General features: G+C 67.4%; 58 protein-coding genes (1 of these 58 running past the window's edge). 29 read left to right on the forward strand and 29 right to left on the reverse strand.

The genetic code is table 11. The features are described 5' to 3' along the window. Window positions 1–13: 13 nt before the first annotated feature. Both Q0Q23_RS19975 and Q0Q23_RS03840 read right to left on the reverse strand, forming a co-directional pair. Entirely contained in the window at window positions 14–238 is a 225-nt protein-coding gene (locus tag Q0Q23_RS19975) for a nitrilase-related carbon-nitrogen hydrolase (protein WP_363316234.1), read from the reverse strand. Then, complete coding sequence (locus Q0Q23_RS03840; RefSeq protein WP_295119567.1) at window positions 235–576, reverse strand: YciI family protein; 342 nt, start codon at window positions 574–576, stop codon at window positions 235–237. Before Q0Q23_RS03840 ends, Q0Q23_RS19975 begins: the two co-directional genes overlap by 4 nt. Before the next feature lie 204 nt (window positions 577–780). Between Q0Q23_RS03840 and Q0Q23_RS03845 the strand changes: the two genes are divergently transcribed. Next, window positions 781–1233: an ester cyclase gene (locus Q0Q23_RS03845; RefSeq protein WP_295119570.1), complete on the forward strand. Its 453-nt coding sequence runs from the start codon at window positions 781–783 to the stop codon at window positions 1231–1233. A gap of 117 nt (window positions 1234–1350) precedes the next feature. On the opposite strand, the gene Q0Q23_RS03850 is transcribed toward Q0Q23_RS03845, so the two are convergent. Beyond that, complete coding sequence (locus Q0Q23_RS03850; protein ID WP_295119573.1) at window positions 1351–2031, reverse strand: hypothetical protein; 681 nt, start codon at window positions 2029–2031, stop codon at window positions 1351–1353. Window positions 2032–2207: 176 nt separating this feature from the next. Here Q0Q23_RS03850 and Q0Q23_RS03855 point away from each other — a divergent pair, with 176 nt between their 5' ends. Genes Q0Q23_RS03855 through Q0Q23_RS03875 form a run of 5 tightly spaced genes read left to right on the forward strand, consistent with a single transcriptional unit; the run spans window position 2208 to window position 5522 of the window. Continuing rightward, on the forward strand, window positions 2208–2483 hold the full coding sequence (locus Q0Q23_RS03855; RefSeq protein WP_295119576.1) for a hypothetical protein: 276 nt from the start codon (window positions 2208–2210) through the stop codon (window positions 2481–2483). 20 nt (window positions 2484–2503) lie between these two features. Continuing rightward, window positions 2504–2749 carry a hypothetical protein gene (locus Q0Q23_RS03860; RefSeq protein ID WP_295119579.1) on the forward strand — a complete coding sequence of 82 codons (246 nt, stop codon included), beginning with the start codon at window positions 2504–2506 and terminating at the stop codon, window positions 2747–2749. A 7-nt stretch (window positions 2750–2756) separates the two neighbouring features. Beyond that, complete coding sequence (locus tag Q0Q23_RS03865) at window positions 2757–4286, forward strand: histidine kinase (RefSeq protein ID WP_295119582.1); 1530 nt, start codon at window positions 2757–2759, stop codon at window positions 4284–4286. Beyond that, window positions 4279–4920 (forward strand): response regulator transcription factor, encoded by a 642-nt coding sequence (locus tag Q0Q23_RS03870; RefSeq protein WP_295119585.1) that lies wholly within the window; start codon window positions 4279–4281, stop codon window positions 4918–4920. Before Q0Q23_RS03865 ends, Q0Q23_RS03870 begins: the two co-directional genes overlap by 8 nt. Continuing rightward, window positions 4917–5522 (forward strand): putative glycolipid-binding domain-containing protein, encoded by a 606-nt coding sequence (locus Q0Q23_RS03875; protein WP_295119588.1) that lies wholly within the window; start codon window positions 4917–4919, stop codon window positions 5520–5522. Before Q0Q23_RS03870 ends, Q0Q23_RS03875 begins: the two co-directional genes overlap by 4 nt. Before the next feature lie 135 nt (window positions 5523–5657). Here the strand turns inward: Q0Q23_RS03875 and Q0Q23_RS03880 are convergent, their stop codons facing one another. Continuing rightward, window positions 5658–6437 carry an MBL fold metallo-hydrolase gene (locus Q0Q23_RS03880; RefSeq protein ID WP_295119591.1) on the reverse strand — a complete coding sequence of 260 codons (780 nt, stop codon included), beginning with the start codon at window positions 6435–6437 and terminating at the stop codon, window positions 5658–5660. 71 nt (window positions 6438–6508) lie between these two features. Between Q0Q23_RS03880 and Q0Q23_RS03885 the strand changes: the two genes are divergently transcribed. Together Q0Q23_RS03885 and Q0Q23_RS03890 are read left to right on the forward strand one after the other, a co-directional pair. Beyond that, window positions 6509–7489, forward strand: coding sequence for a GlxA family transcriptional regulator (locus tag Q0Q23_RS03885; protein WP_295119594.1), 981 nt, complete (start codon window positions 6509–6511; stop codon window positions 7487–7489). Between the two features lie 589 nt (window positions 7490–8078). Next, window positions 8079–9113, forward strand: a complete 1035-nt coding sequence (locus tag Q0Q23_RS03890; protein ID WP_295119597.1) for a Fic family protein — start codon at window positions 8079–8081, stop codon at window positions 9111–9113. A 55-nt stretch (window positions 9114–9168) separates the two neighbouring features. Here the strand turns inward: Q0Q23_RS03890 and Q0Q23_RS03895 are convergent, their stop codons facing one another. Then, window positions 9169–9810, reverse strand: a complete 642-nt coding sequence (locus tag Q0Q23_RS03895; RefSeq protein ID WP_295119600.1) for a TetR/AcrR family transcriptional regulator — start codon at window positions 9808–9810, stop codon at window positions 9169–9171. 65 nt (window positions 9811–9875) lie between these two features. Between Q0Q23_RS03895 and Q0Q23_RS03900 the strand changes: the two genes are divergently transcribed. Then, complete coding sequence (locus tag Q0Q23_RS03900; protein WP_295119602.1) at window positions 9876–10958, forward strand: NAD(P)/FAD-dependent oxidoreductase; 1083 nt, start codon at window positions 9876–9878, stop codon at window positions 10956–10958. Window positions 10959–11208: 250 nt separating this feature from the next. Here the strand turns inward: Q0Q23_RS03900 and Q0Q23_RS03905 are convergent, their stop codons facing one another. Continuing rightward, window positions 11209–12216: a carbon-nitrogen hydrolase family protein gene (locus Q0Q23_RS03905; protein ID WP_295119605.1), complete on the reverse strand. Its 1008-nt coding sequence runs from the start codon at window positions 12214–12216 to the stop codon at window positions 11209–11211. A 113-nt stretch (window positions 12217–12329) separates the two neighbouring features. Between Q0Q23_RS03905 and Q0Q23_RS03910 the strand changes: the two genes are divergently transcribed. Continuing rightward, window positions 12330–13253: a helix-turn-helix domain-containing protein gene (locus Q0Q23_RS03910; RefSeq protein WP_295119608.1), complete on the forward strand. Its 924-nt coding sequence runs from the start codon at window positions 12330–12332 to the stop codon at window positions 13251–13253. Window positions 13254–13321: 68 nt separating this feature from the next. Here Q0Q23_RS03910 and Q0Q23_RS03915 read toward each other — a convergent pair whose 3' ends face one another. After that, a complete protein-coding gene (locus tag Q0Q23_RS03915) occupies window positions 13322–14143 on the reverse strand; it encodes an alpha/beta fold hydrolase (RefSeq protein WP_295119611.1) in 822 nt (273 codons plus the stop codon). After that, window positions 14140–14430 (reverse strand): alpha/beta fold hydrolase, encoded by a 291-nt coding sequence (locus Q0Q23_RS03920; protein ID WP_295119614.1) that lies wholly within the window; start codon window positions 14428–14430, stop codon window positions 14140–14142. The genes Q0Q23_RS03915 and Q0Q23_RS03920 overlap by 4 nt, the downstream gene beginning before the upstream one ends. A gap of 161 nt (window positions 14431–14591) precedes the next feature. On the opposite strand from Q0Q23_RS03920, the gene Q0Q23_RS03925 reads away from it, so the two are divergent. Then, on the forward strand, window positions 14592–14795 hold the full coding sequence (locus Q0Q23_RS03925; RefSeq protein ID WP_295119617.1) for a hypothetical protein: 204 nt from the start codon (window positions 14592–14594) through the stop codon (window positions 14793–14795). Between the two features lie 25 nt (window positions 14796–14820). On the opposite strand, the gene Q0Q23_RS03930 is transcribed toward Q0Q23_RS03925, so the two are convergent. Then, complete coding sequence (locus tag Q0Q23_RS03930; protein WP_295119620.1) at window positions 14821–15273, reverse strand: carbonic anhydrase; 453 nt, start codon at window positions 15271–15273, stop codon at window positions 14821–14823. 93 nt (window positions 15274–15366) lie between these two features. Between Q0Q23_RS03930 and Q0Q23_RS03935 the strand changes: the two genes are divergently transcribed. After that, complete coding sequence (locus tag Q0Q23_RS03935; protein WP_295119623.1) at window positions 15367–15885, forward strand: MarR family winged helix-turn-helix transcriptional regulator; 519 nt, start codon at window positions 15367–15369, stop codon at window positions 15883–15885. An 89-nt stretch (window positions 15886–15974) separates the two neighbouring features. Here Q0Q23_RS03935 and Q0Q23_RS03940 read toward each other — a convergent pair whose 3' ends face one another. Continuing rightward, window positions 15975–17552 (reverse strand): glycosyltransferase family 39 protein, encoded by a 1578-nt coding sequence (locus Q0Q23_RS03940; protein ID WP_295119626.1) that lies wholly within the window; start codon window positions 17550–17552, stop codon window positions 15975–15977. A gap of 365 nt (window positions 17553–17917) precedes the next feature. Between Q0Q23_RS03940 and Q0Q23_RS03945 the strand changes: the two genes are divergently transcribed. Then, window positions 17918–19273, forward strand: coding sequence for a hypothetical protein (locus tag Q0Q23_RS03945; RefSeq protein ID WP_295119629.1), 1356 nt, complete (start codon window positions 17918–17920; stop codon window positions 19271–19273). Window positions 19274–19319: 46 nt separating this feature from the next. On the opposite strand, the gene lgt is transcribed toward Q0Q23_RS03945, so the two are convergent. Together lgt and Q0Q23_RS03955 are read right to left on the reverse strand one after the other, a co-directional pair. Continuing rightward, the gene (lgt, locus tag Q0Q23_RS03950) at window positions 19320–20234 is read right to left on the reverse strand and encodes a prolipoprotein diacylglyceryl transferase (protein ID WP_295119632.1); all 915 of its coding nucleotides are present in this window, start codon (window positions 20232–20234) and stop codon (window positions 19320–19322) included. A 16-nt stretch (window positions 20235–20250) separates the two neighbouring features. Continuing rightward, on the reverse strand, window positions 20251–22437 hold the full coding sequence (locus Q0Q23_RS03955) for a transglycosylase domain-containing protein (RefSeq protein WP_295119634.1): 2187 nt from the start codon (window positions 22435–22437) through the stop codon (window positions 20251–20253). A 242-nt stretch (window positions 22438–22679) separates the two neighbouring features. Between Q0Q23_RS03955 and Q0Q23_RS03960 the strand changes: the two genes are divergently transcribed. From Q0Q23_RS03960 to Q0Q23_RS03990, 7 genes are all read left to right on the forward strand, one after another. Further along, complete coding sequence (locus Q0Q23_RS03960; RefSeq protein WP_295119637.1) at window positions 22680–23960, forward strand: extracellular solute-binding protein; 1281 nt, start codon at window positions 22680–22682, stop codon at window positions 23958–23960. Window positions 23961–24078: 118 nt separating this feature from the next. Beyond that, the gene (locus Q0Q23_RS03965) at window positions 24079–24933 is read left to right on the forward strand and encodes a carbohydrate ABC transporter permease (RefSeq protein WP_295119986.1); all 855 of its coding nucleotides are present in this window, start codon (window positions 24079–24081) and stop codon (window positions 24931–24933) included. Next, window positions 24930–25769, forward strand: a complete 840-nt coding sequence (locus Q0Q23_RS03970) for a carbohydrate ABC transporter permease (RefSeq protein ID WP_295119639.1) — start codon at window positions 24930–24932, stop codon at window positions 25767–25769. The genes Q0Q23_RS03965 and Q0Q23_RS03970 overlap by 4 nt, the downstream gene beginning before the upstream one ends. Before the next feature lie 42 nt (window positions 25770–25811). Continuing rightward, the gene (locus Q0Q23_RS03975) at window positions 25812–26858 is read left to right on the forward strand and encodes a LacI family DNA-binding transcriptional regulator (RefSeq protein WP_295119642.1); all 1047 of its coding nucleotides are present in this window, start codon (window positions 25812–25814) and stop codon (window positions 26856–26858) included. A 12-nt stretch (window positions 26859–26870) separates the two neighbouring features. Further along, a complete protein-coding gene (locus tag Q0Q23_RS03980; protein ID WP_295119645.1) occupies window positions 26871–27851 on the forward strand; it encodes a glycosyl hydrolase family 32 in 981 nt (326 codons plus the stop codon). Then, a complete protein-coding gene (locus Q0Q23_RS03985) occupies window positions 27848–28774 on the forward strand; it encodes a carbohydrate kinase (protein WP_295119648.1) in 927 nt (308 codons plus the stop codon). Before Q0Q23_RS03980 ends, Q0Q23_RS03985 begins: the two co-directional genes overlap by 4 nt. Then, window positions 28761–30095 (forward strand): right-handed parallel beta-helix repeat-containing protein, encoded by a 1335-nt coding sequence (locus Q0Q23_RS03990; RefSeq protein ID WP_295119651.1) that lies wholly within the window; start codon window positions 28761–28763, stop codon window positions 30093–30095. Before Q0Q23_RS03985 ends, Q0Q23_RS03990 begins: the two co-directional genes overlap by 14 nt. 48 nt (window positions 30096–30143) lie before the next feature. On the opposite strand, the gene Q0Q23_RS03995 is transcribed toward Q0Q23_RS03990, so the two are convergent. The 3 genes from Q0Q23_RS03995 to Q0Q23_RS04005 are packed head-to-tail and all read right to left on the reverse strand — an operon-like array spanning window position 30144 to window position 33946. Then, window positions 30144–32516, reverse strand: a complete 2373-nt coding sequence (locus tag Q0Q23_RS03995) for a ricin-type beta-trefoil lectin domain protein (RefSeq protein WP_295119654.1) — start codon at window positions 32514–32516, stop codon at window positions 30144–30146. Continuing rightward, on the reverse strand, window positions 32513–33715 hold the full coding sequence (locus tag Q0Q23_RS04000) for a NosD domain-containing protein (RefSeq protein ID WP_295119657.1): 1203 nt from the start codon (window positions 33713–33715) through the stop codon (window positions 32513–32515). The genes Q0Q23_RS03995 and Q0Q23_RS04000 overlap by 4 nt, the downstream gene beginning before the upstream one ends. Before the next feature lie 42 nt (window positions 33716–33757). After that, window positions 33758–33946 (reverse strand): hypothetical protein, encoded by a 189-nt coding sequence (locus Q0Q23_RS04005; RefSeq protein ID WP_295119659.1) that lies wholly within the window; start codon window positions 33944–33946, stop codon window positions 33758–33760. 269 nt (window positions 33947–34215) lie between these two features. Here Q0Q23_RS04005 and Q0Q23_RS04010 point away from each other — a divergent pair, with 269 nt between their 5' ends. Then, window positions 34216–34404: a twin-arginine translocase TatA/TatE family subunit gene (locus Q0Q23_RS04010; protein WP_295119662.1), complete on the forward strand. Its 189-nt coding sequence runs from the start codon at window positions 34216–34218 to the stop codon at window positions 34402–34404. Between the two features lie 75 nt (window positions 34405–34479). Here the strand turns inward: Q0Q23_RS04010 and Q0Q23_RS04015 are convergent, their stop codons facing one another. Further along, on the reverse strand, window positions 34480–35418 hold the full coding sequence (locus tag Q0Q23_RS04015; protein ID WP_295119665.1) for a PfkB family carbohydrate kinase: 939 nt from the start codon (window positions 35416–35418) through the stop codon (window positions 34480–34482). Window positions 35419–35578: 160 nt separating this feature from the next. Between Q0Q23_RS04015 and Q0Q23_RS04020 the strand changes: the two genes are divergently transcribed. Next, window positions 35579–38119 carry a GH32 C-terminal domain-containing protein gene (locus Q0Q23_RS04020; RefSeq protein ID WP_295119668.1) on the forward strand — a complete coding sequence of 847 codons (2541 nt, stop codon included), beginning with the start codon at window positions 35579–35581 and terminating at the stop codon, window positions 38117–38119. A 63-nt stretch (window positions 38120–38182) separates the two neighbouring features. Here the strand turns inward: Q0Q23_RS04020 and tatC are convergent, their stop codons facing one another. The 5 genes from tatC to Q0Q23_RS04045 all read right to left on the reverse strand — a co-directional run bounded on the left by tatC (window position 38183) and on the right by Q0Q23_RS04045 (window position 42111). Next, window positions 38183–38938, reverse strand: coding sequence for a twin-arginine translocase subunit TatC (gene tatC, locus Q0Q23_RS04025; RefSeq protein ID WP_295119670.1), 756 nt, complete (start codon window positions 38936–38938; stop codon window positions 38183–38185). Then, window positions 38935–39231 (reverse strand): twin-arginine translocase TatA/TatE family subunit, encoded by a 297-nt coding sequence (locus Q0Q23_RS04030; protein WP_295119673.1) that lies wholly within the window; start codon window positions 39229–39231, stop codon window positions 38935–38937. Before Q0Q23_RS04030 ends, tatC begins: the two co-directional genes overlap by 4 nt. A 10-nt stretch (window positions 39232–39241) precedes the next feature. Further along, complete coding sequence (gene tatA, locus Q0Q23_RS04035; protein ID WP_295119676.1) at window positions 39242–39460, reverse strand: twin-arginine translocase TatA/TatE family subunit; 219 nt, start codon at window positions 39458–39460, stop codon at window positions 39242–39244. A 156-nt stretch (window positions 39461–39616) separates the two neighbouring features. Continuing rightward, window positions 39617–41071 (reverse strand): glycoside hydrolase family 32 protein, encoded by a 1455-nt coding sequence (locus Q0Q23_RS04040; RefSeq protein WP_295119679.1) that lies wholly within the window; start codon window positions 41069–41071, stop codon window positions 39617–39619. Then, a complete protein-coding gene (locus Q0Q23_RS04045; RefSeq protein ID WP_295119682.1) occupies window positions 41068–42111 on the reverse strand; it encodes a LacI family DNA-binding transcriptional regulator in 1044 nt (347 codons plus the stop codon). Before Q0Q23_RS04045 ends, Q0Q23_RS04040 begins: the two co-directional genes overlap by 4 nt. A 148-nt stretch (window positions 42112–42259) precedes the next feature. On the opposite strand from Q0Q23_RS04045, the gene Q0Q23_RS04050 reads away from it, so the two are divergent. The 4 genes from Q0Q23_RS04050 to Q0Q23_RS04065 are packed head-to-tail and all read left to right on the forward strand — an operon-like array spanning window position 42260 to window position 46911. Next, window positions 42260–43663 (forward strand): sugar ABC transporter substrate-binding protein, encoded by a 1404-nt coding sequence (locus tag Q0Q23_RS04050; protein WP_295119685.1) that lies wholly within the window; start codon window positions 42260–42262, stop codon window positions 43661–43663. Beyond that, a complete protein-coding gene (locus tag Q0Q23_RS04055) occupies window positions 43663–44622 on the forward strand; it encodes a carbohydrate ABC transporter permease (protein WP_295119688.1) in 960 nt (319 codons plus the stop codon). The genes Q0Q23_RS04050 and Q0Q23_RS04055 overlap by 1 nt, the downstream gene beginning before the upstream one ends. Then, window positions 44619–45491: a carbohydrate ABC transporter permease gene (locus Q0Q23_RS04060; protein ID WP_295119691.1), complete on the forward strand. Its 873-nt coding sequence runs from the start codon at window positions 44619–44621 to the stop codon at window positions 45489–45491. Before Q0Q23_RS04055 ends, Q0Q23_RS04060 begins: the two co-directional genes overlap by 4 nt. 55 nt (window positions 45492–45546) lie before the next feature. Beyond that, on the forward strand, window positions 45547–46911 hold the full coding sequence (locus Q0Q23_RS04065) for a glycoside hydrolase family 32 protein (RefSeq protein WP_295119694.1): 1365 nt from the start codon (window positions 45547–45549) through the stop codon (window positions 46909–46911). Here Q0Q23_RS04065 and Q0Q23_RS04070 read toward each other — a convergent pair. From Q0Q23_RS04070 to Q0Q23_RS04090, 5 genes are all read right to left on the reverse strand, one after another. After that, on the reverse strand, window positions 46908–47096 hold the full coding sequence (locus tag Q0Q23_RS04070) for a hypothetical protein (RefSeq protein ID WP_295119697.1): 189 nt from the start codon (window positions 47094–47096) through the stop codon (window positions 46908–46910). The genes Q0Q23_RS04065 and Q0Q23_RS04070 overlap by 4 nt on opposite strands. 79 nt (window positions 47097–47175) lie before the next feature. Further along, window positions 47176–47364, reverse strand: a complete 189-nt coding sequence (locus Q0Q23_RS04075; protein WP_295119700.1) for a phosphatase PAP2 family protein — start codon at window positions 47362–47364, stop codon at window positions 47176–47178. A 120-nt stretch (window positions 47365–47484) separates the two neighbouring features. After that, window positions 47485–47688 carry a DUF1737 domain-containing protein gene (locus Q0Q23_RS04080; RefSeq protein WP_363316235.1) on the reverse strand — a complete coding sequence of 68 codons (204 nt, stop codon included), beginning with the start codon at window positions 47686–47688 and terminating at the stop codon, window positions 47485–47487. Between the two features lie 4 nt (window positions 47689–47692). Then, entirely contained in the window at window positions 47693–48562 is an 870-nt protein-coding gene (locus Q0Q23_RS04085) for an SDR family oxidoreductase (protein WP_295119703.1), read from the reverse strand. Between the two features lie 304 nt (window positions 48563–48866). Continuing rightward, window positions 48867–49310 carry a beta-L-arabinofuranosidase domain-containing protein gene (locus Q0Q23_RS04090; protein WP_295119706.1) on the reverse strand — a complete coding sequence of 148 codons (444 nt, stop codon included), beginning with the start codon at window positions 49308–49310 and terminating at the stop codon, window positions 48867–48869. On the opposite strand from Q0Q23_RS04090, the gene Q0Q23_RS04095 reads away from it, so the two are divergent. Next, complete coding sequence (locus tag Q0Q23_RS04095; RefSeq protein ID WP_295119709.1) at window positions 49302–49505, forward strand: hypothetical protein; 204 nt, start codon at window positions 49302–49304, stop codon at window positions 49503–49505. The two genes, Q0Q23_RS04090 and Q0Q23_RS04095, sit on opposite strands and share 9 nt — an antisense overlap. 258 nt (window positions 49506–49763) lie before the next feature. On the opposite strand, the gene Q0Q23_RS04100 is transcribed toward Q0Q23_RS04095, so the two are convergent. Continuing rightward, window positions 49764–50603 carry a helix-turn-helix transcriptional regulator gene (locus Q0Q23_RS04100; protein WP_295119712.1) on the reverse strand — a complete coding sequence of 280 codons (840 nt, stop codon included), beginning with the start codon at window positions 50601–50603 and terminating at the stop codon, window positions 49764–49766. 115 nt (window positions 50604–50718) lie between these two features. Here Q0Q23_RS04100 and Q0Q23_RS04105 point away from each other — a divergent pair, with 115 nt between their 5' ends. Further along, window positions 50719–51660 carry an SDR family oxidoreductase gene (locus Q0Q23_RS04105; protein WP_295119715.1) on the forward strand — a complete coding sequence of 314 codons (942 nt, stop codon included), beginning with the start codon at window positions 50719–50721 and terminating at the stop codon, window positions 51658–51660. A gap of 41 nt (window positions 51661–51701) precedes the next feature. Here the strand turns inward: Q0Q23_RS04105 and Q0Q23_RS04110 are convergent, their stop codons facing one another. Both Q0Q23_RS04110 and Q0Q23_RS04115 read right to left on the reverse strand, forming a co-directional pair. Then, window positions 51702–53564 (reverse strand): amylosucrase, encoded by a 1863-nt coding sequence (locus Q0Q23_RS04110; protein WP_295119718.1) that lies wholly within the window; start codon window positions 53562–53564, stop codon window positions 51702–51704. 81 nt (window positions 53565–53645) lie between these two features. Then, a complete protein-coding gene (locus Q0Q23_RS04115; RefSeq protein WP_295119721.1) occupies window positions 53646–54131 on the reverse strand; it encodes an FBP domain-containing protein in 486 nt (161 codons plus the stop codon). A gap of 357 nt (window positions 54132–54488) precedes the next feature. Here Q0Q23_RS04115 and Q0Q23_RS04120 point away from each other — a divergent pair, with 357 nt between their 5' ends. After that, on the forward strand, window positions 54489–55106 hold the 5' portion of the coding sequence (locus Q0Q23_RS04120; protein WP_295119724.1) for a LacI family DNA-binding transcriptional regulator. The gene runs 387 nt beyond the window's last position; 618 of the gene's 1005 nt are visible here — the first part of the coding sequence; the start codon lies at window positions 54489–54491; its stop codon lies off the right edge, out of view.

Consider the following 55106-nt stretch of genomic DNA (forward strand, 5'->3'; position numbering starts at 1 on the left):
TAGGGGCGTTGCCTCAGCAACTAACAACCCCTGCCACTAAGTCTGACGCGCGACAAGCGGCGATCATGTCCAAGTCGTAGCCGGTGAGGGATAACTCGGGGAAGACGACGAGGTCGACGTTCGCGTGGCCGGCCTTCTGGAGGACCTCGAGGTGGGCCGCGAGGTTCCCCGCCACGTCGCCAGGTCGGCAATGCAGCTGGGCAGCCGCTGCCCGCAGCCGCTCGGAACGCGGGCTCACGCCCAGGCGCCGAGCTGCTGGAGGGCGGACTGGATGGTGGGGGACGCCTTGGTCGGGCTGACTTCGAGGACCGTGTATCGGGCGGCGTCATGTATCACGAACGGATCGCAGGCGATGATCGCCTCCAGTTCTTCGCGACTCGCGGCGACGGCCAGGATGAAGCCGCCGGTGCGAGGAACCTGGCGGCCGGATAGGAGAAACGAGCCTTGGGTGTAGAAGCGCTCGAGGTAGTCGAAGTGCGGTGTCAGAAGCGCGTCGATCTGATCGAGCGGAACGAGGTAGTCGATGCGGAGAGCGAACAGCTGAAGCGGTGTCTTTCCTTCTCGTGCGTCAGTCACGGGTGGTTTTCCTTCGTGATCGGGTCGGCGGATACCGTGCAATTGTGGTCGGAACCAGGGGCTGCTGGATCGGCGCTCCCGCACGGTTGCCGTTACGTCATTGCGCCGACGCCGGGGCCGGGCTCGCGGAGCAGGCTCTGGTGCGGTGCGCGTCATCGAATTCGACGATCGCTTCCGCGCACCCACCGACATGAAGGAAGGCTGATGGCGGTACGCGACGTCGAGGTGCTGGTACGGGAGTTCTACGACAGGCTCTGGAACCAATGGGACGATGAGCACGTCGAGAGTATTCTGTCGGACGACTTCCACTTTCGCGGTTCGCTCGGACAGACCACGAGTGGTCGCCGGGCGTGGCGCGAGTACCGCGATCGGGTGCGTTCGGCTGCACCGGATTTCCACAACGAGATCCTGGAGATGATCGCCTCAGGGGACCGTGCGGCGGTGAGGTTGCGATACACCGGGACTCACGCAGGCCACCTCCTCGGGCACCCTCCGACGGGGCGCAGGTTCTCGTACGAGGGCACCGCGTTCTTCACCCGCACCGATGACCGCCTCGTGAGAGGGTGGGTGCTTGGAGACCGAGCGGGGCTCGACGAACAACTTCGCCAGGAACCGCTCACAGGTACGCGCGAATCGTCGCGCACGGCGGCGAGGTGACCGGGGTACCAGGTCAGGGCGTGGAGCTGGAGTTCCGGGACTTCCATTCCCCGTCCACGCGCGGCGTCAGGACGCCGGCAGAGCCGACGTCCTGACACCGCGACGCCCGCCGCAGGTTCAGGCGACGGTCTTCGTAGCGGATGTGGCCGGACGGACCATGAGAGGTGCGGGGCGACTCCGACGAGCGGTGGCCCACACGAGCCCCCAGGCCAGCAGGATGGTCGCCATGATCACGGTGGGAAGAATGAACGGGTTGTGAAGAGGAGCAGAGAACCCCTCGCCGGCGATCATCAGGGGAAGGTTGAGGACGTTGAGCAAAAGCAAGACGACCAGTAGTTTCCGGGACCCGCGGTAGTACGCCCAGCAGGCCACGCTCAGCGCCGTCTCGACGGCGAAATCCAGCAGGGGGGAGTTTCCGAGGTTCATCCCGAGCACCGGTTGTGCGAGCCACGGGACGATCCGGATATTCGGCTCGTGCTGAATGATGTCCAGCACGATGTGCGAAACGGTCACCAAGCCGAAGACGAATGCCACGTCGGCGCGGTGCGTGACCAGTCGGACCAGGCCCCAGATCACCGCCCCGAGCCCGAGACTGACCAGGACGCTGTGCGAGTAGGGCAGGTACTCGAGGTGGAGGTGGCCGCGGTCGTCGACCGCTGAGTGTTCCAGCCCGAGGTAATTCAACGCGACCCAGACCAGCTCGCTGGCTTGCGCGGCGACCATCAGCCCGAACAGGGGCGCGGCCGGGACGGCGCGTTTGCCGGCGAGGGCGATGGCGGTGTGTGCGGCGGCATACATTTCCGTGTCCTTTCAACGAAACGGGTGGTGTTGCCGTCGAGTCTGGGGGCGTGCGCGCGCGCCGTCCTCGGCCGTTGTCCTGGTGCCGTCTCGAACAAATGACGTATGCGCGAGGCCTTCCGATCGGCGACAGTGTTCAGGTGCCGGCGGGACGGCTGCCGGCGGGAGGGATTGTCATGTTCATCGTTGTTCTTCTGTTCGCTGCGGTGGTGGCGGGGGTACTCAGTCTCCCGTCCGACTGGGTGCGGCGGCGGTTCCCGGATCCCGTGCGGGGTGTCGGCGAGCTCGCCGGGGTCATCGTGCTGGTGGGTATCGGGGCGTGCTTCGCGAACCTCGGGCTGGTCGACGGTCTCCCCAGCGTGCTGTCCTTGATCGCCGGGCTCGTCGTTGGTGCAATCGTTGCCGACCGGGTTGCTACGCGTCTGTGGGGAAAGCCGACGGTGCGCTCGTGACGGTAGACGTTCGAACCATCTTGACCGACCTGGTCGGGGAGGACGAGGACGAGACGGTAGAGGTCGACTCGGTTGTCCTGCGCGGATGGTCCGGCGGTCGACGGATTCTTCGCCGCATCACCCGCCGCAAGGACGCCATCGTCGACGACCTGACCGGTGGAGAGCAGGCACGGCTGATGCTGGTGGATTACCTGGAATTCACGGTGGGTAGCGAAGGGTGGATCAGAGTTGAGTACCGAGAGAAGGACGCCGACGCGGGAGAATAGCCGCATCATGCGCTGGGATGAGGGCTCGATTGCGGAGTTCGCGGCGGGGGTCGTTGTCCACGCCCGAGACGGGATCGTCGTCTGCGATGACGAGCTCCGGTATGTCTGGGCCAATCAGTCCGCCTGCGAACTCCTCGGATACCCGTTGGAGGACCTGGAGGGTCGGGAGTTCTTGATGAACTTCCCGGCGCGTGTCCACCCCTTGATGATCGACGCCTATCAGGCGCAACTCGCGGGAGTGCATGGGGCGTACCCCGGCACGATCGTCGGCCCGGACGGAGTGGAGAAGGACATCAGCTGGACGAACCTGTCCTTCCAGCGCGGCGGACGCGTCTACGGGGCCGCCATTTTCCACGCGGTAGCGAACACCTACTATCCTCGCGCGGTCACCAGTCCCGAACCGGCGCTGCTCGGCACCCACCCGAGCGCGCTGATCGAGCAAGCGCAACGCTTGGCCGAGGCAGCACTGTCCGAGACCCGCGCTCTGGCGGTATCGATCGGGCTGGTCGACGACGACTTCATCATGAGAAGCGGCGGCCGCGCCGGCACACCGATCGGGTTCGCCGAAGCCGAACGAGCAGCTTCGGCGGCGCGAGGGCGGGTCCCCTTCTTCGATGTGTGGGCGGCAGGCAGGCCCGCTGTCATCGGCAACGCCCACGATCGGCTCGCCGAGCTCCCGGCATTTCAACCGTTGGTGAGGTGCCTGGACGCGGCCTTCGAATGGAGGACAGCCGTCTTCACACCCGTCGCCTTCGGCGGTCACGCCGTCGGAGGTCTGTCCGCGTTCTTCCCGGCCGATCTGCCATGCCCGAGCGAGCTCGACATCCGGCGGCTCACCGACGCAGCGGATGCAGCGTCCTTCGCCGCGGAACAACTCCACCTGCGCAAGACGGCTCAGCGCACCGCCGCGCTCGAAGAACGCGCACGACTCGCCCGCGAACTCCACGACTCAGTCACCCAGGCCGTCTTCTCGCTGACTCTGCACTCACGGGCAGCGCGGCGTGCGGCACCGAGAGAGCTTCCGGCAGGAGTCCTTGAGAACCTCGACATCGTCGACCAACTGGCAGCAGGCGCCCTGGCCGAGATGCGCGCACTGATCTTCGAGCTGCGCCCCGACGCCCTCCACGATGCCGGACTGGTGGAGGCTGTGCGCCGAATGGCTGAGGCGGTCAGCTCTCGATCCGAGCTAAGCGTCGATGTGCGGGGACCCGGCGCGGCTCTCGCCCTGTCGAGCTCAGCAACCGAACAGGCGTACCGGATCATTGCCGAAGCCCTCAACAACGTAGCCAAGCACGCCGCGGCACAGCACGCGGCCATCGAGATCGCCGACCTCTCCGACACCGTGATGATCACGATCCGCGACGATGGCGCCGGCTTCGACCCGACCCGAGTAGAAGCCGGTCACCTCGGACTGACCAGTATGCGCGAGCGGGCGGAGGCCCTCTCAGCGAGCTTCGACCTTCACACCGGCCCCGGCCAGGGCACCGAAATCCGCATCACCATACCGACAGAGACGGGAAATAACACGCATGAGTGAGATACGACTCTTCATCGTCGACGATCACTCGGTCGTCCGGCGCGGCCTGCGCGCATTCCTGACCGGCGAAGACGACGTCACGATCGTCGGAGAAGCCGACAATGGTCGACGAGCTCTGGATGAGATCGCGGTGCTGCACGCTGGAGGGCGCGGCCCGGATGTCGTACTGATGGACATCATAATGCCGGTCATGGACGGGATAACCGCCATCGGCGAACTCCGTCACCGGTACCCCGAGATCCAGGTCATCGCACTGACCAGCGTGCTCGAGGAAGACAAGATCAACGCGGCGCTGGAGGCCGGGGCACGCGGCTACCTCCTCAAAGACGCGGATGTCGAAGCTCTGACCTCTGCCATCAAACGGGCGGCCGCAGGCAAGACGACACTGCAACCGGACGTCGCCAACACGCTCCTGGAAGCGGCGAGAAAACCTCGACCCGCGGACATGGTCACACCGCGGGAAGCAGAAGTCATCCGCCTCGTCGCAGCCGGTAACACCAACCAGCAAATCGCCACCATCCTCGGGGTCACCGAACGAACCGCTCGCACCCACGTCTCCAATGTCCTGTCCAAGCTGGGCCTCGCGTCCCGGACCCAGGTCGCGATGTGGGCGGTGGAGAACGGTCTGGTATGAGCCGCAGTTCGTCGCGCGCGGCCTCCTACGCATGGAAAGGACTAGATGATCCGGACAGGATCGACCATGCCGTCGTGAAGTTCGAGAAAGAGTCGATGACCGCGCACGGCACCTCAATCACCAGCGCCTACGCGAGCAGTTGGCGGCTGACCGTCGCCGACGGGTGGGTGACAAGGTCCCTCTCCGTCTCCGTTCATGGAACCGGATGGACACGGTCCCTTGAGCTTGGCCGCAGTGCGAACGGCGACTGGAGCGCACACGCCACCGAAGACGGCACTCCCATCGACGTTCGGCGACTCGGCTTCGCTCCTGACGCCTTCGCCGACGCGATCGACTGCGACCTCGGACTCTGTCCCGTCACGAACACCATGCCGATCCGGCGGTTGGGGCTGCTCGACGGCAACACACCTCCCCGGGCTCTTCCGGTGGTGTGGGTTGATGTGCCGACCCTACGTGTCAGCCTGAGCACCCAGATGTACAGCAGCGGTGAGGGGTTGGTCCGCTACGAGGTGCCGAGCGGTGAATTCACAGCAGGCCTCACTGTCGACCCGGATGGGGTGGTGGTGCATTACCCCGAGCTTGCTGAACGGTTCAGTTGCTGAAGGCGGGTGGCCCCGCGGTGAGCAGAGGCTGCTGCCCTGGGCGGTTGAGGAAATAGCCACGAACCTGACGCCCCTAGTGCTCGCATCGAAACGATGTGTGAGGACAGTGCGGCGGACGGCAGGGTCGGTGATGACCTAATCCTGCATCCCCACGCGCGCTGGCACAGCCGGATCGGCTCTCAGGAGCAGTCGCGCAAGGCCCGCCTCCTCGAACGCGGCGCGGAGCGATTCGCCGTCCTGCGTGAAATGCGCCCAGCCGTCGGTATGAACGGGGAGCACCAACGGATAACCAAGAATCCGTGCCGCGTCGACCGCTTGTTCGTTCGTCAGCGTGAGAAATCCGTCGACAAGCGGCGTGCGCGCGGCACCCGCGAATAGGACGGCGACGTCGATCCGAGCGAATCGCTGGGCTATTTGCCGCACGACGGCCAAGGAGGCGTTATCGCCAGAGACGTAGACGGTGGGCGAACCCGACGCCTCGAGCACAAACCCAATCACCGGCCCTGTCTTATCCTCGCTTCCCTCAGGACCGTGCAGAGCAGGAACTGCAGTGACGGATACGGCACCGAGGTCGATCGTCTCGCCGGGCTGCAATCCGCGGCAGTTCCCCGCAAGACGACTCGCGGCGAGCCTAGTCGTGACCACGAGAGGGGCGTGCTGGGCGAACGCGCGACCGCCGAGATCGAGATTGTCGGGATGCTGATCGTGCGAGAGGAGAACCGCGTCGACGGGTGCGACCTCTTCGGGGCCCACGACAGCATCGTTGGTCTTCGTCAGCACGCGTGAGCCGATCGAGTAGACGCCGGCTGGGTCGAACGTGGGGTCCACCAGAAAGCGCATTTTGCCGTATTCGATGAGAACGGTCGGCCCTCCAAGCGGCCGAAAGCATACGGGAACGGTTGCGGTGTCTGTCATACAGCTAGCATCGCCGCGGCCTTGGGTCGCGGACCATTGGCTTGCTAGTCACATAGAGATAAAATTCAGCCATGCCTCGCGACCCTCGTCTTGCGGTTGTGGTGATCCCGGACGGCGCCCTCTTATTCGAGGCTTCTGTGCCGATCAGCGTTTTCGGCGTGGACCGACGATCTACAGGAGGTCCGGAGCTCCGAGTGACAGTTGCGACGCCGGGAGGAACCGATCGGGCGAGCACGACAGCCGGACTGTCGTTGTCCGGTCTTAGAGGTCTCGAGGTGCTCGACGAGGCGGGCGTCGTCATCCTCCCTTCGTGGCCGCAGCCTGCGATGGAGCCACCCGACGACCTCTTGGGTGCTGTCCGTTCGGCGTACGAGGCCGGCGCTACCCTGATGGGTCTCTGTCTCGGCGCCTACGTGCTCGCATACGCAGGGCTCCTTGATGGTCGGCGAGCCTTGACCCATTGGCACTGGATGTCGGACTTTCAGCAACGTTTCCCGGAGGTGCGGCTCCATCAGTCTTCCTTGTATGTCGACGAAGGCCGCATCATCACGTCCGCGGGAACCGCGGCGGGTCTGGACGCTTGCCTCCACTACGTCCGGCGCGAATTGGGAGCCAACGCCGCCTCAGCGATCGCGCGCCGGATGGTCGTCGCGCCACATCGCCCGGGCAGCCAGAACCAGTTCATCGAGCCTGAGGTGAGTGCTGGTACAGAGCCTTCTATCGCCGCTGTACAGGCTAGAGCGCTCGAGAGTCTCAACACCGCTGTCGAGATCGACCAATTGGCTGGTTGGTATGGGACGAGTCGGCGCACTTTCGACCGAGACTTCCGCGCGGCGGCCGGTCAGTCGCCTTTGCAGTGGCTGATCCACCAGCGAGTGTTGTTGGCTCAGAGGTTGCTCGAGACGAGCGACCTGAGTGTTGAAGCAATAGCCCACAGTGTCGGATTCACCAGCGCAATGGCAATGCGCCCCAGTTTCCGCCGCCACCTCGGAGTCACCCCGAGCCAATATCGCGAGTCATTTCACTCTGGGCCACAAAATGAGACCCCGTGACGAGGAATTTCGTGCGTCCGCCGGTTGAAAGCGGCGCGTGCCGTAAAGCTAATGGGTGGCGTCCCGTGGGGTCTGCTGAACGGAGTCGCTCCGTGGACTGGACGATGTCGATCAGCTCGGCAAGCGTATCCACAGTCGCTTTGATTCCAGGCCGGTCCGGTCTCGAACTCTTAAGACGGAGTAGTCGACCGTTTGTACCTTCACCATGCGCTGAGCGTAGAGGCGTGTTCCGTCGGGCACGAGTGCCGCTGGCGTACCCCGAAAACAGGCTGGCCGATGAGCTGCTCGCGGTGCCGCTCGACCACCGCAGGAGTTGGGAGCGCGATTGTGGAAAGTAAGCCAGCGCCGATGCCGATGTCAAAACGGAATTGACGATGTGATAATTGCGTGAATCAACATCGCTCCGAATAATATGGTCTAACCAGGACTTTCCGACGCAAAAGAGAAAATAGCGACAAAGCGAACCGAAAATCGGAGCAATGAAAGAGATCAATACCCGCGGTTCGATTTTGACTCAGAACTCAGCAGAGCGGTCATCAGCTTAGAGCGCGCGCGTGCAGAGCTTGACTACGGGTCCACGCCACCGGTCGTGTTCTTCCAGCTCAAAGAACTGTTCGAACTGCTCACCAGCATCATGTCTGCACGCATCGAAGGAAACCGGACGTCGTTACTGGACGCTGTCGCCGGCGCGATGGAGGGACGCAACCCGCAAAGCGCACCGTCTGAGGGTGTTGAGGAAATCCTCAAAATACAAAGGGCGATGGCATTTGTCGAAGAGCACGCCAGCGACGGGCCACTCACACACTTGTTCATCCGGGAGCTTCACCGCATGGTGGTCGACGGGCTGCGCCGGGAGGGTGACCGGACTCCGGGAGCGTACCGGGTCGGCGAAGTCACCATCGGGCAGGCAGAGCACCGACCGCCTTTCCCTTCCGATGTGCTCTCTGATATGACTAAGCTTCTGGACTTCGCGAACGAGGAAGTGGAACCGCACAAGCAATTGCTTCAGTCCGCGATCGTCCATCATCGTTTCCTCTGGATCCACCCGTTCGGAAACGGCAACGGCCGAGTTGCCCGGCTGCTGACCTACGCGATGCTCATCCGGCAGGGATTCGTCTCGACAACAAGCTATCGGGCGGTCAACCCGACGGCTGTGTTCGGAGCAGACCGCACCGGATACTACGACAACCTCGCACGAGCTGATCGTCTCGACGACAACGGACTCATTGCATGGTGCACCAACGTTCTCAACGGGTTGAACGCTGACCTGGAGCGGTTGCGCTCCCTTCGCGACCACGCCTTCGTCACGGATGAACTGCTGCGGCCCGCCATCGACAGACTCCACGATGCGGGCCGAATAACGAAACGCGAGCGGGATGCGCTGCGAATTGTCGCAGCCAAGACGACGGTCCGTGCCGGAGACTTGGAGCCGGCGTTCCCCGGAACCCCAGCAAACCGGAGCCACGCGATCCGCCGGCTGCTCGACCAAGGCCTGCTCACGCATGCTGACGGGCCACGCAGTTACCGGTTGGTGTTCGCGCCCAGCGACCTCACCGTGCACTTGATTCATCAGCTGGACCGGATGGGGTTCCTGCCCACGATCCTCCGCGACAACATAGCCTGAGCGAAGGCACGCTGCTGGGCTCGCTTCGAGTGGGCTTCGATCCTGTTGGCACGGGTCACCGCTCGGCGTGCGAAGTGAGGGCCGCGCGTAGCGTCGTCGCGACCCAGTCCCGGTAGCGCGCGACGTCCCACCCCTCCACCTCGACGAGGTGCCCGTAGGTTTGCGGGTGCCCGATCGACCAGATGATTGCGGCTGCGGCATCCCGCTCCATCGCGACCGCGCCGGGCTTGCCGGCGAGCTGATCGGCCGCCATGCCGTAGTTGTGCAGCCGGCGCGAGGCGCGCTCGCGCTCCAGCTCGGCGACCCCCTCGTCCACGGCGGCTGCTTCGCGGATGAGGCGCATGACCGCGGCTACCCGCGGCTGGGACTGGGCGAACCAGTCAGCCAGTACCTCCACCATGCCGACGGCGGTGGTGGCGGCATCCGCCCGCTCGGCCATGAACTCGGGGACGCTGCGCGGCGCGTCCGGCCCGGACGCGGCACGGTCGAGCACGGCCTCGAGCACGTCGCGCTTGGATCCGACGGCGTTGTAGACGGTTTGCACTGCGACGTCGGCGCCGCGAGCGATAGCGGCGATCGACGTGCGGGCGTAGCCGTCGCGCGTCATCAGCTCGCCGGCCGCGACCACGATTCGCTCGCGGGTGGCGGCCGAGTGGCGTGCGTGTGCGGTTCGCGGAGCGGTATTGACCGGAGGCACGTGACTAGAATAGCATTCTAGTAATTGGAAGACTAATCCATTGGAGCGTGTCACGGAGGCGTGTCATGGGTGAGCGCGGTCAGCACGACGTTGTGGTGATCGGGGCCGGGCAGGCCGGCCTCGCAGCCGGGTACCACCTGAAGCGGGCGGGCGTCGACTTCGCGATCCTCGACGCGGAGACCGCGGTCGGCGACCAGTGGCGCAGGCGGTGGGACTCGCTGCGGCTGTTCACCCCGGCACGTCACGACGGGCTCCCCGGCTCGCCGGTCCCCGGCGCAGCCGGGCGGTGCCCCACCGGGCGCGAGACCGCCGACTACTTAGCGGACTACGCGCGGCGGTGGGAGCTCCCGGTCGTCTCCGGGACGCGCGTGACACGGCTCGCCTCCGACGCCGACGGATTCCTCGTGTCGACGGATGCCGGCGCCCGACGCGCCCGCTCGGTCGTCGTCGCGACGGGTGCGACCACGGTCCCGAATATGCCGGCGGTCGCGGCATCCCTCGACCCCCGCATCTCGCAGCTGCACTCCGAGCAGTACCGCGAGCCGGCATCCGTCCCCGGAGAACGCGTGCTTGTCGTCGGGTATGGCACCTCGGGGGCCCAGATCGCGATGGAGCTCTCGCACGCCGGTCGCGACGTCGTGATCGCCGGCGACCACACCGCCGCCATCCCCCGCGCGTTCCTCGCTGTCGCGGGCGAGCTGTGGTGGATCGTGCTCACACGCGTCATGACGCGCAAGACCCCCGTGGGTCGCAGGGTGGCGCCGAAGGCGACCACCCATGGCTCGCCGCTGATCGGCATCTCCCCGAAGGACGTGCGCGCCGCGGGTGTCCGGGAGGCCGGGCGCGTCGAGTCGGCCGAGGACGGGCTTCCCGTTGTCGACGGTGCCGCGCTCGACGTGGACGCCGTCGTATGGTGCACCGGCTACCGGGGCGACTTCTCGTGGATCGACGTGCCCGGGCTCGAGATCGACGTGCACGGGTTCCCCGTCGCGCTGTTCGGGCTCGCTCCGGGGGTCCCCGGACTCGGCTTCGTGGGGATGCCGTTCCAGACGGGGCTGGCATCGCAACTCATCGGCGGGGTCGGCGACGACGCTGCCCACGTCGTGCGCACACTCCTGGAGCGATCCTCGAAGCCCGTCACCACCTGAGCCTCGATCCTTCCGACCGGACTTGCGCGGACAGCGCCGGTGCCGAAGCGCTCGCTGACGAGTCGAAGACGGATGTCGGGGCTGATCCGCACGGCGTCGCCGTTCCCTGCCGCGATGCTGCGAGATCGGAACGAGCTGATCCGGCCCGCGGTGTGGAGGGCACTCGACACGCGACCCGGGCTGGCACCATATCCGTAGGGCAGGTCATGTCCGTCCGGCATCAGCCAGTGGCCGGGTGAGTTCAGTTCGCCTAGGCCGAAAGGGACTCGTCAGTCGGCTCTTGCGCGGGTGCAGACGGATCGAGATACTCGACCGCGGGCCTGGGGGTGCGGTCGACGATGAGTCGGGTGACATCGGGCCGGGAGTAGTGGCCGGTCGGATCCGCGGCGACCTTCGAGAGCGGGATGAGGGAGAGGTCGATCTCTGCATAGACGATCCCTTCCTCGTCTTCGGGGATCGGGTCGGTCAGCAGACGACCATCCGGGCCGTAGATGCGGCTGGAGCCGCCTCCCCCTTGACCCAGCAGAGTTCGTTGTTCTGCGTTATGTGCGAACAGGTCGAGCCCCGCAGTTCCGGTGACGGTTGTGGCCGCGAGCACGAAGCATCCTCCTTCGACCGCGTAGACCTGGCTGGCTGCCATGTTCACCTCTTCGCCCAGTGCGTATGCCGCGCCGCGGTACAGGCAGAACGACGGCCAGGACGCGACATGCACCTGCTCGCCCAGCCCGTACATCGCGTACTTGGTCAGCGGCTGAAGGTGCTCCCAGCAGTTCAGTGCCCCGAGCATGCCGATCCCTGCGACGTCGTGAACGGCGATGTCGCTTCCGTCGCCTTCACCGAAGAGAGCTCGTTCGACATGCGTGGGTTTGAGTTTGCGTCGTGTAGCGACCGTGGATCCGTCGGCCCCGAAGATGAACTGGGACATGTAGAGGGAGCCGCGGTCTCGCTCACTCGCGCCCATCACCACCGTGATGTCGCCGGCGCCCGCTGCGGAGGCGAGGCGGAGGTAGTTCGGGTCGCCGATCACGATCGAATTCTCGTGATAGGCGGGAACGAACGGCATGCCCGCGGACTGAGGGCCCAGCCAGAGGAAGTGAGGGTATCCGGGGATCCAGGTCTCAGGGAACGCGACGAGTTTTGCCCCGTTGCGAGCAGCCTCTGCGATCAAGCTGACGGCTTTGTCGACGCCTGCATCCACATCGAGCCAGGCCGGTTCGGCCTGAACAGCGGCGGCGATGAACGGTGCGACCTTATCCATGTCGACTCCTTCGTGGGATGATCGGGGGTACTTCGAAACTAGGAGACCGAAAAGCTCAGCACGTGCCGTCGAGTGACGTCACGCTTGACTGACCGAGGCATTCCGGGTGGGCAATGGCTGGGAGCGGAAGGCGGCGCCAGGATCTGGCGTCGTGGGAAGCGGAGCTGTCCTCCTCGTTTGTGCGCCTAGACGTAGCCGCCGCAGGCTCAGCGACCTCACTGGACACCAGGCTTGAGGCCGTGACGAAGGGCAAGGTCCGGGCTGCGCTCGTCGATGTCGTCGGAGAGCCGCACAGGGTTCGACGGACACGAGCGGGCGTTGCGGCGGACGGAGGGGGGCTCCTCGTCTCCGTACAGTTGCAGGGGTCGTGCGTCGTGAGGCAAGCGGGACGGGAGGCTCATCTCGCGGTGGGCGACATCGCCTGGTACGACGCGACCAGGCCCTATGACTTGATCTTTCCCGAGGGCACCCATCAACAGGCGGTTCTGCAGCTCGTGCCAGACGAGTTCTTCGGTTCGCGATCGCTGCTCGACCACACTGCAGTCAGGGTCTCAGGCAATCGGGGGATCGGGCGTGCTGTGGCCCCCATGCTGTGCGCCATTCCTCGGTCGATCGAGGATGTGGAGGTCGTCCAGGCAGACAGGGTCGCGCAGATCGCCGTCGACCTTCTGCTGCTGTCCATCCCCACCCCAGCGCGCGTGCAAGCGCCCGATCTGCTCGCGAGCATGCACGAGTTCATCGAGGCGCACTCGGACGACCCGGAGCTGTCGCCGGGACGTGTGGCGGCGGCAGTCCATCTGTCTCTGGGGCATCTGCACCGCGTTTTTCGCCGCTCCGATACGACGGTCAGCGAGTTCGTCAAGAGCGTTCGCCTGGATCGGGCTGCGGCCGATCTGCGCGATCCGCAGCTGGCGCATTGGACGGTGCGGGACATCGCACAGCGCAGAGGGTTCAAGGACGCTGCCCACTTCTCCCGCGCATTCGCGAGCCGCTACGGTGTCAGCCCCACGACGTGGCGGCGATCGACGGGGAGCTGACGGCCGCGCCCGGGTCGCACGCACGATGGGCGGGCCCCGTTCGGGGCCCGCCCATCGTGCCCGGGCAGTCAGGCCGCGCTGCGACCGGTGAAGTCCTCGACTGCGTTCTGGATGAAGAGGGCCACCGACTCCGGATGGGCGACGAACGCCGTGTGGGAGGCCTCGATGCGCTCTGTGTGTGCGTTCATGCGAGCGGCCATGAACTCCTGGAGCTTCGGCGGGATCGAGTTGTCCTCGGTGGACACGAGGTACCAGGTCGGGGTGGTGTCCCAGCCTCGCACGGTGGCGGCTTCTGTGAAGGCGAACGCCGCGAGTGGGCGCTGGGTGGCGAACATCGCGCGTGCTGTCGCGACAGACGAGTCTCCGGCGAAGACCTCACGGAAGCGCTCCTCCTTGATGTAGAGGTCGGGGCCGCCGGGGGCTCCAGGTGCGTCGTAGGACGTCGGGGCGTTCTCGGTGGCGAGGAGGGAGACGGGGTACCCTTCTTGGATCGCCAAGCAGTTCTCGCCGACGTCGAGGCCGAAGGCGGCGAGGTACACCTGGCCGATGACGTTGGTCAGGCCGGCTGCGACGGCACCCATCACGGCTCCGCCGTAGGAGTGGCCTACGAGCACCACCGGGCCGTCGATCGCGGCCACGCGGGTGCGGATGGAGTCGGCGTCGGAGGTGAGTCCGCGCAACGGGTTGGGCGGCGCGACGACGGGATATCCCTCGGCCTCGAGCCGACCGATGATTCCGGCGTACCCGGAGGCGTCTGCGAAGGCGCCGTGGATCAGGACGATGGTGGGCTTGGTGTCGTTCATGGTGTTGTGCCTTTCGTTGGCATTGGCATTGGCGTTGGCGTTGGCGTTGGCGTTGGCGTTGTCGTGCGGGTGGATGGTGGGCTTCAACGGACCAGCGGCGCGTCGTTCAGCGGCCTCTCGGTGAATCCGGCGGTCGCGTCGGCGAGGACAGTGCTCGTGTCCGTGGCGAGCCGCTGCATCGTGTACCGCCCGGGGAGGTCGTTCGAACGGCTCCATCCTCGAAAGTCGATGCTCAGGACATCGCTGTCGGGCAGCCGGTCGACGACCGGTCGCCAGGTCTGCGCGGAGCCGCCGCAGGAGTGCAGCAGAACGAGGGTCGGACCGGTGCCCGACCGGTGGTCGTACGCGGGAAGGGCCTCTTGAACCGTGGTCATTCTGCGTCGCCTTGCTTCAGCGGGGTCGTTGTCCATGGGTCCATTCCAGTGCTTCCGACCGGTCGGCGCATCGGAGCGATTGGTCAAGTTATGGTGAAAAATGGACATATGGCGATGTTCGGACTCTGACCTGCCAGCCTCCTGATGCGAACTCCGCGGCCGTGGAGGTGCAGTCCTTTGCTCGGCTGCGCGAGCTCGACGACGGTCACACGCTGCGGGGTGATTTCCCCGCGCTGGCGCTCGTCGACGGCGGGCACGGCTGTGTCACGATCCATTTCCGCACGTTCTCGCTCCTTCTGGAGGCACGCGATCCGCCGGCGGCGACGACATCAACCGGAGACGGAGACGGCGCCCGCCTTTCATAGCGCGGCCGCCCCCGTGCTGCGTCGCTCAACGACCGGCCGAGGCCTCCCACGGCACGACGGTCTCGACCAGCCCGGTCTCCATCCGCAACACGTGCCCGGAAACGGACGCAACCACGTCATCCGGAAGCATCGGGTGCTCGAGGAGCTTCACCACGTCGAGACGTACCGTCTCCACCGGGTCGGCGACAGCGCGTTCGGCAAGCACAGAGCGCGCAGTACCGGATCTCTCGGCGAAGGCCGAGCGAAAGTCCGGTTCGGCGAGCAGGCCGGTGCCGCACTGCGTGTGATGAATCACCGCGACGTCCATGCGGACTCGCAACCGCATGGCCAGGTAGGCGATGTCTTCGATCACCCGGTCATCGACCCTGCCACCGGCGTTTCGGAGCACCCCCGCGTCGCCGGTGCGCACGCCGAGGAAGCCGGCGGGCTCCACTCGCGGATCCACGCAGGTGAGTACGAGAAGCAGGCGTTCGGGCATCGCCCTCGGCATCGCGAGACGCCGCAGATCGACGCTCTCGGCGAAGCCGCGGTTCCGTTCGAGAAGTTCGGTGAAGTCAGTCATGAGTCCTCAATGTTGTATCTGCAACTGGTAGATGGGCTACGCTACACCCAGGAGGTGCATATGCAACACCCGGGACTGACGCAAGGGCGCGCGCAGCAGATCGCCGCCAACTGCCTGGGGCGACGAGTGGAGAGGCTCCACCGGATCGTCTCCCGACGCTTCGAGGCCGAACTCCGCTCGACCGGCCTGAGCCTGCCCCAATTCGAGATGCTGACCGAACTGGCTGCCTCCGATGCGCCAACTCGCCCTTCCCAGCTCGCCGGCACGCTCGGCCTCGAGCGGTCGACCATCAGCCGCGGGCTGGATCTACTCGTCCAGCACGGCTACGTCCACCCCTCGGTTTCTCCGTCGGGCCGCACGACGGACGTGCAGATAACCGAATCGGGGCTCGAGGTGCTCGCTCGGGCGGAGCCGGCGTGGGAAGGCGGTCAGCGGTGGCTGCAAGCCGCGCTCGGGCCGGATGCCCTCAGCCACCTGGACCGATGGCTGACTGCGGCGGAAGGTGAGGCTCCCGGGACGCTGGCGTAATGGACGGAAGGCACCGTGGTCGTCGACGGGCCGAGGACGTCGTCGAACATGAGGCCGGCCCCTCCCGGCTCCGGCCGCCCGACGGGTGGTCATGAGTTCCGGGTGAGGAGGTAGACGACGCTCGCGTGCAGCCGGTAGGCGGCGGTCTGGTGGAACCCGAGCAGGTGAAGGGCCGCACGGCCATAGGTGTCCGGCGTGCTCGGTCCGGTGAGACCGGGCGGAGTGCTGTACTCCACCGCCCAGACCCGCGAGACCCGGTCGAAACGGTTGAGGGCGGCTGCCTCACTCACGGAGAAGGTCGACGCGTACCAGGTGTAGTTGCGTTGGTATGGCGTCTTGAGCAGGACGTCGTTCACGGGTCCGAACGCACCGGGAGGCGCCGTGTCGTAGGCGAGACGTGTTCGGCGCGATGGCCGGGCGGCTGCATCGAAGACGATGGCGTCGCCGGTGCGGGAGTGCGCGCGCACGGTGGCGGCGATCTGATTCCAGTCCGACTGGTTCTGCGAGTACGGGCCGCGCTGAGCCGCCCAGTCCGGCGCGGCGGCCGCGACGACGCCGAGGATCAGGACCACGCAGACCGCGGCGGCGGCCCGCACACGGCGGGTCGCCGAGGCGGCTCCCCGAGCGATCGTGTCGATCCCGGTGGCGATCAGGATGCCGGCCGCGGGTGCGGTGAAGGCGGCATATCGCGCGGTGAACAGGGCGAAGAAGACGTTCGCCAGCAGAAGCAGTCCGATCGGGAGCACGAGCCAGCACAGGGCCAGCACCCGAACGTCCGGCGCCGACGTCGTGAGCCCGGCGCGGCGGTGCCGCCATGCAGTTCCGGCTGCGCCGACGGCGCCCGCCGCCATCAGTGTCCACCCCACCCACGCGAACGTGGTGTCGCCGAACCACATCTGCTTGAGTACGACATCCCAGGACGCGTAGCCGCCGGCTTGGAGGTAGGCGATCTGTGCTCGCTGCAGGAAAGCCATGACCAACACCGGCAGGGCCGTCACCAAGGCAACCGCGCTGGCGACCGACCACCGTCTCCAGTGATCGCGCAACGTCGGGGTCAGCAGCACGAAGGCACCGACGGCGATCGCCATCAGGCCGGTGTAGATGAAGAAGTAGGTCGCGATGCAGAGAAGGACGCCGTAGCCGACCCACAGCCCGCGGCTTCGACCGGGGCGGATCGCGATCTCGACCACGACGGCGCACAAAGCCGCAGCGAGTGTCGCATCGAACGAGAAAGCGCGAGCCTCCCCGCCTGCGTAGGTGAGCCGGGGCACGACCGTGCAGGCGATCCCCGCCAGCACTGCGACGCGCACGCCCGAAATACGGGCGCACATCCAGACCACCAGACCCACGGCTGCACCGATCGCCAGCGCACTCGGGAACCGGATGGAGAACGCGCTGTAGCCGAACACCCTGACCCAGAAGTGGAGGAACAGGTAATAGGTGCCGTGCACAGCATCCACGTGCTGCAGCATGTGGAACAGGCTGGGGAGCGAGCGTCGGGCGGAGAGCTGACTGGCTGCCTCGTCCCCCCACAGCGATGGCACCCAGGATCCGATCAGGCTGACCGAAGCGCCCATCGCGCCGAACGCGAGCGAGAGCGCGAGGACGTGAGGGGGCCGGAGCCGGCCGAACGGCCTCGCCTTGCGAAGCGATTCGGTCGACTGCACGGAGCCAGTCAAGGTCCTCCTCTCCCAGAAATGGCTGAGAGGCGCCCCTGCCTGAGCGCATGTTCAGCCACGGCCATCCGGTCTCGGCGAGGCCGGGAACACGCGCACAGGTCCTCCGCATGGCGCACCGCGAATACCGGGGCGGTGCCGGCGGCCCGGAGTCCCGCGGACCGGATGCTTCGGACACTCATATGCGCATTCCAGGGAAGACCGCTGCTTCTTTGCCGAATATGGGAGCCGAGGGGGTGCGACGGAATGAGAGAGCGAGGAGCCTGAATGCGACGGAGCGCTAGTGCGGAGGGACCACAGGTGGAGGTCGTCTCAGTCGCGGTTCCCGCTGACGCCCTGAAAGTCGGGTGATCCCGGTGACCGGCATGACCGTCGCGCCGCTCGCCTCACGGTCCCTGGCCCGCAGAGTGCGGGACGCGGTCAGCCGTCGGCCGATGATCCTGCTGGTGGTCCTCGGGCTGAGTTGCGCGGCGGTCGCGTGGTTCCGCATCCCGGCGCTCGCCCGCGACACGTTCTGGGCGGAGGACGGGCGGACGTTCGTCTCCTCGGCCGCGCTGGGCGGCCCGGGCGTCCTCTTCACGCCGTACGCCGGCTACCTGCACACCGTTCCGCGTCTGGTCGCGGCGGGCGTGGTGCTGCTGCCGGTGGATCAGTGGGCGCTCGCCACCACGGCCGCCGCGTGCGCGGTCGCGGGAGCGCTCGCGGTCGTCGTCTTCGTGTGCGCCCGGGACATGGTGCCCTGGCTTCCCGCTCGGCTCTTCATCTCGGGGCTGACGGTTCTCGCCCCGCTGGCGCCGCGCGAGGTTCTCGGAAACCTCGCGAACCTGCACTCGGTGTTCTTGTGGGCGCTGTTCTGGGTCGCGCTGTCGCGTCCGCGGCGGATGCGCACCGCGATCATCCTCTCGGCCGTGGCGCTCTTCGGCGCGCTGACCGAGATCCAGACGCTGTTTCTGGCGCCGCTGCTGCTGCTGCGCTCCCGTGATCGGCTGGTGTGGATCGTGCGCGCGGGACTGCTCGCCGGGATGGCAGCGCAAGCGGTCGTGACGCTGGGCTGGCCGCGGGCGCAGGACACGAATCCGGCGGTCGATCCGTTGTCGATCGCTTACGGCTACCTGATCAACGCGGTCATGCCGCTGGTGGTCCCGCAGGCCCGGATCGGGCACGTCCTCGTCGCGACAGGCCCGGCCGTCGGTATCGCCGTGCTGGCGCTCATCGTGGCGGCCGCGGCCTTTGTCGCGGTCCGCGGAACGCGCGGCCAGCGAGTCCTCGTCGTCGCGGCCCTGAGCGGATCCGTCCTGATCTATGTCGCGAGCGTCGTGACCAACCCGAACACGTTCTACGACTACGCCCGCTTCACCTCGGCGCAGTTGTCGAATGCGTGGCTCACCCGGTATGGCGTCGTCCCGTCGATGCTGCTCGCGCTCGTCTTCCCGGTCGCCGCGGCCATCGCCCTCAGGCGCCCACATCGGCGGGTCGCGTTCAGGTGGACGGTCGTCGCAGTGGCCGGGCTGGCGGCGGCGCTCATCGTGGCCCAGTTCGGGCCGCAACTGACCCGGCGTTCGTACGGGCCGGCTTGGCAACCCCAACTCGCGGCAGCAACGGCGCAGTGCCGCCGCGACGACGAGCTGCGGTTCGTCAACCTCAAGGAGACGATCGGCTGGAGCGTCACGGTTCCCTGCAGCGACCTGACCAGCAGAACCGACGCCGACTAAGGAGAGCTTCGAACCTCGGACAGCTCAGACGCCGGGGACGTCGTAGCTACAGTGCAGCCGACTCCTTCTCGTCGGAGTCCCGTGTCATCTCGACTGTGCTGGAGTCTCGTGCGGGAACGGGCTCGCGCAGATAGGGAGATGGTTCGGCGCCGGGGTGTCGTCGCGTCTGCACGACGAACAGGACGACGCCGATCGCGACGGCCACGAACGACGCCCACACGTTTGCGGGGATACCGAGCCAGCCGTCGCTTGTGGGGTCGATGCGGATGGCTTCGAGCCAACTGCGGCCGAGTCCGTACCAGATGAGGTAGAGCGCGAGCACGCGTCCCCACTGGAGACGGAATCGCCGTTCGAGCAGGAGGATGAGAGCGACCCCGCAGAGGTTCCAGATGATCTCGTACAGGAACAGCGGATGGAACAGGGTTCCCGGCGGCATCCCGGCCGGGAACTTCGGATTCGTGGCTTCGATCTGAAGGCCCCAGGGGAGGGTGGTGGGGAGTCCGAACAGTTCGTGGTTGAAATAGTTGCCGAAGCGGCCCAGCGACTGGGCGACGAGAAGCGCCGGGGCGAGTGCGTCGGCGAATGCCCAGAATCGCAGCCCGGCGCGTCGGCACGCGATGTAGACGCCCACCGCTCCGCCGAGCAGGGATCCGTAGAGGGCGTTTCCGCCGTCCCAGATGGCGAAGACGTTCCAGAGGTTCGCACCCGGGTAGAAGTAGTCGCCGACGTGTGTGAACACGTGATAGAAGCGGGCGCACACGATCCCGAGCGGCACCGCCCAGAAGATGACGTCGAGCACGATTCCGCGGTCGACGCCGCGGCGGCCGAGCCGTCGAGCGGTGATGAGTGCGGCGGCGATGATTCCGCTGAGGATGCACAGGGCATAGGTGTGGATGGTGAGCGGGCCGAGCTGGAACTGCGCCCACTGCGGTGGCGGGCTCGGGATGCTGAGTGCGAGCATTCGTCTCTCTTCGGGGTCAGCCGGCCGGGCGGACGGGTCCGCCGACGAGGGCCGGGGGCGGCGGTGTGAAGGGGGTGCCTCCGAACCGATGGTCCAGGATTGTCAGGATGCGGTGGGCGATGTCGAACTTCACGTTTCCTCCGTTGATGCCGTGGAAGTATTCGCTGCGGAGGCGAACGGATCCGGAGACGTTTCCGACCCAGGTGGCGGTGGCGATCTTCGTGGTGGAGGTGACGAGCCAGTTCTGGACGGCATGGTCGGTGGTACCGGTCTTGGCGAGCATCGGGACACCGTCCTGGGGGTTCGCACTGGCCGCGGTCCCTCCCGGTCGGAGGACGCCTTGCAGATCGTAGGCGACACCGGCGGCGATGGTTCCAGGGATGCCGCGGGTGCATGAGCTCGGAGAGACGGGGCGTGGAGTGCCGTGGGGGCCGGTGACCTTCTCGACGGCGACCGGCGTGCAGACCGTCCCGCCGTCGGCGATGGCCGCGTAGGCGGTGGCCATCGTCAGCGGCGAGAGGTAGTTGACGCCGAGGATCATCGATGGAACCGAAGTCAGCGGGTTGGCCGACGACGCCGGGTGGATGCCGAGGGCTTCCGCGGTGTGGAGGATCGAGCAGAGGTCGAGTTCGGTGCCCATCCTCGCGAAGGCCGTGTTGACCGATTGCGCAGTCGCGGCCATGACGCTCAGACGCGACGCGGAGCCTTCGTCGTTGCTGACCTGCCACGGCGGACCGGAGACGGGGCCGCAACTGCTGTGGAAGTCGGACATCGGGAAGGTGTGCTGGGAGGCGTCGATCGTTTCAGAGAGGTTGTGCCCGGCTTCCAGCCAGGCGGCGATGGTGAACGCCTTGAATGCCGACCCGGTCTGGAAGCCCTGGGAGCCGCCATATGCGGCGTCGGTGTTGTAGTTGACGGCGGTGGCGCCGGGCCCGGCCTGACTGCTCTCGTCGAAGGATTTGTTCTCGACCATGGTCTCGATGTGCCCGGTCCCCGGCTCCACCGAGATGTTCGAGGCACCGAGGTGCATGCCAGGCCGCGTCGAGGGAATGTAGGCATCGAGCGCCTGCTGGGCCTGCTGTTGCAGACCGAGCTTGAGGGTGGTGTAGATCTGCAGTCCGCCTCGATCGAGGGCGACCCAGCGGTCGGCGGCCGTCTTGCCGAAGGCCGGATCGTTGAGGAGTTCGTCCTTGACGTAGTCACAGAAGAACCCGGCGTCGACGGCGGCCGCGCTGGTACAACCGCTGACCGCCGCGCTGAGGTGCGGTTGGATCGGGGTCGCCTTCGCTGCGTCGCGTTGCTGCGCAGTGATCCGGTGGTTCACATACATGCGATCGAGCACGTAGTTGCGGCGTGCCAAGGTCCGGGCATAGTGGTTCGCCGCTCCGTTCGCAGCGTTGCCCGGCTCGTCGATCCGCAGGTCGGAGGGGCTGTTGATGATCGCCGCGAGTGTCGCGGCCTGCGCCAGCGAGACCGTGGCCGCCGAAACGCCGAAGTAGTACTCCGCAGCCGCTTGCGCCCCATAGACGTTCCCGCCGAATCCCACGAGGTTCAAATAGGCGGTGAGGATCTGATCCTTCGAATACTGCTTGGCGACCTCCCCGGCGTAGCGGAGCTCCTGGATCTTGCGCTGCAACGTCGTGGCGGTCACCTGCTGGTAACAGCTCTTCGCGGCTCGAGCGTCGGTGAGAGCGTCGCACTGCTGAACCAGGACGTTCTTCACGTACTGCTGGGTGATCGAGGAACCGCCTTCGAGCTGATGACCCGCCGCGTTCGCGGCTGCGGCCCGTAAGGTCCCCACCACATCGATGGGACCTTCCTCGAAGAACCGCGGGTCTTCGGCGGCGATCACGGCCGACTTCAGGATCTCGGCCGTGCCGGACCACGGCACGTCCTTGCGGTACTGGGCGAAGAAGGTGGCGATCGGCACCTGCTGACCTGCGCGCTCCGCGTACAACGTGCTCGCCTGAGCCGGCGGCTGGATCTTCAAATAATCGGGGAGGCCGTTGAACACCGAAGCGCCATCGCTCACACCGGTGGCCACCATTGCCACGGCAGGCACCGACACGGCTGTAGCGAGCACCGCGGCGACGACGCTGAGGATCGCGAACGCGGCAAGCGCGCCGGATCGTCGAACCAGGAGGGTGAGGAGGGGCCGCTCCGGGCGGGTGTACTGCTCACCCGTCGAGTCGTCGCTGCTCATGATTGCGACGCTAGGCCGCATTCCTGGATGGACAGATCGAAGGGATCCCGGACTCGTCCGTCGTTTCTGCGGGTGTTCGAGGATTGCGGTTTGGCAAGTTTTGGCATTTTGGCGCGTTTTGGCGGTTGCGGAAGCAGTGCCCGCAGCCATAACTTCGTGCCAAGACGTTTTGCCAAAACGTCTTGGCCTCATAGGATGGTCCAATCACATGCAGCGGGAGCTGCTCTTCACGATCCGGAGTAATGATGCTTCGCAAGAAAGTCACAGCAGCGGCCGCGGTGGGTGTCGCCGTCGCGCTGGCGCTCGCCGGGTGCGGCGTGTCCGGGGGAGGTTCCTCCTCGTCCTCCGCCAAGTCCATCACGGTGCTCGTGGAGGCCGGCGGTCACGCCGAACTCCAGCCGATCGCCGATCAGTACACCAAGGACACGGGCACGAAGGTCACCTTCGTCGAGCTGCCCTACAACGGTCTCTACAACCGCGTGAACAGCGAGCTGTCGACCGGCAGCATCTCGTTCGATGTCGCCGCGCTCGACGCGATCTGGCTGCCGGCCTTCGCCGCCGGGCTCCAGCCGCTGAACAGCCTGTACACCTCGGAGGTCAAGGCGGACAACTTCCCCGCCGTCCTGCAGGAGGCGAAGGTCGGCGACAACTACGTGGGGATGCCCGCCTTCGCCAACTCGGAGATCCTCTACTACCGCACCGATCTCTTCAACGATCCGGCCAACCAGGCGGCCTTCAAGGCGAAGTACGGATACGACCTCAAACCGCCGACGACCTGGCAGCAGTACTCCGACACCGCTGAGTTCTTCACCAAGGACGGCATGTACGGAGCGCCGCTTCCCGGTGCTGTGGAGACCCAGTACCTCGCGACGCTCTCTCAGGCCGGTGAGAAGAACATGGTGCTCAATGCGGCCGGGACGAAGTCGACGCTCGGCGACGCAGCGAGCCTGAAGGCGCTCGACTACTACACGAGTCTCGCCAAATACGGTCCGTCGGGCGCCGCGGCTGTCGACTGGAATGCTGCTCAGAACCTGTACAACCAGGGCAAGGCCGCGATGATGCTCTTCTGGGCGCACGCCTACCGGCAGATCCCGAACAGCTCTCCCGTGTACGGCAAGACCGGGGTCGCGCCGATGATCGCGGGTCCGGGCGGGATCGCCGGCGTGCCCGGCCCGTTCTACCTGAGCATTCCCAGGCAGGCGGCGCACCAGGCGGCCTCGACCGCGTTCGTCAAGTACGCCTACGCCCACAACGCCCTGAGCGCGAAGACCTCCCTCGGCCTGGTGGCCCGGATCTCGGCGCTGAAGCAGTACGCGGACAAGCCCGGCTACGAGTCCTACGGCCCGATGGTCACGACGCTGTCCGCGCCGGCCACCGTCACGCGCCCCGCGAACGCGAACTGGCAGAACATCGTCAACAACGTCCTCGTGCCGATGATCCAGAAGTCGCTTCAGCCCGGGGCGGACAACGCGGCCCTGCTCAAGGCCGCGGCCAGCCAGATCGACCAGATTGTCCAGCAATAAGATGACCACCGCAACACGTGAACGGCCGGCCACCCGGCCGGCCGTTCACGGCCCCCGATCCCAACCACGACGCCGGTCGCGGTTCCGCCTCACGGACGCCCGGTTCGCGCTGCTGCTGATGCTGCCCGCAGCCGCCTTCCTCGCCGTCTTCGTCGCGTGGCCGCTGATCCAGTTCGTCGTCAACAGCTTCTTCCGCTACAACCCGATCGCCGGAAGCCCCCACACCTTCGTCGGTTTCGGCAACTACGTGACGGCGTTCACCTCCTCCGAATTCGGCAACTCGGCCATCCGGACCATCGCCTACACCGTGATCGTCGTCACGCTGGAGTTCGTGCTCGGGCTGACCGTGGCGCTCCTCTTCAGCGGGCTCGGCAACCGGTCCCGGATCTTCCGCACGATTTTCCTCTACCCGCTGATGATCGCCCCCATCGTCGCCGGGCTGCTGTGGCGGTTCCTCCTGATCGACAACTCCGGGATCGTCAACCAGCTCCTCTACCAGGCGCACATCATCTCCTCTCCGAACCAGATCCAGTGGCTGAGCGACCCGAGCATCGCGCTCTTCTCCGTCGCGCTGCCGGACATCTGGCTGACGACCTCGTTCATCACGCTCGTCCTCTTCGCCGGTCTGCAGAACGTCCCCGGCGACATCATCGAGGCGGCCCGTCTCGACGGGGCCCGATACCCGACCCTGCTGTTCCGGATCATCGTGCCGCAGCTGCGGCCGATCATCGCCGTCGCGCTGATCGTGCGCGGTGTGGATGCCGCCCGGGCGTTCGACACGATCGTCGTCCAGACCAACGGAGGCCCGCAGAACTCCACCAACGTGCTGTCGCTGCTGGTGTACAACACCCAGATCGCCAACGGGAACCCGGGCCTCGCCAGCGCCATGGGCACTGTCTACCTGATCGCGATGATGGTGATCGCCATCATCGCCGTCCTCACCATCTGGCGACCAGGGAGCGAAGAGCGATGAACGGACTCGAAACCCGCCGCGGAGCCACCCGCGCCGTCCTCTGGAGCTCACTGACCGTTCTCGTGATCCTGTACGCGTTCCCGTTCGTGTACATGCTCTTCACCTCGTTCAAGACACCGATCGAGACCAACGCCATCCCGCCCCAGATCCTGCCGTCCACCTGGACGATCCAGAACTACCTGAACGTCCTGAGCACACAAGGGGTGCCGGAGTCGTTCGTCAACAGCCTGCAGACTGCCGTCCTGAGCACGGTGCTCTCGCTCGTGCTGGGCGTGCCTGCGGCCTACGCGGTGACCCGCTATCGCACCCGCCCGGGCCGGATCTTCATCCTGCTCGCGCTGATCATGAGGATGGTCCCCGCCATCATCGTCGGCGCGCCGCTGATCACGATGTTCCACAACCTCGGGCTGTCGGACACCTCCCTGGCTCTCGCCATCGCCCAGACGACGATCTCGCTGCCGCTGTCCATCTGGCTGATGGCCAGCTTCTTCGAGGCCGTCCCCGACGAGTTGGACGAATCCGCCCGGGTGGACGGCTGCTCCCGGCTCGGATCTCTGTGGCGGGTCGTCCTTCCCGTCGCACGAGGGGGTGTGGCCGTGACCGCGATCTTCGCTTTCCTCGCCTCGTGGAACGACTTCATCTTCGCGCTGCTGCTCACCTCCGTGCGCGCGGTGACGACTCCACTGCAGATCGCGAACTTCCAGAGCCAGTTCGGGCTGGACTGGGGCAACATGACATCGCTCGCGGTGCTCTACTCGGTGCCGGTGATCATCTTGGCGGTCGTTCTGCAGCGGCACATCGTGGCCGGTCTCACGCTCGGCGCGGTCAAGGGCTGAGGAACGCGATATGGACAACGGGAGTTCGGGGGAGAAAGAACTGTGGCAGTGAAGAGCGCAGGAATCCGAGACGTCGCCGAACTGGCAGGCGTGTCCGTGACGACGGTGTCGCACGTGTTGAACGACACCCCGCACACCAGGGTCGCCGAAGAGACGCGGGCCCGGGTCCGGCACGCGGCGAAGACGCTGGGCTACGGGCCGAACCGCGCCGCTCAGGCGCTCCGGACCAACCGGTCCGGACTCATCGGCCTGCTCAGCGAGGAGATCGCGACCACCCCGCACGCCGGCCGGATCATCCTGGGCGCGCAGGAGGCCGCCCGCGCGCACGATCTCACGCTGGTCATCATCAACACGGAACGCGAGTCGAGCGGCAACTCGCACAAAGACGACGTCCAGGCCCTCCTCGACCGGCAGGTGGACGCCGTCCTCTATGCCACCATGTACCACCGTCAGGTGTCGCTTCCCCCGAACCTGCAGGCGCTCCCGGCCGTCTTGATCGACTCGACCGATCGGGCCGGCATCGTCCCGGCCGTCGTGCCCGACGAAGTCGGCGGCGCGGTGGCAGCCGTCACCCACCTGGTGGAGGCCGGACACACCCGGATCGGGTTCCTCAACAACGACGACGACGTCCCGGCGACCCACGGCCGGTTCGAGGGCTACCGGCAGGTGCTGGACGCGCACGGCATCCCGCTCGACATGGCGCTGGTGTCCACCGCACCGTCCGAGACGCTCCCGGGTTACGAGCTGGCGCGCGAGATGCTCGCGAGGACGGATCGGCCGACGGCGCTCTTCTGCTACAACGACCGGATGGCGATGGGCGCGTACCGCGCAGCGGCGGAGCTCGGCCTCAGCATCCCGGACGATCTCTCCATCGTCGGCTTCGATAACCAGGAGCTCATCGCGGCGAACCTGTTCCCGGGACTCACGACCGTGGCGCTGCCGCATTACGAGATGGGCGCGTGGGCGGTGGAGACACTGGTCGGCCTGTTGCACGACGAGGCGGATGCCCGGCTGCTCGCCGATGAACCCACCCTTCTCGAGTGCCCCCTCGTCGTCCGCGGCTCAGTCGCCCGGCTCCGAGCCAACTGAAAGGTAACACCGATGCTCCGACTAGCCTCGTCCTGGGTATGGGACTTCTGGATCGCCGACGACGGCGACCGCTACCACCTGTTCTTCCTGAAAGCCTCCCGTGCCCTGCTCGACCCCGACCGTCGACACTGGCGCGCCACGATCGGGCATGCGACGTCGACCGATCTGGTGACCTGGACGGAGCATGCGGATGCCCTCATCCCGGACGACTCGCCGGCATTCGACGACCTGGCGACCTGGACCGGGTCGGTCATCCGTCAGGACGACGGGACGTGGCGGATGTTCTACACCGCGGTCAGCCGCGCGGAGGGCGGGATCAATCAGCGCATCAGCTCCGTCGTCTCGGACGACCTCTTCACCTGGCGCCGAGAGCCCGGTCGTCACGTTCTCGAGCCTGACGCGCGATGGTATGAGACCGCGGACGACCGGCAGTGGCCCGATCAGGCGTGGCGAGACCCCTGGGTGTTCCGGGCTCGGGACGGCTGGCACATGCTGATCACGGCGCGTGCCAACCACGGCGAGCCCGACGATCGCGGGGTGATCGGCCACGCGACATCGGACGATCTCACGGAATGGACGGTGCAGCCGCCGCTCTCCGAGCCGGGATCCGGGTTCGGGCACATCGAAGTCGTGCAGACGGCTGTCGTCGACGGCCGACCCGTCGGCCTGTTCTCCTGCCTCGCGTCCGAGCTCGCCCGCGACCGTCGCGCCGAGGACCCGGTCGGCGGCGTCTGGGCCTTCCCGACCGACGACCTGGCCGGGCCGTTCGACATCGGAGCGGCGTACCGGATCACCGATGAGCGCCTGTACGTGGGCCGTCTCGTGCAGGATCGCGTCGGGCGGTGGCAGCTTCTCGCGTTCAGGAACAACGACGAGCACGGCGGCTGGGTCGGCGAGATCACGGATCCTCAACCCGTATCGTGGGTCGACGGCCGGCTCGATGTCGGCGACCCGAGCCTGGCCGAGGCGCTTCAGACTCGGGTGACCTCGTGAGTTCGGGTGCGCTCGTCGTCGGCGAGGCCCTCATCGATGAAGTCGTCGGACGCGACGGCGTCCGCCGTCACCCCGGTGGGTCGCCTGCGAACGTCGCGCTCGGTCTCGCGCGCCTCCACGTGGCCACCCGATTGCACACCGCGATCGGCGACGATGAGGACGGCCGGCTGATCCGCCGCGAACTCGCTGCTTCGGGCGCGATCGTCACCGCGGAATCCGAGACGGACGCACCCACGTCGAAAGCGGTGGCCGTGCTCGGCGCCGACGGTTCCGCGACCTACGAGTTCTCCGTTCGCTGGGCTCCCGGCGAACTCGATGATCTCCTGGACCCGCGCATCATCCACACCGGGTCTCTCGGCGCTTTCCTGGAGCCCGGGTCCGCTCTCGTCCGTGACATCGTCCGCCGGGGGAGGGCCGGCGGAGCGGTGATCACGTTCGACCCGAACGTGCGGCCATCCCTGGTCCCGCCTCCCGACGTCTCCCGCGTCCTGTTCGAGTCGATCGCGTTCTCCAGCCGGCTCACGAAGCTCAGCGATGAAGATGCGGAGTTCCTCTATCCGGGTCAGTCGGTCCACCGAGTCCTCGACACTCTCGTCGGCGCTGGCGTGGCGGTGGCCGCGATCACTCGAGGGAGCGAGGGCGCCGTTCTCGCCAGTGGCGAGCATCGCGTCGAGGTGCCGACGGTCCCGACCGAGGTCGCCGACACCGTCGGCGCCGGCGACTCGTTCATGGCGGCCCTCATCTGGGCGCTGGCCTTCGCAGTCGGCTCGTGGGACGGCGGAACGATCGAACCGAGCCGCCTGGAGGAGGTCGGGCGAACCGCGGCACGCGCAGCGGCGATCACGGTGTCGCGTCCCGGAGCCGACCTCCCCGTCCTGACGGAGCTCGCCCACTCGAACAGGAGGATCCATGCCCGCTCGTAACCGTTACGACGTGACGGAATGGCCCGTCGGCGATCCGTCGACGGACATCGGCGAGGTCATCAACAGCATCATCGCCGACATCAAGGACCGGCAGGCGGTCACGCCCGATGGGGGGAGGCCGGGCGCGGTCATCTCCATCCCGCCCGGGGACTACCGCCTCCGAACCCAGGTGCTGATCGACATCAGCTTCCTGCGGATCGAAGGATCGGGCCACGGTTTCACCTCCTCCAGCATCCGGTTCAATGTGCCCGAAGCCGAGTGGCCCGACCTGCACGAGCTGTGGCCCGGCGGCAGTCGCATCCTCGTCGACCTCCCGGCAGGACCGGATGCGGGGGAGTCCGCGCGCGCAGCGTTCCTCGTCGAACGCGAAGGAAGCCCGCGGATCAGCTCAGTCGAGTTCTCCGGCTTCTCGATCGACGGATTGCACTTCGCAGCCGACGGTTCCGAACTCGAACCGGAGAACACCTACGCCAACGGAAAGACCGGCATCTACGTTGCGAGCGCGAACGACTCGTTCCGCTTCAACGGCATGGGGTTCGTCTATCTCGAGCACGCCCTCACCGTCTGCAATGCGGACGCCCTGTCCATCCACGACAATTTCATCGCCGAATGCGGAAGCTGCATCGAGCTTCGCGGCTGGGGCCAGGCGTCGAAGGTCACCGACAACCTGATCGGTGCGGGCTTCGCCGGCCATTCGATCTATGCCGAGAACCACGGCGGCCTGCTGATCGCGGCGAACAACGTGTTCCCGCGGGGAGCGAGCAGCGTGGAGCTCAGCGGTGTCACACGTTCGAGCATCACGAACAACCGCCTGCACTCGTTCTATCCCGGCATGGTGGTCCTGGCCGCGAACAGCTCGGAGAACCTCGTGGCGACCAACCACTTCCTCCGCGACCTCGAACCCTGGGCGCCATTCCAGCACGTGGACAACGGGAAGGACGACGACTACGGGTTGCTGCGGATCGACGGGAGCAACAACTCGGTCATCGGCAACCACTTCTCCGAGGTCGTGGACGCGCACACGCTGCGTCCGGCCGGATCTCCGCCCGTCGTCGTCCGGCTCGTCTCCGGTCACGGCAACTACGTCGCGAACAACCACGCCGTCGGGCTGGACGTCGCCGCAACCTCAGGCGAATCGGCGTTCGCCGCTCAAGTGGAGGCGCTTCTGACGACCGGGGCATCAGGCGACCTGACGATCACTTCTGTGCTGGTCGAAGCCGGGTCCACTCGGAACACCATCCTCGACTCGGGGACGGACGATCAGCTCAGCGTGGATCTCGCTGTGAACGCGGTCAGGGCGACTCCCGGCATCGGCGCGTAGGAAGCGGACGCCGCCGTGCTCTCGCTGGAGCACGACGGCTCCGGTCTCCTAGGCGGGCGGATTCCAGTACTGGTTGGCGCCGCCCACGCAGTCGTAGAGCTGGAGCTGCGTGCCGTTCGTGGTGTCGCCGTACGGGACGTCGAGACAGCGACCCGAGGCCGCATTGACCAGCCCCTGATTCGCCCCACGCGTCCAGCGTTGGTTGCTCGTGCCGGTGCAGGCGGCCACGTCGACGAGCGTGTTGTTCGACGTTTGGCCCGGCGGCGCCTCCAAGCAGACGCCACCGGTGGTGACGGTACCGTCCGCGTTCATGGTCCAGGTCTGATTGCCATTGCCCAGACAGTCCCAGAGCTGGGCTCGTCCCGAAGCCACATCCCGGTCGAGGCACTTCGTCCCGTCGTTCCAGACGATCGCCCCGGTGGGCGGGTACGAGACGGTGGGTCCGACCCAGGCCTGGTTGGGCGACCCGACGCAATCGTAGATCTGAAGCGGCTGACCATTGGTGTAGTCACTGTAGTCGACGTCGAGGCAGCGACCTGAGAGCTCATTGACGATCGATCCGACGTTGCCGCGGCTCCACTTCTGGTTGTCCGCTCCCGAACACGCCGCCGTCTGCACGTGCGTGTGGTTGGCAGTCTCCCCGGGGATCGTCTGGAGGCACAGACCGTTCACGACGAGCGATCCGTCCGCTCCGAGGACCCAGGCCTGGTTGGACGCGCCCGTGCAGTCCCAGATCTGAACCGTTCCTGTCGGACCATCGTTGTCCACGCACTTCGTCGTCTCCGGATCGGTCGGCTGCGACCGAGCGGTTTGCCCGAGTGCGGCGACGATGGCGTTGCCGGGGGAGGTCCCTTCCCGAGAGGCCCGCCACGCCGATCGAAGGGGCGAGAACGACAGACTCGTCAATTCCGCCGAACCGCCGGTGGCCGCCAACGACATTCCCAGATCGCCGGCCGCAGAAGCGAAGTCGACGTTGTCGCTGATCACGGCCCTGCCGTCGTCGCCGAACACCTCGAGCTGGCCATGATCGACGAGGATGTGGATGCTGACGGCGTCGCCGATCGGTGCCAGCGGGGTCGAGAACGTCGGGTGGGTGCTGCTCGCGGCGTTGTCGACGGTCAGTTGTTGCGTCGCGAGGTCGTAGGACACCGAGGCGTCGCTGGAGCCGTCGGTTCGCTGGTGGAGACCGAATGACACCGCGCTGGCTGACGACCCGGTCATGGAGAACGACGCCTGGAGCTCGTAGGTGTCACCCGACGTCGTGGCAAGCGGGTCGGAGGACGGGTCGGCGGTGATGGTGCGGGCTGACCATGACTGTGTGCTCTCCCGCAGCACGGAGATCTCGGAGATGGGATTCCGGGTCAGCCGGATTCCGTCGGCGAAGGTGCTCAGCCCGAGTTCGACGGGGAAGGACGCGTTGCCGGTCCAGGTCGCACCATGGTTGCTTCCCTGCCATCCCATCTGCACGACACGTGCCGACGGCAGCTGGTTGAACGTCTGCGAGGCGTACCAGGTTCCGCCGTAGCTGGTGTTTCCGGATTCCATGCTCAGCGGCGTGAGCGAGTCGGGAACGAACATCCCGGACGAGTCCAGCCGGCCCGTCACGTACTGGCCACCCGCGTCCTGCAGCACCCACTTCTCCCGCGATGTGTCGCCATCGACCGGGAGCCGGTAGAGGTCGGGGCACTCCACGAACCACGAAGCCGCGTAATGGCCGGCCTTCGTCCAGGAGAGCAGGTTTGTCGATGTGTAGAAGCTGGCGCCTTGCGAGCCGGTGAAGTCGTAGAGCACCATCTCCCATCGATTGCCTATGGGATCCCATTGCACCTTCGGGTCGCGGCTCTCGGTCGTGCCGGTGGAGACCACTTGGGCGCCCCCGTCGTACATCTGGAAGGTGCGCGCGCCATCCACGCTGTACGCGATGCTGACTCCGTCGGTGCCGGTGAACAGCAGGATCGGGTCGTCTGAACCCGTCTTCAAGCCGGTCGCATTCGTCGTGTCGACCCAGGCGGAGCCCGACCAGAGCAGGCTCTGCGCTCCTCCCGGGTTCTGGACTCCCGGCTCCAGCGCGATGGGCTGTTCCGTCCAGTGGACCAGGTCGGTGCTGGTCGCGTGACCCCAGTGGATGTCGTTGTTCGCACCGAGCGAGTGGGGGTTGCTCTGGAAGAACAGGTGGTAGACGCCGCGGTAGTAGACGGGGCCGTTGATGTCGTTCATCCAGCCGTTCGGCGGACTGAAATGGAACTGCCCGCGATGCGGCTCCGTGTAGTCCGTCGCCTCGTAGGGGAACTCGGGATAGTCCGCCGCGTTGCCCGCGTGCGCCGGCCCCTCGACGGCGAGCGGCACCGACACCGCTCCGGCGGTCGCCGCCACGAGAGCGACCGCGGCCCAGGTGCGCGCAAGGCGCCTCCGCTCGCTCACGGCGTCGCCCGGAAGCCGTAGCTGGTCGTGAACGGCTGGAACTGGGCGGACGTTCCGCTGTCCATGACATGTGTGTTCGTGCTGCTCGCGTCGAGCACGACGGTGTGGACAGAGACATTGGCGGTGAAGTGGTTCGCTGCGATGTAGTTGCTGTCTCCCGACTTCACGAGAACCATCGTTGGAGTCGCACCGCTGGGGGTGATCGAACCGGACGGCACGTTGTATGAGAAGTGGTTGGCGATGAGAGCGTTGTTGTCCCCGTTGAGCTGTACGAGCCCGAAGAGGTCGTCGAGTCCGTTGTTGTAGCCGGTGAGCGGGCCGAACGTCTCGGGCTGGCGGTAGAAGTGATTGCCGCTGATGAGGTTCTCCTTGCAGTTGCCGGCAAGGGTGACCACGCCGGGGTAGAAGGCGTGGAAGCGATTCGCTGTGACATTCGAGAGGGTGCAGCCGACGAAATGGATGGAGTCCTTGCCACGCGGGAAGATGTTGTTGCCCGTCACCAGGAGGCCGAAATGCGACTCCGCGTAAATCGAGTAGCCGACGTACCCGGCGCCGATCAGGTTGTTGCTCACCTTGCTGGCCTGTCCGGAGCCGGTCAGCTCGATCGCGTTGCCGCACTCGGCGAGGAAGTTCTCGGTGACGCTGAGCGCGTCGGCGTCTTTCACGATCAACGCGTGCTCCAAGTAGACGAAGCCCATGTTCTCGACATGCGAGGAGTCGTTGGCGCTGTCGAAGCGGATGCCGACTTTTCCGTTCGTGTACGAGTTCTCGTTCGGCGTGAATGACGCCCCGTCGAGGCAGAAGTTCTCGAACGTGACGCTGCTGAGCCGCGGATTGCCGCCGCGAGTGACGATGAACGCCTCGGACTGGCCGTCGGTGTTCTGGACGATCACATGGCTCGAACCCGGGTTGATCTCGTACCAGGTCGACGTGTCCGCGGTGTTGTAGCGGATGCTCAGCGACGTGAAGCCGTGCCCTGAGCCCCTGATCGTGAGATAGCTGATGTCCACCGTGACTCGCGTCTTGAGCGGATAGTCGCCCGGCGGGATGTAGATGACCGCGCCGGGCTTGGACGCCTGGGACGTCTGGTTCGCCTTGATGTCCGCGATCATGCTGTTGATGACGGCGCCGATGTCGTCGTAGCAGGTGACGCTGCTCCCCGGAATCGTCCAAGACGTCACATCGTAGACAGTGTTCATTCTTCGTCCTCTCGAATGCGTTGAATGCTGACGTGGAGCTGTTCAGAGCAGGCCGACGAGGAACCTGCGGTCACCGGTGGTGTCGGCAGGCGCCGGTTGTGGCGCCTCCGCCGGCTGAACGGCGGCGTCAGCCGGAGGGATCCGAATCCATCCGAGCTGCCCGACGATCGCCGAGGCTATGGCCGCGGTCAGCACGGTTCGACGGCTGATGAGCGTTCCTGACGCTTTCATGCGATCTCCTTTGGTCGCCGGTGTTCGACATGCTGCAAAACCGTTTTGGCCTGCGTCTGGCCGAGACACGGTAGCGGCAGGTTTCGACGAGGTCAATGCCTTCTCGGGCGAACCCGGGTGCCAAAATCCCGGGGGCGCCGATCATCGCCCGCCAAAGATCTTTTGGCAGTTGACAGGGTGATTCCGCGACCCGTACGTTCGTGGCCACGGCACGGATGCGGCCGGCGATGGTGCGGATTCCCCATCGTTCAGCGAGGAAAGGGCGGCTCATGTTGGCAAACCTCAGCGGCTGGCATCTGGTCGCCATCTTCGCCGTGGTGCTCCTCGTGTTCGGCGCGACACGACTGCCGGCCCTGGCCCGAGGGATCGGGCAATCGGTACGGATCCTCCGGTCCGAAGTCGCCGACGGGAAAGCCGATGCGCCTGACGTCGAGGCGGGCGACGGCGCACCGCGGTAGGCGCTGCTCGGCGGCCCCGCGTATCAGCTGCTGGTCCGGCCGTAGTCGGCGGCCCTACGCCATTCCTAGCCTCCGCTACCGCCCGCCGACCTCGGCCGACGTCGGCGGCTCCGCCCCCGCCCGGGACACCGTGATCGCCGCCGCGCGAGCCGCGAAACCGCCGGCCGACGCGAGCTCGGCCCTCGAGCCGTCGCGCACGGCCTCCATCCCCGTCTTCAGCAACCAGGCCAGCAACGCCGCCATATAGCTGTCGCCGGCACCGACGGTGTCCACCACCTGCACGGTGATGGGCTCGATCTCGACCGTCGTGTCTGCGACAGCGAGGAGGGAGCCCGCGGAACCGCGTGTGGCCGCCACCAGTGCGCCGCCCGCGGCGATCGCGCGTGCCGCTTCGTCCACGCTCAGGTCGGGGTAGAGGAAGAGCGCGTCCTCGTCGCTGAGCTTCACGATGTCTGCGAGCTTCGCGAGTCGCTCGAATCGGGCCAGGGCTTCGGCGCGGTCGCCGACCAGGCCGGCCCGGATGTTCGGGTCGAAGCTGATGGTCACTTCGCCGTGGAGTTCGGAGGCGAGCTGTTCGATCCTGTCCGCACCTGGCGACAGGAAGGCCGAGATCGAGCCGACGTGCAGGTGGTGGAGCGGAGGGAGACCGATCCGCCGGGGGAGCTGCCAGCTGATGTCGAACTCGTAGCAGGCCGAACCGTCCGCTCCGATCGTGGCCGCCGCCGTGGATGTTGTCGGCAGGCTCCACGACTCCGGCAGCAGTGTGACGCCGGCTTCGCCCAGCCGAGCGCCGATCGTGTCGCATCTCGTGTCGCGGCCCAGCGCGGTCAGGAACGACGTCGCCACCCCGAGCCGGGCGAGGCCCAGCGCGACGTTCGCGGGGGACCCGCCGGGATGCTCGCGCGTCGTGCCGCCGAGGCGGATCACATCGATGAGCGCCTCGCCGGCGACCAGGACGCGGCGGAGGTCCGCGGGCGGGTCGAGGGCGTTCTCTGGCGGTGTCGGGGTTGGCATGCGCGGAGCTGCTTTCTTTGCGGATTGACTTGACCTGCGGAGCCCGGCGTTCCAGACTGCGTACTGATCACTCGAACTAATACGTATTAATACGTCGAGCAGGAGTTCTGGCCGCGATAAATACGTATTGGCAAAGCCTTCAGAGAGGAAGCGCACCTTCATGATCCGATCCCTCACGATCGCGACGGCCCTCGCCGTCGGCATCACGTTGACCGGGCTCGCCCCTACGGCGGTCCCCGTATCGGCGGCTCCGCCAGCCGTGGCGACCCAGCCTGCCGCCCCGTCGCCCGCTGCGACGCCCTCGACCGGGACCACAGGCCTCTATCACGAGCCGTACCGCCCGCAGTTCCACTACTCCCTGCCGACCGGCTGGATCGGCGACCCGAACGGACTGGTCTACAAGGACGGCCGGTACTACCTGTTCAGCTACGGCACCTGGAAAGGCGCGGTGAGCAAAGACTTGGTGCACTGGACGAACATCGATGTCACCGGCCCGGCGCCTGACCCCGGCGCCGGCGCGTTCTTCTCGGGCAGCGCGGTCGTCGACACGCAGAACACCAGCGGGTTCGGCGCGACGAAGAATCCGGCGATGGTCGCCATCTACACCAGTGTCCAGTCGCGCACGAACGTCGAATCCCAGGACATCGCCTACAGCACGGACGACGGACGCCACTGGACGCGCTACGCGAGCAACCCGGTGATCGACATCGGCTCCGTCAACTTCCGTGACCCCAAGGTGTTCTGGTACGCCCCGAAACACGAGTGGATGATGTCGGTCGCTCTGAGCGATCAGTACAAGGTGGCCTTCTACACGTCGCCCGACCTCAAGACGTGGACGCAGGTGGGCACGTTCGGCCCGGCCGGCGCCACCACGGGGGTCTGGGAGATGCCCGACCTGTACCAGTTGCCCGTCGATGGCAACACCCGCAACCAGAAGTGGGTGCTCAGCGTCAGCGTCGGCAGCACCGGCGTGCAGTACTTCGTCGGGCGGTTCGACGGCTCGACCTTCGTCCCGGATGGACCGGCCACGTACACGCCGCCGGCGGGCAGGGCGCTCGACGCGTTCGAGTCCGGGAGCTACGGCGACTGGACGACGACCGGCTCGGCCTTCGGCACGGCGCCGGCATCGGGCGCACTGCCCGATCAGCAGCCGGTCACCGGTGCGGACGGCCACTACTTCGTGGACAGCTTCAACGGCGGCGACGCCGCCACCGGCGCGCTCACCTCCCCGGTGTTCACGATCGACAAGAGTCGGCTCAACTTCCAGGTGGGCGGGGGTGACAACCCCTACGCCGCGGGTTCGGTCCCGTTCGGGACCCTTCCGACCGGGATGGTCTTCACCGACTTCTCCGGCACGTCCTACGATCCCGGCTGGACCACGACGGGCTCGTTCGTCGGCACCGGCCCGAGCCACGAGAAGCTCGGCAACCAGGTCAGTGCGGGCGTCCTCGACACCTGGGGCCCGGACGGCGACCCGAGCGAGGGCACCATCACGTCCCCGGCTTTCACCGTGGGATCGCCCTACATCGACCTCCAGATCGCCGGCGGCACGCATCCCATGAGCCAGCCGAACCCCACGGCGGTGAACCTGCTCATCGGCGGCAAGATCGTCGAGACCGCCACCGGCAACAACGCGGGGACCCTGGACTGGACGAGCTGGGACACCTCCGCGTATCAAGGCCAGCAGGCGCAGATCCAGGTGGTCGACCAGAACGACGGGTCGACCGGCTGGGGCCACCTCATGGTCGGTGACATCGTCTTCGCCAGCCAGAAGGCGCCCGTCTGGGACACCCAGACGTCCGTCGACCTGCTGGTGGACGGGAAGGTGGTCCGTTCGCAGACGGGCAGGAACAGCGAGAACCTCGACTGGGCGTCCTGGGACGTCAGCGACCTCCAGGGCCGGCAGGCGCAGCTCCAGATCGTGGACAACGCGACCGGCAGCTGGGGCCACATCCTCGCCGACGGCTTCACCTTGGCCGACAAGCCGGCGCTGAACCAGCTCCAGCGCGCGAGCTGGATCGACTACGGCAGCGATTTCTACGCCGAGAACACCTGGACGGACGCCCCCGGCGGCCGGCGGATCAACGTCGCGTGGATGAACAACTGGGCCTACGCCTCGAACGTGCCGACGACGCCTTGGCAGGGAGCCGAGTCCTTCCCTCGGACCGAGTCGTTGCAGTCGATCGGCGGAAAGGTCCAGCTCGTCCAGACACCGGTGGACGCCTTGTCCGACCTTCGCGCCGGCCCGGTGTCGAACGTGCGGGCGGTGACCGTCGCCGGCACGAAGCCCCTTCCCGTGTCGGGAGCCGAGCTCGAGGTCCAGGCGCGGCTGACGAAGGGAACCGCGTCGACGTTCGGCCTGAACGTGAGGACCGGGGGCGGCCAGTACACGCAGATCGGCTACGACACGGCGGCGGGTGAGCTGTACGTCGACCGGACCCATTCCGGCGACACGGGCTTCAATCCGTCGTTCCCCGGCCGGGCTGTCGCGCCCGTCGCGCTGGACTCCCGTGGCGGTCTCGACCTCCACATCCTGATCGACGCCGCGTCCGTCGAGGTCTTCACGGGAGACGGCACCCGGGTGATCACGGAGCAGATCTTCCCCGACGCGGCGAGCACCGGCGTCAGCGCCTTCGCCACAGACGGAACCGCGAGGATCGACTCGCTGCGGGCGTGGAAGCTGACGTCCATCTGGAACTGATCCGGACACAGCAGGAAGGCTCCCCGCCCAGATCGGACGGGGAGCCTTCTTCGTGCGTGGCGCCTAGAGCACCCGCGCGGCCAGCCTGCGGTCGTGCAACAGCGCGACCGACCAGGCGAGGTAGTACAGCGCGATCAGTGGCCCGGCGAGCAGGAGCATGGAGATCACGTCGGCCGACGGCGTCACGATCGCGGTGAAGCCGAGGATGACGAGGAACGCGATCCGCCAGCCGCGCAGGATCGACGCTGCGGAGAGCATCCCGAGGAAGTTCAGCAGCACGAGGAAGACCGGCGAGACGAACGCGAAGCCGGCCGCGACGACGAGCTTCAGCACGAACTGGAAGTAGTCGTTGGCCTGGATGAACGACGAGGAGCCGTCCGCTGCGAACCCCGTGAGCAGGAGGACGATGTGCGGCACGATCAGCCAGCCGGCGCCGCAGCCGACAAGGAAGAGTGGGACGGCGGTGAAGAAGAAGCCGAACCCGTACTTCAGCTCCCGGCGGCTGAGGGCCGGGACGAGGAAGGCCCAGACCTGGTACAGCCAGATCGGGCTGGACGCCACGATGCCGATCGCGAACGCCGCCTGCATCCGCAGGTCGAAGGCCCCGGTGATGGTGTCGAAGTTCAGCGCTGCGAGGCGATGCTGCGACGCTGCGGCCTCCGCGATCGGAGCCCGTAGCGCCGCGAGCACGAGTGGGCCGAGGAACCAGCCGCCGACCGTCCCGGCCAGGAGCGCCGCCGCGCCCCGTACCGCGCGCCGACGCAACTCCGCCATGTGGGCCGCCAGCGACATCCGCGCGGTGCGGTTCCCGCGGCTCACGGCGCGTCCGGGGCCGACCGCTCAAGGGAGCGGGAGGCGGGTTCGGGCTCGGGCTCGGCGAGGAGCGCCTCGCGGATGATCCGCCGCGGGTCGTACTGCCGCGGGTCGTATCGGCGCCAGTCGAGGTCGACCGAGTCGCCGACCTCTTCGCGCACCTGTTGCTGCACGTCGTCGGCGAGTCTCCGCAGCGAGCGCACGAACTGGCCGAGCTTGGCCGCGTAGCCTGGGAGCCGGGTCGGCCCGATCAGGAAGGCGGCGATCACGCCGATCACGAGCAGTTTCTCGAAGCTCATGACAGCACGCTCACGGCCGGGCGGAGACCCCGTCGGAACCGGAGGTGGCGGCCGACTTCTCCACTGTGCCGCCGGCTTCTCCGTCCGACAGGTCGTGGACCTCCTTGCGGAAGATCCGGATCGACTGGCCGAGGCCCTTCGACAGAGCGGGCAGGCGCGTGGCGCCGAACAACAGCAGCACCACCGCGAGGATCACCAGCAGGTGCCAGCCACCGAGATTAGCCAACATGAGTCATCTCCTTTGACGGACCAATACGAGCCAATTCGTATTAGTAATTCGTATTGGCAGGCTAAGCACTCGGCCGGGCGATGTCAAGCCGCAGGACGCGTCAGCCGCGGACCCTGAACTCAGCCGCGGACCCTGCACTCAGCCGCGGACCCGGGCTCAGCCGCGGACCCGGGCTTCCAGGCGCAGCAGGTCGACGGCGCCGTCGGTCGCGAAGACGCCGACGCGGCCGGACGCCAGGTCGTAGACGCGCGTGCTGAGCGCCACCCGATCGTCCACCACGACTACGCAGATGTCGCCGTCGAGGTGGACCTCCACGGTGTGCCGGCCCGGCGGAAGCGGCACGGGGCGCTCCGTTTCGAGCTCGTGCGGCACGTCTCCTCTGATCTGCCACTGCTCGCCGCCGGTCGTTCCCCGGGGCCAGCGGTCGAACACCAGCCGGCCGCGGCAGGGCTCCAGCCGGATCGAGTACGCCTGCTCGGCGTCGTCGGAGCTGCGGATGAGGAGCCCGCAGGCCTGAGTGGACGGCGCGATGTCGAACTCGGCGACGATGAGAGCCTCCGCCGGAACCTCGCCGGCGAGCCATACCGAATGCCGGTCCAGCGCCCCGCGGCCGACGACGGCATCCGCGCCCTGCACGGGGGCGAGCTCCGGCAGGAGGTCGCGGGCCGTGTCGTAGAGGGCTGTGACCGCTCGGGGCAGGCCGAACCGCAGCGAGCCGTCGGCGGACTGCTCGGCGCGGAGTGACGACATCGTCCCGGCCCACTGCCACGCGCCGCTGTCGGTCTCGCCCTGCCTGGTCGCGATCCAGCCGATGAAGTGGCGCTCTCCGGCGTGCTCGACGGTCTTCGACGCGTAGAAGGCGCGGCCGTCGACGGTGTCGTACTCCGGCGCGCGCCACGGGCCGTTGGGGGAGTCGGCGATGCGGTAGCGGGTCTGGAACGAGTCGGAGAACTCCGAGTAGACGAGGTACCAGTGGTCGCCCCACTGGAAGACGTCGGGGCACTCCTGGGCGATGAACCGGCGCGGGTCCCAGATCGGCTCCGCGTCGCCCCAGCGGACGAGGTCGTCGGAGACGAGCCGCGCGACGACACCCGAGCGGCGGTAGGGGGCGCCCAGCCGCCGCGTGGCCAGCAGCATCTGCCACGGCTCGCCGGGAGCCGCGCGGAAGACGAATGGGTCCCGCCAATCCTCCGCCGAGTAGCCGTCGAGGGCGCCGAAGGTCCACTCGGGGTGGCGGGTCCAGGAGTCGAGGGCCGCAGAGGATGTCGCGTGGCAGACGACCTGCGCATCCCCGTCCGCTGTGCGGATGCGGGGGTTGTGCCCGGTGTAGAAGAGGTGGTGCACTCCATCGTCGTCCGTTACGACGCTGCCGGTGTAGCAGTCGAAGTCCTCGGCCTCCGCGCCGCCCGACGGCAGCACGACCCCGCGGTCGGTGAACCGCGCGAAGTCGGTGGTGGTCACCGCCGCCCATGGCATCCCCTCGTCGCGGTCCAGCGGGCGGCGCGGGTCGCGGGTGTCCAGAAGGTAGTAGAGCCAAACCGTGCCGTCGTGCTCGAACGGGATGACATCGCCGACGTACCCGCCCTGGGGCAGGAAGTGGGTGGAGCTCATCGGGCGGAGTCCGCGCGCGGGGCTCCGAGCGAGGCGCGGTCGATGTACTGACAGGGGACGAGTGTGCGCTGCGGCGGCTCCGCGTCCTCGATCAGCAACGTGCCGGCGGTGATGCCCATCTGGAGGTGCGGGAGCGCGACGGTGGCGAGCGGAGGGTGCAGCTCGGCGGCGAGCTCCGGCTGGTCGTCGAAGCCCACGATGGAGATGTCCCTGGGGCATTCCAGCCCGGCTTCGTGGGATGCGAGCAGCGCGCCGACCGCCATCCGGTCGTTGCCGCAGACGAGGGCGGTCGGAGGATCGTCGGCCAGGATGCGGGACGCCAGCTCGTATCCGGAAGATACATGGTAAGTGCCGTAGGCCCGGGGGATGGACGCCGGGTCGATGCCGGCCTCGACCGCGGCGTCGACCAGGCCGCGCTCGCGCTCCTTGCACGCGTAGTCGTCGGACGGACCGCCCAGGAAGGCGACCCGGCGGTGACCGGCGGCGAATACGGCGGCTGCGGCGTCCCGGCCGCCCTGGTACTCGTCGGCCAGCACGAGGGGCGCGTCCTCGACGTTGTCGGCCCAGCAGTTGACGAAGACCGTGCGGATGTCCTCGCCGATATCGAGCGCGGAGATCGGCTCGGGGCCGGGGGCCGCGTACACCAGTCCGGCGACTCCCTGCCGGACGAGGTTCTCCACGGCCGATTTGCCGCTGTCCGGCGCCTCGGAGATCTCGACGACGAACGACACGTACCCCGCGGGCTGCACCGCCTGTTGCACGCCGAGGACGATCTGACCGGCGTAGGGCTGGGAGACGACGCGGTGCGCGATCACGCCGATGGTGAAGGGCCGGTTGGAGCGGAGGGACTGGGCCGCGCGGTTGGGCTGGAACCGCAGCTCCTTCGCCGCCTTCAGGATCCGCTCGCGGGTCTCCGGCGCGACCGAGATGTCGCGCCGGTCGTTGAGCACGAAGGACACGGTCGGTTGGGACACCCCTGCCCGCCGGGCGACATCCTTCATGGTCACCCGCTTCGCCGGGCCGGTGTTGTTCGCAGCCATCAGATCGTTCCTCCCGAAACTGATCATGCCACAAAGCCAATACGTATTTGCAATTCGGGACGGGCTAGAGCTATGCTCGGAATCCCAATACGTATTAGTCCGGTCGTGGCACCCGTCACGACCACGACGCTCAGAGAGGAGCGGACGGATGACCAGCACCTTTGGAACGGCCATCGACCGTCGCACTGTGATCAAACTCGGCGGCGCGGGCCTCGCGCTGACCGGCCTGGCCTCGCTGGCCGCATGCTCCACAGGCGGAGGCGGTGGAACGAGCGCATCGGGCACCATCAAGATGCTGTACTTCGGAGACCAGAAGGCGGCCACGGCGCTGCAGAACACCCTGCAGCCGCAGATCAAGAAGCTCGACAAGAACGCGAAGCTCGAAGTCACGGCCATCAACGGCACCGACTGGAACGACTTCCTCGCGAAGGTCCTCACCCAGATCGCCGCCGGAGCGGCCCCCGACCTGGTGAGTGTCGCGACCGAGGGCCTCCAGCTCATGGCGTCCAAGGATCTGCTGATCCCCCTGGACAGCTACGTGACCAAGGACCTGTCGTCACTGCAGGGCTACTTCGACCAGATCCACCCCGCGCTCGTGGAGTCGATGATGTACCAGGGGCACCTGTACGAGCTCCCCGACAGCTTCAACGCCGGCAGCATGTTCTACAGCACCGACCTCTTCCAGAAGGCCGGGCTCTCCCGTCCCGCCGACAACTGGACGATGGACGAGTTCCACACTTACGCGACCAAGCTCAAGGGCCTCGGCGGCGACGTCAACGCCTTCGACTGGGTGGTGCGCCTCTGGGGAAGCTGGACGTCGTTCCTGTACGCCAACAACGGCAACCTGCTGGAGGAGGGCAAGTACTCCGGCGGCGACTGGCTGTGGAACTCCGCCTTCAAGAACAACCCGGTCGGCGTGCACGGCCGCAAGGGCGGCTGGAAGTGGGGCACGCCCACGGCCAACTCGGAGGCCGCCGTCGAAGCCCTCGAGTACGTGGTCGACCTCCAGCGGTCCGGCCTGTCGCCCTCGCCCGACGTCGGAGGCGGCGCCACCCTCCAGGGCCTGTTCTCCACCGGCCGCATCGGCATGACGATCGGCGGCGGCTTCTGGGCAGGCGGCCTGCACAACGCGGGCATGGCGGACGGCAGCTTCGACGTGCAGCGCTTCCCGACCTGGAAGAGCAATAAGTCGCTGTTCGGCGCGGGCGGCTACGGCATCTTCAACTCGTCGAAGAACAAGGACCTCGCCTGGGAGGTCGTGAAGATGATGGTCGAACCCTCCACCTTCGACATCATGTTCCCGGGCAACGTCACCACGCCCGGCCGCAAGCAGCTGCTGACGGCCGACCGGTACAAGACGACCGGACCGGAGAACTGGTCGGTCTTCTACGACCAGCTCGAGGGCTCGGTGCCGATCTCCGCGCCGCCGTACTACAACGCGCTCGCCACCTCGCTCAACCAGCGGACGACGCAGGCGATCTCGTCGGGCAACGCCAAGGCGGCGCTCGACGGCATGCAGTCCGACTTCGAGAAGGCAGCGCAGGCGTCCTGATGGCTGTCCAGACCCAGGAGCGCCCGCGCGTGAATGGGGCGATCTCTCCTCGCCGTGCCGTCCGTCGCCCCGGTGTGCGACGGGCGGCCCGGCGGGAGGGCGCGTTCGGCTATTCGATGATCGGGCTCGCGGTGGCGTTCGTCGCCGTGTTCACGTTCATCCCGATCCTCGCCTCCCTCGGGCTCTCGTTCTTCTCGTGGGACGTCATCTCGCCCCCGAAGTTCGTCGGGGTCGCCAACTTCACCCGACTGTTCAGCGACGGCTCGACCCTCGCCTCGTTCGGCGTGACCATCCTGATGGCCATCGGCATCGTCGTCCTCCAGATCACCCTCGGGCTGCTGCTCGCGGTCCTGGTCAACAGCCGCAAGCGGAAGTCGACCAAGGTCTTCTTCCGCACGGCCTTCTACCTGCCCCTGCTGGCCTCCACCGCAGCCGTGTCGATCTTCATGGGCTACCTGTTCGACGCGAAATTCGGGCTGATCAACTACTACCTGACCCAGCTCGGGCTGCCCGCGGTGCCGTGGCTGACGAACCCGGTGGCGGCGCAGATCACGATCATCCTGATCGTCGTCTGGCAGCAGGTCGGCTTCACCTTCGTGCTGTTCGTGGCCGCGCTGACGTCCGTCCCGCAGGAGGTCCAGGAGGCCGCGGCGATCGACGGGGCGGGAGCGTGGCGCACTCTGCTGCGGATCAAGATCCCGCTGATCAGCCCGACCATCCTGTTCGCCACGGTCGTAGCGATGATCAACGCGATGCAGCTGTTCGACCAGCCGTTCATCATGACCAAGGGCGGCCCGGGCACGGCGACGACCACCGCGACCATCGCGATGTACCAGACCGGGTTCCAGAACCTGCAGTTCGGCTACGCGTCGGCGATCGCGATCCTGCTACTCGTCATCATCCTCGCGCTGACCGGAATCCAATTCCTCGCCGCACGAAAGCTGGTGTTCTACCAATGACCACAGATGTCGCCCCGAGCACGACGGTCGTGCTCGGCCGCCGCCGGCCGATCGTGAAGGTCGGCAGCATCGTCGGAATGGTGCTGCTCGTCCTCGCGGCGGTGTTCGCGCTCGGCCCGCTGCTCTGGACCCTGACCACCTCGTTGCGCACGCCGGCGGAGGCGTTCACAAACCCGCCGCAGTGGATCCCGACCAGCCCGGACTTCAGCAACTACGCCGCGGTGTTCAATCAGATCCCGATCGGGCAGTTCTTCCTCAACAGCGTCGTCGTGACGGTGCTCATCGTGGTGGGCCAGACGATCACCTGCACCCTCTCCGGCTATGCGTTCGCGATGGTGTCGTTCCCGGGCAAGAACACGATCTTCGGCATCTTCCTGGCCACCATGATGGTGCCGCTGCAGACGATCATCATCCCGGTGTTCGTCATCGTGAAGACGATGGGCATCAGCGACTCGCTCGCCTCGCTCATCATCCCCGCACTGGGGAGCGCGTTCGGGACCTTCCTCATGCGGCAGTACTTCATGCAGATGCCGAGGGAGCTGGGCGAGGCGGCCCGCATCGACGGCGCGTCGCAGTGGGGCGTATTCTGGCACGTCTACGCGCGGATGGCGTCGCCGGCGATCGCGACGCTGGCGATCCTCAACTTCTCCGGATTCTGGGCCGAGTTCTACCGGCCGCTGATCTTCCTCCAATCGCAGAGCAATTTCACGCTGCCGCTGGGACTCGTCGGGCTGCAGGGCAACCTGGGGACCGGGTCGATCTCGGTGGTTCTGGCCGGCGTCATCCTCGCGATGATCCCCAGCGTCCTGCTCTTCATCTTCGCTCAGCGCTACTTCATCGAGGGTGTGACCGCCGGCTCCTTCCGCTGAGCCCCCCGCACAGGCCGCATCGAGGCGGCCGCGAACAGAGAGATGTGTGAACTCCATGAGCGACCACCACCTTCCCCACTTCCACGTGCGCCTTCCGCGCGGTTACGTGAACGACCCCAACGGCCCGGTGGAGCTCGGGGGGACGACGCACCTCTACTTCCAGTCGCGCTCGCACGCCGAGCTGGCAGTGCCGGTCGAGTGGGGTCACGCGACGAGCGAGGACCTCGTGCACTGGACACTGCAGCGGCCGGCGATGAGTCCGGTGCCCGGCGGTGTCGACTCGGGCGGGTGCTGGTCGGGGAACACGGTGGTGGACGGAGACCGTGTGCGCGCCTTCTACTCCGGAAAGGTGGATCACAGCCCATACCAGTCGATCCTGACGGCCCTGTCCGACGAGGACGGCACGAACTTCAGTCGGCCGGCGCAGGTGGTCGACGACCCTGCGCCCGAGGAGGGCGTGACGATGTTCCGCGATCCGTTCGTGTGGCGCGACGGCTCGACATGGCGCATGGTGGTCGGCTCTGCCGGCCCCGGCGCCACGGCGAGCATGAGGCAGTACGGCTCAGCGGACGGCCTGTCGTGGCGGTTCGAGGGCGAGCTGGCGCAGCTGCCGAGGACCGTGTTCGACGGTGTCGACACGGGCGAGGGATGGGAGTGCCCGCAGCTCATCACCGTGGACGGCCGCGAGGTGGCGATCGTGTCGTCCTGGTCGCACGAGGGTGGCCCGGCTGATGTGCTGGCCTTCCCGGTCGACGCGGCCCCGGCTCCGCGCCGGGTGGACGACGGCCACAACTTCTACGCGGCCTCCGTGATGCGCGAAGGATCGTACGGGCAGGTGCTCTTCGGCTGGATCACCGAGGGCAGGGACGCAGCGTTGTGGCAGGCCGCGGGCTGGGCCGGCGCGATCTCGCTCCCTCGGCGCACGTGGCTCGACGGCGACCGGGTCTGCAGTGAGCCGCACCCGGCGGTCGCGGCTCTCCGGGTCGGTTCGGGCCGTGCGGCGAACGGTGCGGCGATCGGCGCGCAGGCCGAGATCCTCGTCCCCGCGGTCTCCGGAACCGTGCGAGTCCGGTACGACGAGGACCACTGGCTCGACGTCGTCCTCGATCTGGAGGCGGACACCCTCACCCTCGACCGGAGTGCGGTCGGGGGAGAATCCGGTGCCGACGCGGAGGCAGCGACGAGCACGCGAGCATTCGGCGACCGTACGGACTGTGCCGCGCGGATCCTTCTTGACGGGTCGGTCGTCGAGGTCTTCACGAGCGCCGGGCGCTCGATCACGAGCCGGGTCTACCCGACGACGCCGCCTCCATGGCACGTCCACGCGCCGGTCGGTGCAGTCGCCTGGGACCTCGAGAGATCGATCTCCTCTGCGAACGAGCAGGAGATCGTACGGATGAACACGGTATCGGTCGGCTAGGAGCCCCACAGAACCGCACAACCGTGAGCGCCGACCAGTCGGTTCGCGGCGCCGGGGGAGAAGCCACCCGACTGAGAGACGGCACCCACGATCGGTTTGCCGAGGAGCTCGGCCACCCACGCGCGCGCCGCGGCGGGCACCTGCTCCCACGGCGCGCGGCTGTTCGCCTTCGGTACCTCGGCCATGACGTCATTCTTCAGTACGACCCGGGCTCAGCTGTCTTGTGACGCGTCAGCGAGGTGAACGTGAGTGGGGCGGTCCCGTTCATGCCCCCGAACGCGCCTCGCTCCCGTCGACCTTGACCCAGCTGGGCGGGTGGGGGCGGCGGCGCTCGCGGTAGAGCCGGAGGGCGAAGGGTGCCCAGAGGATGATCCCGACCCCCACGCCGACGAGCATGCCGCCGACGGTGTCGAGGATCCAGTGCGCGCCGAGGTAGGTGCGGCTGAGCATCATCAGGCGGTGTAGACCAGCCCCGCGATCCAGACCCAGGTGCGCCAGTGTACTACGTGGCCCGCGCATGGCTGGCGCGATTCTGAGCCTTCCTTTCGCGCGGGTGCCGCCCGCGACTCCGGTTCACCCCTTCTGAGGCGTCGGCCCGTCCTTCCGCCAGACGACCGCTTGTGCCACATACCCTGTGGTCCCGTTCCATGTGATCGCGGGGCCGCCGTGGAGCTCGTAGCCGAGGTCGAGCGCCTCGCTCACTCGTTCGCAGAAGGTCGAGTCGTCCACACCGGTGAGCAGCCGGTAGCGGGGGAGTGTGTTGTCGGACGCGTCCATTCGCTCATCGTCGCACAGCATCGACCTGTTCGTTCTCTTCGTGTGGTTCCGGCGTCGGGTCCAGCGTGCTCACGTCGAGTCGTATGCGGTTCGTGGCGCGGAGGCGGCCGGCCGCGATGTTGCGCACTGCTCTGGTGAGCAGGCTCGGCGGACGCAGCCCGCGGTAGACGAACCGATTGGTCGTCACGAGGCGCAGTATCGGGCGTGCGGCCTCGGCGGGCGTGCGCCCCCACAGCGCTATGACCACAGGGAGGGCGTCGAGCCGTCGTTCGTATCCCTTCTGCGCGGTGACCTTGCGGAGCAGGTCGGTCGTGACCAGTCCGGGGTTCATGCCGTGCACGCGGACGCCTGAGGCTCTGGTCTCGCGTCGCAGTGTCTCCGTGAATTGGCGGACCCAGCGTTTGCTGGACGCGTACGCGTTCTGCATCGCAACGGGGCCGTTGTCGCCCTCCCCGTACAGGTTGACGAGGTCACCGAACCCTTGCTCGAGAAAGACGGGCAGGGCGACCCGGGATCCGTGAAACGTGCCGACGATATTGGTTCGTACCACGTTGATGAAGTCGTCGACCGGGGTGCTGGCTGTCGGTCCGTAGACTCCGGACACCCCCGCGTTGTTGATCCAGACCCTGAGGATCCCGTGCGCGAGGGCGTGGTCGCGCAGCGCTTCCACCTCCGCGAGGATCGTGGTGTCGCAGGTCAGCCCGCTCGCGCTGATGCCCTCGGCCCGGAGCGAGTCCACCGCTGTCTTGACGTGACTGTCGCTGCGGGACGATACGACAACGTGGGCGCCGCCGTGCCCGAGAACGCGCGCCATCGCCAGACCGAGACCGCGGGTGGAGCCCGTGACCACGGCGACACGGCTGGCGAGAGGCACTCGTGTCGCGTCGGCGGTGCTCCGGTCATGGGGACCGGCAATGGCGACCCCCTCGTCGTGCGGAGTGTCGCGCCGTGTCCGATCCCCTCGTTCAGACGTGATCATCCGGTTCCTCCTCCGCCGCCTCTTCGAGGACCTGTGCGTCCCCGGCAGCGACGGCGCAGTGGGCTCGTGTGCCGACCGTAAACCCGACGGCGTCCTGGCGTGTGGGACTTTCGGCCCGCAACAGCGGCACGTGGTCGCCGGCGAAAGACCTGGCCGCCATCGCCGACGACTTCGATGGCGGCCAGGTGGTCTGTCGGGTTCAGGCACCCCGTCGCGGGAGGAAGACGCGCATCGTGCTCGGCCCGTTGTTCGCCCAGGCGAAGTAGGGCTTCAGCTCGAGGTCGAGCTCCGCGGTCTCCGCCTGGTCCCAGGCCCGGGGCGCGTACGGCCACTCCGCAGGGGCGGTGCGCGCGAGTGAGATGCGGGCCCTCGCCCCGGTCGGGGTGGCGGCGATCGGGTGTCCGTCGTGGAGGCGGATCTCGTCCACGTGCGCGCCGTACGGGAGGTCCGTCGACTCCGCGCACAGCACCAGGGGGCCGCGTTCCACGGCGACGGTTCCCCGCACGGCGTCCATGCCGGGCGCCGGGTAGGCGAGTCGTGGCTGCATCGGCAGCGAAAGCCGGATCGGATCGTCGGGCGCGAACCGCGCGCGGATGCGGGCGTAGCCGTCCACGACGGTCTGCTCGACGCCCGCGTGGGTCACGCGACCTCCTACACGTTCTCCGAGAACGGAGTAGTGGTCGGTCAGGGCGACCTGACCGCCGACACGCCGGACGCCCAAGCGGCCACGCTGAAGGTCGAAGGCAAGGCGAAGGGGACCTACACCTACACGGTCGTCTTCACCAACGCCGCGGGCTCGACCACCAGCAAGGCGATGACGGTCACCGTCACCAAGTAGCACGACGGGGACACACAGCGGGGCCGGCGGTGACGCCGGCCCCGCTGCTCGTCTGTCTGCGTCACCCGGTCTCCGGATCGAACTGCGTTCGGTGATCGTTCGTCGGCACGTCGATGTCACGCGTCAGCCGATGGAGCTCGTCGAGCCGGGGAAGCGACGCCCGCAGCCGGCCCGGGTGATAAGGGTGGGGAAGAATCCGAGGATGGCGGTGCCGACGTAGACGCTGGCGCTACCGTCGAAGGTGAACTCCTCCCGCCGTCACCCCAGCCGTTGCGCCCCGATGACGGTGAGCAGCCGCAGCTTCTCGTGGCTCTCGGTGCCCGGCGCCGCGGTGTAGACGAGGAGGGCGTGGGACTGATCCGGATCGAGCAGCCGTTGGCAGTTCAGTTCGAGCACGCCCACCTCCGGATGCACGAATCGCTTGACCTGGTCGGGCTGGAGGCCGACTTCGTGCCGTTCCCAGAGCCGGCGGAACTCTTCGCTGCGCTCCAGCAGCAGCTCGGCGTAGCGGGCGGCGCGTGATCCCGGTCCGCGCTGGGCGACGAGGCCGCGGAGTCCGGAGGCGAACAGCCTGCTCAGATATTCGTGATCCTCCTGCACGTACAGGTCGCGGAATCCGGGGTCGCTGAACCAGCGGAACCCGATGCTGCGTTCCGGGCCGCTCAGCGAGGCGGTGTCCCCGGTGAGTGCGACGGCCGGCGGCGTCTGCCGCAGGGTCTCGCCGAGCTCGGTGATGATCTCGGCAGGGGTGTCCTGGAGGCGGTCGAAGATGCGGAGCAGTCCCGGGCTGATGTGCTCGCTGTCGGCGCCGCGCTGCGGCGGGTTGTGGCCCGCGAGGCGGAACAGATGGTCCCGTTCGTCGAGCGAGAGGTGGAGGCCCTGCGCGATGGCCGTGATCATCTGCGCGGAGGGCTGGGGGCCCCAGTTCTGCTCGATGCGGGCGTAGTAGTCCGCCGACATGTGGCTGAGCGCTGCGACCTCCTCACGTCGCAGGCCGCCGGTGCGCCGCCGCGCGCCACGAGGGAGGCCGACATCCTCCGGTCGGGTCGCCTCGCGGCGCACGCGCAGATACTCGGCGAGTGCCGCGCGGTCTGCCATCGCTCCTCTTTCGCTTGCGTGCCCGTCTGTGCTGCCAGTCTCTCCCGGAGCGGGGGCGATATCCACGGTCTGGCGAACCCTGGATGCGCCGGCCGGCTGACGCGATGCTGGTCTCATGACGTCGAAGACCCCCTCCCTCGAACTCCCCGACCTGACGGGACGCCGCGCGCTGCTCACCGGCGGCAGCGACGGCATCGGACTCGGCATCGCTACCCGCCTGGCCGCGGCGGGCGCCGACCTCCTGCTCCCCGTCCGCAACCCGGCCAAGGGGGCATCCGCGGTCGAGGTCATCCGCCGGACCGCACCCGGTGCCCGTGTCGAGCTGCATCGGCTCGACCTGTCGTCGCTGTCATCGATCGCCGACTTCGCCGAGCTGCTCCTCGACCGAGGTGACCCGATCCACGTGATGATCAACAATGCGGGCGTCATGACGCCGCCCACCCGTCAGGTCACCGCCGACGGGATCGAACTGCAGTTCGGCACGAATCACCTCGGTCATTTCGCCCTCGTGGGACGGCTGCTGCCCCTGCTGCGTGCCGGCTCGGCGCGGGTGACGTCGCAGATCAGCATCGCGGCGAATCAGGGGGCGATCAACTGGGACGACCTGAACTGGGAGCGGTCGTACAACGGGATGCGGGCGTACAGCCAGTCGAAGATCGCCTTCGGGCTGTTCGGACGGGAACTGGACCGCCGTAGCAGAGCCGAAGGCTGGGGCATCAGCAGCAACCTCGCCCACCCGGGCGTCGCTCCGACGTCGCTGCTCGCGGCGCGACCGGAGCTGGGCCGGGATCGACCGTCTCCGGCTCGACGCTTCATCGGCGCGCTGTCCCGACGCGGCATCCTGTTCGGAACGGCCGAATCCGCAGGCCTTCCCGCGCTGCTCGCGGCGACCGCACCCGACGCCGGAGGGAAGCTCTTCGGCCCGAGCGGGGTGCAGCACCTCGGCGGAGCACCTGGCGAACAGCGCCTTTTCTCCCGCCTGACCGGCGAAGCGGACGCCACGCGCATCTGGGACGTTTCCGCAGGGCTGGCCGACGTCGGGTTCATGGTGCGCTGACCGACATCGCCCCGACGGAACCGATCCCGAAGGTCTCGTCGCTAGCGCCGGACCAACCACCACACCTCGTGGGCTGCGAGCGTCACGCCGCCCTGGACCTCGACGCCACGGCGCGAGATCAGCTCGGTCCACTCCCCGCCGAACCCGGTCAGCGCCTCCGCGTCCACCCGCTCGGGGTCGTCGCCCACGTTCGCCAGGACGACCAGCGGCCGGTCGGCCGTGCCGGGACGCACGTAGCCCAGCACCCGGCGGTTGCCGGTCTCGATCGCGCGCAGCTCACCGCCGGCGAACTGCTCGTACTGCTTGCGCAGCGCGATCAGCCGTTGCATCCGCGCGTACACCCTGCCGGCGTCGGTGGTGGGGTCCGCCCGTTCGGCGTACTGGCGCGCGGGGTACCGCGGCCGGCCGACCCAGCGCGAGTCGCCGCTGCGTTCGGGCACCTCGAGCTGGCCGTAGTCGTTGAGCTGGCCGACTTCGTCGCCGAGGAAGATCAACGGGAGGCCGCCGGTCGACAGGGCGATCGAGTAGGCCAGGAGGATGCGGTCGAGCCCTCCCGCATCGCCCGACTCGAGGCCGAGCAGCGACGCCGTCGCGCCTGAGACCCGGCTGTCGCCGGTCTTCGGGTTGAACTGGAAGGCGACGCCGCGCGCGAAGCTGCCCTCGAAGCGGCCGGTGTAATAGTCGTTGAGGAATCTGCGGTGCCCGTACGGGTCGATGCCGAGGCGTGCCGCGTCCTCGTCGGCGAAGGTCCAGCCGATGTCGTCGTGGCTGCGGACGTAGTTCACCCAGGCCGTGCCGGGCGGTGTGCGGTGGCGGTCGGCGAGCGCACCGTGGAGCAGTCGGACGTCGCGGGTGGCGAGCGCCTCCCAGGTCAGCGCCATCTGCAACGGGTTGTAGCTCAGCTGGCACTCGTCGGGGCGCAGGTAGCCGAGCACGTCGTCGGGGTGCACGATCGCCTCGGACAGGAAGAGCATCGCGGGCGCCGCGATCCGGCAGACCGCGTTGAACGCCTGCAGCAGCAGGTGCGCCTGGGGGAGGTTCTCGCTGGAGGTGCCGAGCTGCTTCCAGATGAACGGCACCGCGTCCATGCGCAGCACCTCGACGCCCTGGTTGGCGAGGAACAGCATCTCGCCGGCCATCGCCACGAAGACGGCGGGGTTCGAGTAGTTGAGGTCCCACTGGAAGGAGTGGAACGACGCCCACACCCAGGTGCCGTCGTCGAGCTGCACGAACGAGCCGGAATGGTCGTCGGGGAAGATCTCGCGAGTGGTGGCCTCGAAGGCGTCGGGCTGCTCGCGCGAGTCGAACATCCAGTAGAAGTCGCGATAGGCCGGATCGCCGGCGGCCGCGCGACGTGCCCACTCGTGATCGCTCGCCGTGTGGTTGAACACGAAGTCGACCGCGAGCGAGATCCCTTCGGCCCGCAGCGCCTCCCCGAGCCGCCGCAGGTCGGCCATCGTGCCGAGCCGCGGGTCCAGTTCGCGATAGCTGGACACGGCGTAACCGCCGTCGGAGTTGCCCTCCGGCACGGCGAACGGAGGCATGACGTGCAGGTAGGTCAGTCCGAGCTCCCGGAAGTAGGGGATGCGCTCGCGCAGCCCTGCGACGCCGCCGGCGTAGAGGTCGGCGTAACAGAAGCCGCCCAGCATCTCGTTGGACTGGAACCAGCCCGGGTCCGCGAGTCGGCGCCGGTCGAGGTCGCGCAATTCGGCAGGCCGCTCCCGCCAGGAGGTGCGGGCCAACGCGAGCGCGGCCTCCGCGCACTCCGCCAGCGCGGGATGGTCGCCGTAGATCTCACCCAGCAGCCGCGTCAGCCTCCGGCCCTCGACGCGGAACCGCGTCTCGAAGTCGGTCCCGTCGTCGAGACCGGCGCCGCTGCCGCTGTCGAACCGATCGTCCGTCATGTCGATGACGATAGTCACTCGCCAGCCGCAGGGCGACGATGCGTCGGGCGCCGTGTCGAGGCGGCGCCCGCCGGGGCCGGCCTACGGCGCGATCACCCGCCGCACGAACGTGTCCACGTGCTCGCGCAGCGCGTCGATCCGATGCTGGCGTGCGGCCTCCACGTCGAAGCCGACGTAGGCCAGCGGCGCGCGCTTGCGCACGTTGGCCGAGCACTGGAACTCGGCGCAGACGAGCGTGCCGAGAGTGTCCCCCTTGCGGCCGGCCGCGCCGGCGCGCTTGGCGATGAAGAAGACGACCTCGTTGGGCAGGTGCACGTCTTCGCACCACGAGCACTGCGGCCGGCTGCGGACGCCGCCCTCCGCTTTGCGCAGGAGGACGCCGACGGGCTCGCCGTCGACCTCCGCCACGACATAGCCGAGGTTCGGGTTCTTGCGGTCGCGCCAGCCGAGGAAGTCGAGGTCGTCCCAGCGCTGGGCGTCGAGGTCGGGGAGGGTGAGCTCCTTGCGCTCGCGCTGGGAGGCGTTCACGAAGGAGGCGCGGATGCGCGCGTCGGTGAGGGGAAGCATGGATGGTCGTCCTGTCTGTCTGAAGGGTGCGCCGAGACGCACGAGGGCGCGACGACGCCCGGAGAAGTGCGCCGGAGCGCGGGGATCATGAGGAGGCAGACAGGACTATCTGCCGCCGGCGTTGACGACGCCGACGACCTCCAGACGCCCCGCGAGCGGGGCTGAGACGAACTGATCCACGGCGTGCATTCTACGCGCTGCGCGGCGCGCCCGCCGGAGCCGGTGGACGAGGGGACACGACATGCCGTTACCGCAGCGCGGGAACGGCATGTCGCGTCCCCGCTTCGCGTCCCGTGCGGCCCCGGAGAACTCGGTGGTATAACGTTGTAAAGTTGTCGACCGCGAAGGGGGCCAGGGATGGCGGCGACGCTGCACGACGTGGCCCGGCGGGCCGGTGTGTCGATCAAGACCGTGTCCAACGTGATCAACGACTACCCCCACATCCGCCCCGCCACCCGGCTCAAGGTCGAAGAGGCGATCGCGGAACTCGGCTACACGCCCAACCTGACGGCGCGCAATCTGCGGTCGGGACGCACGGGCGCGATCGCGCTGGCGGTCCCGGACCTGGCGCTCAACTACTTCGCGGAGCTGGCGGCTGCGGTCATCGCGGAGGCGGAGAGCGCCGGTTTCGCCGTGCTCGTCGAGCAGACCGGCGGCGAGCGGGATCGGGAGCTGGAACTGCTGCAGAGCCCGCGGCGCAAGCTCACCGACGGCCTGATCTTCAGTGCCCGCGGCATGGGGCAGCAGGACGCGTCGCTGCTCGACGTGCCGTATCCTCTGGTGCTGCTCGGCGAGCGGATCTTTGACGAGAGGGTCGACCACGTCACCATGCGCAACGTGGAGGCGGCGAAAGCGGCCACGGAGTACCTGCTCGCGTCCGGTCGCCGCCGCATCGCGGTCGTCGGCGCGCACGAGAGCGAAGTCGTCGGCTCGGCCGGCCTCCGGTTGCGCGGCCACCTGGAGGCGCTCGCGGCG

The organism is uncultured Leifsonia sp., assembly GCF_945957465.1.
Taxonomy (GTDB): Bacteria; Actinomycetota; Actinomycetes; order Actinomycetales; family Microbacteriaceae; genus Leifsonia.

Coding starts and splice junctions, on each gene's coding strand:
- Q0Q23_RS03845 (WP_295119570.1), top strand. CDS start 781: ATGGCGGTACGCGACGTCGAGGTGCTGGTACGGGAGTTCTACGACAGG.
- Q0Q23_RS03850 (WP_295119573.1), bottom strand. CDS start 2,031: ATGTATGCCGCCGCACACACCGCCATCGCCCTCGCCGGCAAACGCGCC.
- Q0Q23_RS03855 (WP_295119576.1), top strand. CDS start 2,208: ATGTTCATCGTTGTTCTTCTGTTCGCTGCGGTGGTGGCGGGGGTACTC.
- Q0Q23_RS03865 (WP_295119582.1), top strand. CDS start 2,757: ATGCGCTGGGATGAGGGCTCGATTGCGGAGTTCGCGGCGGGGGTCGTT.
- Q0Q23_RS03870 (WP_295119585.1), top strand. CDS start 4,279: ATGAGTGAGATACGACTCTTCATCGTCGACGATCACTCGGTCGTCCGG.
- Q0Q23_RS03875 (WP_295119588.1), top strand. CDS start 4,917: ATGAGCCGCAGTTCGTCGCGCGCGGCCTCCTACGCATGGAAAGGACTA.
- Q0Q23_RS03880 (WP_295119591.1), bottom strand. CDS start 6,437: ATGACAGACACCGCAACCGTTCCCGTATGCTTTCGGCCGCTTGGAGGG.
- Q0Q23_RS03885 (WP_295119594.1), top strand. CDS start 6,509: ATGCCTCGCGACCCTCGTCTTGCGGTTGTGGTGATCCCGGACGGCGCC.
- Q0Q23_RS03900 (WP_295119602.1), top strand. CDS start 9,876: ATGGGTGAGCGCGGTCAGCACGACGTTGTGGTGATCGGGGCCGGGCAG.
- Q0Q23_RS03905 (WP_295119605.1), bottom strand. CDS start 12,216: ATGGATAAGGTCGCACCGTTCATCGCCGCCGCTGTTCAGGCCGAACCG.
- Q0Q23_RS03910 (WP_295119608.1), top strand. CDS start 12,330: ATGGCTGGGAGCGGAAGGCGGCGCCAGGATCTGGCGTCGTGGGAAGCG.
- Q0Q23_RS03920 (WP_295119614.1), bottom strand. CDS start 14,430: ATGACCACGGTTCAAGAGGCCCTTCCCGCGTACGACCACCGGTCGGGC.
- Q0Q23_RS03930 (WP_295119620.1), bottom strand. CDS start 15,273: ATGCCCGAACGCCTGCTTCTCGTACTCACCTGCGTGGATCCGCGAGTG.
- Q0Q23_RS03935 (WP_295119623.1), top strand. CDS start 15,367: ATGTTGTATCTGCAACTGGTAGATGGGCTACGCTACACCCAGGAGGTG.
- lgt (WP_295119632.1), bottom strand. CDS start 20,234: ATGCTCGCACTCAGCATCCCGAGCCCGCCACCGCAGTGGGCGCAGTTC.
- Q0Q23_RS03955 (WP_295119634.1), bottom strand. CDS start 22,437: ATGAGCAGCGACGACTCGACGGGTGAGCAGTACACCCGCCCGGAGCGG.
- Q0Q23_RS03960 (WP_295119637.1), top strand. CDS start 22,680: ATGATGCTTCGCAAGAAAGTCACAGCAGCGGCCGCGGTGGGTGTCGCC.
- Q0Q23_RS03965 (WP_295119986.1), top strand. CDS start 24,079: ATGCTGCCCGCAGCCGCCTTCCTCGCCGTCTTCGTCGCGTGGCCGCTG.
- Q0Q23_RS03970 (WP_295119639.1), top strand. CDS start 24,930: ATGAACGGACTCGAAACCCGCCGCGGAGCCACCCGCGCCGTCCTCTGG.
- Q0Q23_RS03980 (WP_295119645.1), top strand. CDS start 26,871: ATGCTCCGACTAGCCTCGTCCTGGGTATGGGACTTCTGGATCGCCGAC.
- Q0Q23_RS03990 (WP_295119651.1), top strand. CDS start 28,761: ATGCCCGCTCGTAACCGTTACGACGTGACGGAATGGCCCGTCGGCGAT.
- Q0Q23_RS04000 (WP_295119657.1), bottom strand. CDS start 33,715: ATGAACACTGTCTACGATGTGACGTCTTGGACGATTCCGGGGAGCAGC.
- Q0Q23_RS04005 (WP_295119659.1), bottom strand. CDS start 33,946: ATGAAAGCGTCAGGAACGCTCATCAGCCGTCGAACCGTGCTGACCGCG.
- Q0Q23_RS04010 (WP_295119662.1), top strand. CDS start 34,216: ATGTTGGCAAACCTCAGCGGCTGGCATCTGGTCGCCATCTTCGCCGTG.
- Q0Q23_RS04015 (WP_295119665.1), bottom strand. CDS start 35,418: ATGCCAACCCCGACACCGCCAGAGAACGCCCTCGACCCGCCCGCGGAC.
- Q0Q23_RS04020 (WP_295119668.1), top strand. CDS start 35,579: ATGATCCGATCCCTCACGATCGCGACGGCCCTCGCCGTCGGCATCACG.
- Q0Q23_RS04030 (WP_295119673.1), bottom strand. CDS start 39,231: ATGAGCTTCGAGAAACTGCTCGTGATCGGCGTGATCGCCGCCTTCCTG.
- tatA (WP_295119676.1), bottom strand. CDS start 39,460: ATGTTGGCTAATCTCGGTGGCTGGCACCTGCTGGTGATCCTCGCGGTG.
- Q0Q23_RS04040 (WP_295119679.1), bottom strand. CDS start 41,071: ATGAGCTCCACCCACTTCCTGCCCCAGGGCGGGTACGTCGGCGATGTC.
- Q0Q23_RS04045 (WP_295119682.1), bottom strand. CDS start 42,111: ATGGCTGCGAACAACACCGGCCCGGCGAAGCGGGTGACCATGAAGGAT.
- Q0Q23_RS04050 (WP_295119685.1), top strand. CDS start 42,260: ATGACCAGCACCTTTGGAACGGCCATCGACCGTCGCACTGTGATCAAA.
- Q0Q23_RS04055 (WP_295119688.1), top strand. CDS start 43,663: ATGGCTGTCCAGACCCAGGAGCGCCCGCGCGTGAATGGGGCGATCTCT.
- Q0Q23_RS04060 (WP_295119691.1), top strand. CDS start 44,619: ATGACCACAGATGTCGCCCCGAGCACGACGGTCGTGCTCGGCCGCCGC.
- Q0Q23_RS04065 (WP_295119694.1), top strand. CDS start 45,547: ATGAGCGACCACCACCTTCCCCACTTCCACGTGCGCCTTCCGCGCGGT.
- Q0Q23_RS04070 (WP_295119697.1), bottom strand. CDS start 47,096: ATGGCCGAGGTACCGAAGGCGAACAGCCGCGCGCCGTGGGAGCAGGTG.
- Q0Q23_RS04075 (WP_295119700.1), bottom strand. CDS start 47,364: ATGATGCTCAGCCGCACCTACCTCGGCGCGCACTGGATCCTCGACACC.
- Q0Q23_RS04080 (WP_363316235.1), bottom strand. CDS start 47,688: ATGGACGCGTCCGACAACACACTCCCCCGCTACCGGCTGCTCACCGGT.
- Q0Q23_RS04100 (WP_295119712.1), bottom strand. CDS start 50,603: ATGGCAGACCGCGCGGCACTCGCCGAGTATCTGCGCGTGCGCCGCGAG.
- Q0Q23_RS04105 (WP_295119715.1), top strand. CDS start 50,719: ATGACGTCGAAGACCCCCTCCCTCGAACTCCCCGACCTGACGGGACGC.
- Q0Q23_RS04110 (WP_295119718.1), bottom strand. CDS start 53,564: ATGACGGACGATCGGTTCGACAGCGGCAGCGGCGCCGGTCTCGACGAC.
- Q0Q23_RS04115 (WP_295119721.1), bottom strand. CDS start 54,131: ATGCTTCCCCTCACCGACGCGCGCATCCGCGCCTCCTTCGTGAACGCC.